Source organism: Metallosphaera javensis (ex Sakai et al. 2022), assembly GCA_021654415.1.
Taxonomy (GTDB): Archaea; Thermoproteota; Thermoprotei_A; order Sulfolobales; family Sulfolobaceae; genus Metallosphaera; species Metallosphaera javensis.
Window position 1 is genome coordinate 169,121 of the sequence record AP024487.1, and the last position, 54,597, is coordinate 223,717.

The 54,597-nt window shown below is 49.7% G+C and carries 69 protein-coding genes (2 of these 69 only partly in view); 40 read left to right on the forward strand and 29 right to left on the reverse strand.

The window, feature by feature from the left end; all coding sequences use genetic code 11:
* Window positions 1–737: the 3' portion of a hypothetical protein gene (locus QVC96_RS00975; protein ID WP_287689695.1), read on the forward strand. Its footprint begins 226 nt before the window's first position; 737 of the gene's 963 nt are visible here — the last part of the coding sequence; its start codon lies off the left edge, out of view; it ends in the stop codon at window positions 735–737.
* Here QVC96_RS00975 and QVC96_RS00980 read toward each other — a convergent pair.
* Complete coding sequence (locus tag QVC96_RS00980; protein WP_287689696.1) at window positions 693–1,547, reverse strand: UbiA family prenyltransferase; 855 nt, start codon at window positions 1,545–1,547, stop codon at window positions 693–695. The genes QVC96_RS00975 and QVC96_RS00980 overlap by 45 nt on opposite strands.
* Before the next feature lie 40 nt (window positions 1,548–1,587).
* Here QVC96_RS00980 and QVC96_RS00985 point away from each other — a divergent pair, with 40 nt between their 5' ends.
* A complete protein-coding gene (locus QVC96_RS00985; protein ID WP_287689697.1) occupies window positions 1,588–1,788 on the forward strand; it encodes a PolB1-binding protein PBP2 family protein in 201 nt (66 codons plus the stop codon).
* On the opposite strand, the gene QVC96_RS00990 is transcribed toward QVC96_RS00985, so the two are convergent.
* Both QVC96_RS00990 and speD read right to left on the reverse strand, forming a co-directional pair.
* Window positions 1,755–2,630: an NAD(P)/FAD-dependent oxidoreductase gene (locus QVC96_RS00990; RefSeq protein ID WP_238025810.1), complete on the reverse strand. Its 876-nt coding sequence runs from the start codon at window positions 2,628–2,630 to the stop codon at window positions 1,755–1,757. The two genes, QVC96_RS00985 and QVC96_RS00990, sit on opposite strands and share 34 nt — an antisense overlap.
* Entirely contained in the window at window positions 2,630–3,004 is a 375-nt protein-coding gene (speD, locus tag QVC96_RS00995; RefSeq protein ID WP_238025883.1) for an adenosylmethionine decarboxylase, read from the reverse strand. The genes QVC96_RS00990 and speD overlap by 1 nt, the downstream gene beginning before the upstream one ends.
* 186 nt (window positions 3,005–3,190) lie before the next feature.
* Between speD and QVC96_RS01000 the strand changes: the two genes are divergently transcribed.
* Entirely contained in the window at window positions 3,191–3,472 is a 282-nt protein-coding gene (locus QVC96_RS01000; protein WP_238025808.1) for a DUF211 domain-containing protein, read from the forward strand.
* Window positions 3,469–4,410, forward strand: a complete 942-nt coding sequence (locus QVC96_RS01005; protein WP_287689698.1) for a TIGR00269 family protein — start codon at window positions 3,469–3,471, stop codon at window positions 4,408–4,410. Before QVC96_RS01000 ends, QVC96_RS01005 begins: the two co-directional genes overlap by 4 nt.
* A gap of 116 nt (window positions 4,411–4,526) precedes the next feature.
* On the opposite strand, the gene QVC96_RS01010 is transcribed toward QVC96_RS01005, so the two are convergent.
* Window positions 4,527–5,054, reverse strand: coding sequence for a cob(I)yrinic acid a,c-diamide adenosyltransferase (locus tag QVC96_RS01010; RefSeq protein WP_238025805.1), 528 nt, complete (start codon window positions 5,052–5,054; stop codon window positions 4,527–4,529).
* A gap of 74 nt (window positions 5,055–5,128) precedes the next feature.
* On the opposite strand from QVC96_RS01010, the gene leuS reads away from it, so the two are divergent.
* Complete coding sequence (gene leuS, locus QVC96_RS01015; RefSeq protein WP_238025882.1) at window positions 5,129–7,945, forward strand: leucine--tRNA ligase; 2,817 nt, start codon at window positions 5,129–5,131, stop codon at window positions 7,943–7,945.
* On the opposite strand, the gene QVC96_RS01020 is transcribed toward leuS, so the two are convergent.
* The gene (locus QVC96_RS01020) at window positions 7,946–8,533 is read right to left on the reverse strand and encodes a hypothetical protein (protein ID WP_287689699.1); all 588 of its coding nucleotides are present in this window, start codon (window positions 8,531–8,533) and stop codon (window positions 7,946–7,948) included.
* 46 nt (window positions 8,534–8,579) lie between these two features.
* On the opposite strand from QVC96_RS01020, the gene hisC reads away from it, so the two are divergent.
* The 11 genes from hisC (at window position 8,580) to serS (ending at window position 16,866) form a co-directional block, all read left to right on the forward strand.
* Window positions 8,580–9,662 carry a histidinol-phosphate transaminase gene (hisC, locus tag QVC96_RS01025; protein WP_287690531.1) on the forward strand — a complete coding sequence of 361 codons (1,083 nt, stop codon included), beginning with the start codon at window positions 8,580–8,582 and terminating at the stop codon, window positions 9,660–9,662.
* Window positions 9,634–10,491: an ATP phosphoribosyltransferase gene (gene hisG, locus QVC96_RS01030; protein WP_287689700.1), complete on the forward strand. Its 858-nt coding sequence runs from the start codon at window positions 9,634–9,636 to the stop codon at window positions 10,489–10,491. Before hisC ends, hisG begins: the two co-directional genes overlap by 29 nt.
* Complete coding sequence (gene hisA / locus QVC96_RS01035) at window positions 10,488–11,174, forward strand: 1-(5-phosphoribosyl)-5-((5-phosphoribosylamino)methylideneamino)imidazole-4-carboxamide isomerase (RefSeq protein ID WP_287689701.1); 687 nt, start codon at window positions 10,488–10,490, stop codon at window positions 11,172–11,174. The genes hisG and hisA overlap by 4 nt, the downstream gene beginning before the upstream one ends.
* On the forward strand, window positions 11,167–11,748 hold the full coding sequence (hisBd, locus tag QVC96_RS01040; protein ID WP_287689702.1) for an imidazoleglycerol-phosphate dehydratase: 582 nt from the start codon (window positions 11,167–11,169) through the stop codon (window positions 11,746–11,748). The genes hisA and hisBd overlap by 8 nt, the downstream gene beginning before the upstream one ends.
* Complete coding sequence (gene hisF, locus QVC96_RS01045; protein WP_287689703.1) at window positions 11,745–12,500, forward strand: imidazole glycerol phosphate synthase subunit HisF; 756 nt, start codon at window positions 11,745–11,747, stop codon at window positions 12,498–12,500. Before hisBd ends, hisF begins: the two co-directional genes overlap by 4 nt.
* A complete protein-coding gene (hisD, locus tag QVC96_RS01050) occupies window positions 12,497–13,684 on the forward strand; it encodes a histidinol dehydrogenase (protein WP_238025798.1) in 1,188 nt (395 codons plus the stop codon). The genes hisF and hisD overlap by 4 nt, the downstream gene beginning before the upstream one ends.
* A complete protein-coding gene (hisE, locus tag QVC96_RS01055) occupies window positions 13,677–13,958 on the forward strand; it encodes a phosphoribosyl-ATP diphosphatase (protein WP_287689704.1) in 282 nt (93 codons plus the stop codon). The genes hisD and hisE overlap by 8 nt, the downstream gene beginning before the upstream one ends.
* A complete protein-coding gene (gene hisH, locus QVC96_RS01060) occupies window positions 13,955–14,542 on the forward strand; it encodes an imidazole glycerol phosphate synthase subunit HisH (RefSeq protein ID WP_287689705.1) in 588 nt (195 codons plus the stop codon). The genes hisE and hisH overlap by 4 nt, the downstream gene beginning before the upstream one ends.
* Window positions 14,539–14,901: a phosphoribosyl-AMP cyclohydrolase gene (hisI, locus tag QVC96_RS01065; RefSeq protein WP_255776136.1), complete on the forward strand. Its 363-nt coding sequence runs from the start codon at window positions 14,539–14,541 to the stop codon at window positions 14,899–14,901. Before hisH ends, hisI begins: the two co-directional genes overlap by 4 nt.
* 87 nt (window positions 14,902–14,988) lie before the next feature.
* Window positions 14,989–15,399, forward strand: coding sequence for a metal-sulfur cluster assembly factor (locus QVC96_RS01070; protein WP_238025795.1), 411 nt, complete (start codon window positions 14,989–14,991; stop codon window positions 15,397–15,399).
* Window positions 15,400–15,498: 99 nt separating this feature from the next.
* Window positions 15,499–16,866 carry a serine--tRNA ligase gene (gene serS, locus QVC96_RS01075; protein WP_238025794.1) on the forward strand — a complete coding sequence of 456 codons (1,368 nt, stop codon included), beginning with the start codon at window positions 15,499–15,501 and terminating at the stop codon, window positions 16,864–16,866.
* Here the strand turns inward: serS and QVC96_RS01080 are convergent.
* The 12 genes from QVC96_RS01080 to pyrB form a co-directional block, all read right to left on the reverse strand.
* The gene (locus QVC96_RS01080) at window positions 16,863–18,374 is read right to left on the reverse strand and encodes a B12-binding domain-containing radical SAM protein (RefSeq protein ID WP_287689706.1); all 1,512 of its coding nucleotides are present in this window, start codon (window positions 18,372–18,374) and stop codon (window positions 16,863–16,865) included. The two genes, serS and QVC96_RS01080, sit on opposite strands and share 4 nt — an antisense overlap.
* 12 nt (window positions 18,375–18,386) lie before the next feature.
* Entirely contained in the window at window positions 18,387–18,617 is a 231-nt protein-coding gene (locus QVC96_RS01085) for a hypothetical protein (protein ID WP_287689707.1), read from the reverse strand.
* Between the two features lie 161 nt (window positions 18,618–18,778).
* Complete coding sequence (locus QVC96_RS01090; protein ID WP_238025791.1) at window positions 18,779–19,054, reverse strand: DNA-directed RNA polymerase subunit M; 276 nt, start codon at window positions 19,052–19,054, stop codon at window positions 18,779–18,781.
* Window positions 19,055–19,207: 153 nt separating this feature from the next.
* Window positions 19,208–19,678: an Lrp/AsnC family transcriptional regulator gene (locus QVC96_RS01095; protein ID WP_238025790.1), complete on the reverse strand. Its 471-nt coding sequence runs from the start codon at window positions 19,676–19,678 to the stop codon at window positions 19,208–19,210.
* Window positions 19,679–19,736: 58 nt separating this feature from the next.
* Complete coding sequence (locus QVC96_RS01100) at window positions 19,737–20,339, reverse strand: MarC family protein (protein ID WP_238025789.1); 603 nt, start codon at window positions 20,337–20,339, stop codon at window positions 19,737–19,739.
* Complete coding sequence (locus QVC96_RS01105) at window positions 20,326–20,658, reverse strand: hypothetical protein (RefSeq protein WP_287690532.1); 333 nt, start codon at window positions 20,656–20,658, stop codon at window positions 20,326–20,328. The genes QVC96_RS01100 and QVC96_RS01105 overlap by 14 nt, the downstream gene beginning before the upstream one ends.
* A complete protein-coding gene (locus tag QVC96_RS01110; protein ID WP_287689708.1) occupies window positions 20,642–20,938 on the reverse strand; it encodes a hypothetical protein in 297 nt (98 codons plus the stop codon). Before QVC96_RS01110 ends, QVC96_RS01105 begins: the two co-directional genes overlap by 17 nt.
* Window positions 20,935–21,798, reverse strand: coding sequence for a dihydroorotate dehydrogenase PyrD (pyrD, locus tag QVC96_RS01115; protein ID WP_287690534.1), 864 nt, complete (start codon window positions 21,796–21,798; stop codon window positions 20,935–20,937). Before pyrD ends, QVC96_RS01110 begins: the two co-directional genes overlap by 4 nt.
* Window positions 21,779–22,930 carry a dihydroorotase gene (gene pyrC / locus QVC96_RS01120; RefSeq protein WP_287689709.1) on the reverse strand — a complete coding sequence of 384 codons (1,152 nt, stop codon included), beginning with the start codon at window positions 22,928–22,930 and terminating at the stop codon, window positions 21,779–21,781. The genes pyrD and pyrC overlap by 20 nt, the downstream gene beginning before the upstream one ends.
* The gene (locus QVC96_RS01125) at window positions 22,920–23,501 is read right to left on the reverse strand and encodes a 2-polyprenylphenol hydroxylase (protein ID WP_287689710.1); all 582 of its coding nucleotides are present in this window, start codon (window positions 23,499–23,501) and stop codon (window positions 22,920–22,922) included. Before QVC96_RS01125 ends, pyrC begins: the two co-directional genes overlap by 11 nt.
* Window positions 23,498–23,974 (reverse strand): aspartate carbamoyltransferase regulatory subunit, encoded by a 477-nt coding sequence (pyrI, locus tag QVC96_RS01130; protein ID WP_238025784.1) that lies wholly within the window; start codon window positions 23,972–23,974, stop codon window positions 23,498–23,500. Before pyrI ends, QVC96_RS01125 begins: the two co-directional genes overlap by 4 nt.
* Window positions 23,967–24,863, reverse strand: a complete 897-nt coding sequence (pyrB, locus tag QVC96_RS01135) for an aspartate carbamoyltransferase (protein ID WP_238025783.1) — start codon at window positions 24,861–24,863, stop codon at window positions 23,967–23,969. Before pyrB ends, pyrI begins: the two co-directional genes overlap by 8 nt.
* A gap of 69 nt (window positions 24,864–24,932) precedes the next feature.
* On the opposite strand from pyrB, the gene pyrE reads away from it, so the two are divergent.
* From pyrE to QVC96_RS01150, 3 genes are read left to right on the forward strand one after another with little or no spacing between them, the layout of a single operon-like run.
* On the forward strand, window positions 24,933–25,508 hold the full coding sequence (pyrE, locus tag QVC96_RS01140) for an orotate phosphoribosyltransferase (protein WP_238025781.1): 576 nt from the start codon (window positions 24,933–24,935) through the stop codon (window positions 25,506–25,508).
* The gene (locus QVC96_RS01145) at window positions 25,505–26,152 is read left to right on the forward strand and encodes an orotidine 5'-phosphate decarboxylase / HUMPS family protein (protein WP_238025780.1); all 648 of its coding nucleotides are present in this window, start codon (window positions 25,505–25,507) and stop codon (window positions 26,150–26,152) included. The genes pyrE and QVC96_RS01145 overlap by 4 nt, the downstream gene beginning before the upstream one ends.
* Window positions 26,124–26,765 (forward strand): hypothetical protein, encoded by a 642-nt coding sequence (locus tag QVC96_RS01150; RefSeq protein WP_287689711.1) that lies wholly within the window; start codon window positions 26,124–26,126, stop codon window positions 26,763–26,765. The genes QVC96_RS01145 and QVC96_RS01150 overlap by 29 nt, the downstream gene beginning before the upstream one ends.
* Here the strand turns inward: QVC96_RS01150 and QVC96_RS01155 are convergent.
* The 5 genes from QVC96_RS01155 to QVC96_RS01175 are packed head-to-tail and all read right to left on the reverse strand — an operon-like array spanning window position 26,762 to window position 30,404.
* Window positions 26,762–27,772: a phosphate uptake regulator PhoU gene (locus tag QVC96_RS01155; protein ID WP_238025777.1), complete on the reverse strand. Its 1,011-nt coding sequence runs from the start codon at window positions 27,770–27,772 to the stop codon at window positions 26,762–26,764. The genes QVC96_RS01150 and QVC96_RS01155 overlap by 4 nt on opposite strands.
* Window positions 27,773–27,795: 23 nt before the next feature.
* Entirely contained in the window at window positions 27,796–28,293 is a 498-nt protein-coding gene (gene cdvB3 / locus QVC96_RS01160; RefSeq protein WP_287689712.1) for a cell division protein CdvB3, read from the reverse strand.
* 40 nt (window positions 28,294–28,333) lie between these two features.
* Window positions 28,334–28,657, reverse strand: coding sequence for a winged helix-turn-helix domain-containing protein (locus QVC96_RS01165; protein ID WP_238025775.1), 324 nt, complete (start codon window positions 28,655–28,657; stop codon window positions 28,334–28,336).
* A 24-nt stretch (window positions 28,658–28,681) separates the two neighbouring features.
* The gene (locus QVC96_RS01170) at window positions 28,682–30,031 is read right to left on the reverse strand and encodes a dihydrolipoyl dehydrogenase family protein (RefSeq protein ID WP_287689713.1); all 1,350 of its coding nucleotides are present in this window, start codon (window positions 30,029–30,031) and stop codon (window positions 28,682–28,684) included.
* Window positions 30,021–30,404 (reverse strand): hypothetical protein, encoded by a 384-nt coding sequence (locus QVC96_RS01175; protein WP_287689714.1) that lies wholly within the window; start codon window positions 30,402–30,404, stop codon window positions 30,021–30,023. Before QVC96_RS01175 ends, QVC96_RS01170 begins: the two co-directional genes overlap by 11 nt.
* 88 nt (window positions 30,405–30,492) lie before the next feature.
* Here QVC96_RS01175 and QVC96_RS01180 point away from each other — a divergent pair, with 88 nt between their 5' ends.
* The gene (locus tag QVC96_RS01180; RefSeq protein ID WP_238025772.1) at window positions 30,493–31,137 is read left to right on the forward strand and encodes a tRNA(Phe) 7-((3-amino-3-carboxypropyl)-4-demethylwyosine(37)-N(4))-methyltransferase; all 645 of its coding nucleotides are present in this window, start codon (window positions 30,493–30,495) and stop codon (window positions 31,135–31,137) included.
* On the opposite strand, the gene QVC96_RS01185 is transcribed toward QVC96_RS01180, so the two are convergent.
* The 3 genes from QVC96_RS01185 to metG are packed head-to-tail and all read right to left on the reverse strand — an operon-like array spanning window position 31,063 to window position 33,003.
* Window positions 31,063–31,695 carry a 7-carboxy-7-deazaguanine synthase QueE gene (locus QVC96_RS01185; protein ID WP_287689715.1) on the reverse strand — a complete coding sequence of 211 codons (633 nt, stop codon included), beginning with the start codon at window positions 31,693–31,695 and terminating at the stop codon, window positions 31,063–31,065. The genes QVC96_RS01180 and QVC96_RS01185 overlap by 75 nt on opposite strands.
* Window positions 31,676–32,671: an NOG1 family protein gene (locus tag QVC96_RS01190; protein ID WP_287689716.1), complete on the reverse strand. Its 996-nt coding sequence runs from the start codon at window positions 32,669–32,671 to the stop codon at window positions 31,676–31,678. The genes QVC96_RS01185 and QVC96_RS01190 overlap by 20 nt, the downstream gene beginning before the upstream one ends.
* Entirely contained in the window at window positions 32,665–33,003 is a 339-nt protein-coding gene (gene metG / locus QVC96_RS01195) for a methionine--tRNA ligase subunit beta (protein ID WP_238025769.1), read from the reverse strand. Before metG ends, QVC96_RS01190 begins: the two co-directional genes overlap by 7 nt.
* A 104-nt stretch (window positions 33,004–33,107) precedes the next feature.
* On the opposite strand from metG, the gene purC reads away from it, so the two are divergent.
* From purC to lysX, 15 genes are all read left to right on the forward strand, one after another.
* Complete coding sequence (purC, locus tag QVC96_RS01200; RefSeq protein ID WP_287689717.1) at window positions 33,108–33,809, forward strand: phosphoribosylaminoimidazolesuccinocarboxamide synthase; 702 nt, start codon at window positions 33,108–33,110, stop codon at window positions 33,807–33,809.
* The gene (purS, locus tag QVC96_RS01205) at window positions 33,806–34,078 is read left to right on the forward strand and encodes a phosphoribosylformylglycinamidine synthase subunit PurS (RefSeq protein ID WP_238025767.1); all 273 of its coding nucleotides are present in this window, start codon (window positions 33,806–33,808) and stop codon (window positions 34,076–34,078) included. The genes purC and purS overlap by 4 nt, the downstream gene beginning before the upstream one ends.
* Complete coding sequence (gene purQ / locus QVC96_RS01210) at window positions 34,059–34,727, forward strand: phosphoribosylformylglycinamidine synthase I (RefSeq protein ID WP_287689718.1); 669 nt, start codon at window positions 34,059–34,061, stop codon at window positions 34,725–34,727. The genes purS and purQ overlap by 20 nt, the downstream gene beginning before the upstream one ends.
* The gene (purL, locus tag QVC96_RS01215; protein WP_287689719.1) at window positions 34,724–36,832 is read left to right on the forward strand and encodes a phosphoribosylformylglycinamidine synthase subunit PurL; all 2,109 of its coding nucleotides are present in this window, start codon (window positions 34,724–34,726) and stop codon (window positions 36,830–36,832) included. Before purQ ends, purL begins: the two co-directional genes overlap by 4 nt.
* Window positions 36,826–38,169, forward strand: coding sequence for an amidophosphoribosyltransferase (gene purF / locus QVC96_RS01220; protein WP_425598006.1), 1,344 nt, complete (start codon window positions 36,826–36,828; stop codon window positions 38,167–38,169). Before purL ends, purF begins: the two co-directional genes overlap by 7 nt.
* 4 nt (window positions 38,170–38,173) lie before the next feature.
* Entirely contained in the window at window positions 38,174–39,379 is a 1,206-nt protein-coding gene (locus QVC96_RS01225; RefSeq protein ID WP_287689721.1) for an amidophosphoribosyltransferase, read from the forward strand.
* Entirely contained in the window at window positions 39,380–40,813 is a 1,434-nt protein-coding gene (gene purD, locus QVC96_RS01230; RefSeq protein WP_238025762.1) for a phosphoribosylamine--glycine ligase, read from the forward strand. It abuts the gene before it with no gap.
* A complete protein-coding gene (purM, locus tag QVC96_RS01235) occupies window positions 40,807–41,778 on the forward strand; it encodes a phosphoribosylformylglycinamidine cyclo-ligase (protein ID WP_287689722.1) in 972 nt (323 codons plus the stop codon). The genes purD and purM overlap by 7 nt, the downstream gene beginning before the upstream one ends.
* Before the next feature lie 56 nt (window positions 41,779–41,834).
* Complete coding sequence (locus QVC96_RS01240; RefSeq protein ID WP_012021912.1) at window positions 41,835–42,281, forward strand: hypothetical protein; 447 nt, start codon at window positions 41,835–41,837, stop codon at window positions 42,279–42,281.
* Window positions 42,282–42,359: 78 nt separating this feature from the next.
* A complete protein-coding gene (locus QVC96_RS01245) occupies window positions 42,360–42,545 on the forward strand; it encodes a hypothetical protein (RefSeq protein WP_238025759.1) in 186 nt (61 codons plus the stop codon).
* Between the two features lie 99 nt (window positions 42,546–42,644).
* A complete protein-coding gene (locus tag QVC96_RS01250; RefSeq protein WP_238025758.1) occupies window positions 42,645–43,820 on the forward strand; it encodes an argininosuccinate synthase in 1,176 nt (391 codons plus the stop codon).
* A complete protein-coding gene (gene argH / locus QVC96_RS01255; protein WP_287689723.1) occupies window positions 43,820–45,166 on the forward strand; it encodes an argininosuccinate lyase in 1,347 nt (448 codons plus the stop codon). Before QVC96_RS01250 ends, argH begins: the two co-directional genes overlap by 1 nt.
* Window positions 45,141–46,259, forward strand: a complete 1,119-nt coding sequence (gene carA / locus QVC96_RS01260; RefSeq protein WP_287689724.1) for a glutamine-hydrolyzing carbamoyl-phosphate synthase small subunit — start codon at window positions 45,141–45,143, stop codon at window positions 46,257–46,259. The genes argH and carA overlap by 26 nt, the downstream gene beginning before the upstream one ends.
* Window positions 46,246–49,386, forward strand: a complete 3,141-nt coding sequence (gene carB, locus QVC96_RS01265) for a carbamoyl-phosphate synthase (glutamine-hydrolyzing) large subunit (RefSeq protein ID WP_287689725.1) — start codon at window positions 46,246–46,248, stop codon at window positions 49,384–49,386. Before carA ends, carB begins: the two co-directional genes overlap by 14 nt.
* Entirely contained in the window at window positions 49,386–50,231 is an 846-nt protein-coding gene (lysX, locus tag QVC96_RS01270) for a lysine biosynthesis protein LysX (RefSeq protein ID WP_238025754.1), read from the forward strand. Before carB ends, lysX begins: the two co-directional genes overlap by 1 nt.
* Here lysX and QVC96_RS01275 read toward each other — a convergent pair.
* Entirely contained in the window at window positions 50,228–50,833 is a 606-nt protein-coding gene (locus tag QVC96_RS01275; protein ID WP_287689726.1) for a haloacid dehalogenase, read from the reverse strand. The two genes, lysX and QVC96_RS01275, sit on opposite strands and share 4 nt — an antisense overlap.
* A 94-nt stretch (window positions 50,834–50,927) precedes the next feature.
* Between QVC96_RS01275 and QVC96_RS01280 the strand changes: the two genes are divergently transcribed.
* The gene (locus QVC96_RS01280) at window positions 50,928–51,875 is read left to right on the forward strand and encodes a 3-hydroxyacyl-CoA dehydrogenase family protein (protein WP_238025752.1); all 948 of its coding nucleotides are present in this window, start codon (window positions 50,928–50,930) and stop codon (window positions 51,873–51,875) included.
* On the opposite strand, the gene QVC96_RS01285 is transcribed toward QVC96_RS01280, so the two are convergent.
* Window positions 51,876–52,421 carry a cupin domain-containing protein gene (locus QVC96_RS01285; RefSeq protein ID WP_238025750.1) on the reverse strand — a complete coding sequence of 182 codons (546 nt, stop codon included), beginning with the start codon at window positions 52,419–52,421 and terminating at the stop codon, window positions 51,876–51,878. It lies immediately after the preceding gene.
* Between the two features lie 42 nt (window positions 52,422–52,463).
* Between QVC96_RS01285 and QVC96_RS01290 the strand changes: the two genes are divergently transcribed.
* Window positions 52,464–52,655, forward strand: a complete 192-nt coding sequence (locus QVC96_RS01290) for a hypothetical protein (protein WP_238025748.1) — start codon at window positions 52,464–52,466, stop codon at window positions 52,653–52,655.
* 14 nt (window positions 52,656–52,669) lie between these two features.
* On the opposite strand, the gene QVC96_RS01295 is transcribed toward QVC96_RS01290, so the two are convergent.
* Window positions 52,670–53,164, reverse strand: coding sequence for a hypothetical protein (locus QVC96_RS01295; protein ID WP_238025746.1), 495 nt, complete (start codon window positions 53,162–53,164; stop codon window positions 52,670–52,672).
* A 106-nt stretch (window positions 53,165–53,270) separates the two neighbouring features.
* Between QVC96_RS01295 and QVC96_RS01300 the strand changes: the two genes are divergently transcribed.
* Both QVC96_RS01300 and QVC96_RS01305 read left to right on the forward strand, forming a co-directional pair.
* Window positions 53,271–53,654, forward strand: a complete 384-nt coding sequence (locus tag QVC96_RS01300; protein ID WP_238025744.1) for a hypothetical protein — start codon at window positions 53,271–53,273, stop codon at window positions 53,652–53,654.
* A 27-nt stretch (window positions 53,655–53,681) separates the two neighbouring features.
* A complete protein-coding gene (locus QVC96_RS01305; RefSeq protein ID WP_287690535.1) occupies window positions 53,682–54,170 on the forward strand; it encodes an adenosine-specific kinase in 489 nt (162 codons plus the stop codon).
* On the opposite strand, the gene QVC96_RS01310 is transcribed toward QVC96_RS01305, so the two are convergent.
* A complete protein-coding gene (locus QVC96_RS01310) occupies window positions 54,072–54,539 on the reverse strand; it encodes a DUF309 domain-containing protein (protein WP_238025742.1) in 468 nt (155 codons plus the stop codon). The two genes, QVC96_RS01305 and QVC96_RS01310, sit on opposite strands and share 99 nt — an antisense overlap.
* 33 nt (window positions 54,540–54,572) lie before the next feature.
* Here QVC96_RS01310 and amrS point away from each other — a divergent pair, with 33 nt between their 5' ends.
* On the forward strand, window positions 54,573–54,597 hold the 5' portion of the coding sequence (gene amrS / locus QVC96_RS01315) for an AmmeMemoRadiSam system radical SAM enzyme (RefSeq protein ID WP_238025878.1). The gene runs 1,031 nt beyond the window's last position; only the first 25 of its 1,056 coding nucleotides appear in the window; it begins with the start codon at window positions 54,573–54,575; its stop codon lies off the right edge, out of view.

Below are 54,597 nucleotides of genomic sequence, written 5' to 3' on the forward strand. Positions count from 1 at the left end.
TCAAACCAAACCTGAGTTACCTCACGGAGGATAAGAGAGAGTTACACTTTCACATTTTTGACGTGACGCACCTTCTAGTGAAGGGGAAAAATGAGCTCACCGTTAACTATAACAGCGCTCGCCCCCTTACCATAAGGCTGGCCAACGCAACCATGATAATGAGGTCAGAGGGTTTCTTCACCAGGTATTCCCTGAGGGGAGGGCTCCTTCAGCTCAGGCCTGGAGAGATGATGGAGCTGAAATCCATGGGCAGGAGTTACCTGGTGGTCAGGAGTAATTTCAGGGGAAAGGTGAGGGTCTCCAACGGTAAGAGCCAGGAGGATACCTTGGAGCTGGGGCACGAATGTGAGGAGATAGACGCTGAGGGGAACTTCGTGAGGATCTTCAATCCTTCCAGTGAGGAGCAAAGGAGCGTGGCCCAGATCCTCCTTCACTACTCCTACGCCTCCCAGACCCCTCAACTTGATTTTGATCTGATTCCAGAACTGATTGGGAATAGCCTTCAGATAAGGGTTGTGAACAAGGGAGATGTGGACATTGAGAGGCTGACCTTGAACGTGATGGTTAATGGGGTGACCGTTGGGTTCAGGACTCTCCACGATCTCTCAAGGGGAGGAGAGACACAGTGCACGATTCAGTTACCCCAAAAGAGGGGAATAGTCTACATTAGGAGCGTTGGTATGAGGGCGGGTTTAAGGAAAATTGTGGAAAAGGAACTGAAAAGGGAGACTGCCTAGGGCAAAGGCCATCATTCCAAGGAAGGCCGACCCCTTAAGAAGGGATCTGGCCCTTGACGCTCCCGCCTCCGAGGTTTCTGCCAGAACTGCCTTTGTCGTAACATAGAGGAACGGTACCAGGAGAACGCCATAGAGGAGGTTATATCCAAGGAAGAGAGGAAGAGGAGAGGTCACCTCGGTTAACACCAGGGATATCCTGGCCACTCTCCATGCGCTCACTATTCCCCTGGTGGTGGCTAGTGTATTCACGTGATTTGCCAGGTCGCCCCGGTAATCCTCTATTCCCTTAACTATTTCCCTGGAAAGGGTGAGCAGGAACGTGTATAGTACTGGAATCCATATCCTCTGAAGCCACGTTCCCTCGTGGTAGGAGAGCCCTCCATAAAACAGGGAAAGGGCAGTGGCTGTCGCCACGATTAGATTTCCGTAAATACCCGTTCTCTTCAAGTCTCTGGCGTAGAAAACCAGGGCTATGCTGACAAGAAACGCAACCAGAAACTGAAGGTAACCCTGTAGTGCTGATAGAATCACACCGGCTCCCATCAAACCGTAGGAAAGGGAGGTGGCAGTGCCAATAGATACTGCGCCTGAAGGAATTGGTCTGTCCGGTTTGTTTATCCTGTCTATCTCCACATCGTAAACGTCATTGATGGCGTTACCCCCCGCGTCCACGAGGGCTACCACCAGGACGGCGAGGATGAGCTCTACGGGATTGATTCTCCACATGGAGGAAGCTACGTACCCCGTGAAGGCCCCAAGCCCCGCACCTATCACGTTATGGATCCTCACCAGCCTTAGTAACGGATTCAAGTTAAAGTTAAATCCCTAGGGCGGAAAATAAAATTACAGCATGTCAGATTCTAGGGAACTGGAAATTGCAAGGAAGTACTTTCAGACAAACCTCTCTGTGGGGGAGATAATTGCCGTGAGGGATCTCAAGGGCCTCGGAATAAGGGAACCGGAGAGGGTTATAGCGGAGTTGATCAGGCAGGGCGTGATAGTCAAGGGCGAGGGGTGTTACAATTTCCGTAGGGAGAAAAGGAAGGAGTGAAAGTCGAACTCCTTGTCCACGTAAAACGTCTTTCCGTTCATAAATCTCAGGGTGGCTAGTCCCATCCTCCACGTCTTCTCCAGGAGAGATGTAATGAAGTACTGCCTAGCTATTTCCCTTTTCAGTCTGTCAAAGTTTGAGAAGTTTTCCAGCAACTCCGCTATTCCAAAGATGCCTCCTCCCGTGAACGTTTTTATGAGACCTGTCCTGTCACCTATTGCAGGAACAGAGGTAGGAGAAGGTTTAACCCTGGGGATGGCACCACCATGAACGCTCAATACTCTCCTTGAAACTGGGGGTATGAAGGGCCTGGGGTCCGATCTGGAGAGTGCCCCCACCAGCGTCCTATCGGGCAGGGGTACTATCCAGCCGAAACCAGCGGGATTCCTGGGATCAAGGGTCACCACTATCTCCTCCTGATCCATGGGCTCAGTGACGTACTCCACTGCTTTAACCCAGTTGGCCTTTCCCTTCCATCCGGACGCGTCAAATACATCACCGCGATACACGGATCCCTTCGCGAGGACCTCATCCCTTCCCCTAATCACCGCATCCACTGGCCTCATTACCCCAAGTTCAGAGTCTAACCATTTCTCTAGCCTTTCCCTTCCCAGCCTGATGAAATCTCCCCTTATGAAAATTTCCACACTTCTGTAAATTACCCTTATTTCCCTGAACTCCCTATCCACGAACTCCTTAGAGACGGAAAGTTTCTGAAACGTGGATCTGCTAATTATTCCAGTGCACTGCTTTCCCGGGTTTCTCCTCCTGTCAAAAACTATGGGATCTCTATCCCTTAACCTGTGGGCCAGAAGGAGTCCAGCTATCCCTCCTCCTACCACTAGAACTCCGATGACCTATCAGCCTCATTAACATTGAACCTCTTGGCTTTAAGTTCTGCCACAATATAGTTAAAGGCCTTCCTGGGATCAGTGTGGCTACCGCAGGAGTAAACGTCGACGGTGGCAAAGCTATGCTCAGGCCAGGTGTGTATGGTGACATGGCTCTCTAGAACAATGGCGACCACGCTCACACCTTCTCCTATCTTCCATGCCTTTACGTCTAGCAAGGTCATGTTGCCTTCCTTGGTTGCCTGCACAGCTATTTGCTTCAATCTCTCTGAGTCCTTGAGTATCTCAGTATCGCATTCGTAAAGGTTGCCAAAGACTTCCTTGCCCACAACTCTCGGTGTACCTCTTAGTTCAACCCCCATCATGTTTTGACCCCCCATTTATATACCCCCTATACGTTATTATATTTAAACTTATCCTGCTCTACCCGGGGGGTTAATAAATTGTTCCCGTAGATTTAGTAATGAAGGCTTTTAAACCCCATTTATCGAGAACATTGAAATAGTCAGAAATTTAACGGAGAGAGCAATAAAGTGGGGTATTGATGTAATTTGACTATAAGAAGAATTGTCCTAGATGTTCTCAAACCCATAAGGGGTTCATCCATTGTGGATTTAGCCGAGAGATTGGACAATTTGGAGGGAGTAGATGGAGTTAACATAAGCGTCTCGGACATGGACGTTGAAACCATGGGATTGATGGTTGTGGTTGAGGGAGAGAACGTAGACTTCAAGGAGGTTCAGAACATTCTTGAGGAGGAGGGATGTGCCATACACAGCATAGATGAGGTGGCCAGCGGTAGGAGACTCGTGGAAGGGAGACGTGGTAAATGAAGTGTGATAACTGCGAATTAAGGCAGGCTGAAATTCTCCAGCCCCACACAGGGAAGAGGCTCTGCAGGGAGTGCTTTCTGGCGGACATTCAGGAAAGGGTTGGAAAGGAGGCCAAGAGGCTAGGGATAACCTCGGCATCCAGGGTCCTCATAGCGGTGTCCGGAGGAAAGGACAGCCTCGTCCTGGCAGATACACTGTCCAGGATAGTGGATCCAGGTAAATTGATTGCGTTCAACATAGTTGAGGGCATCCGGGGGTATAACAGGGAGGATCAGGTTAAGGAGTTGAACCAGTACCTGAAGAGCCTTGGAATAGAGCTTATATCCACCTCATTCAAGGCGTCAGTGGGATACTCCCTTGATGAGATGGTCAGTTCCTCGAAGGCTAGGGGGTTAAATATAGCTGCCTGCACCTTCTGCGGTGGATTCAGAAGGAAATTAATAAACCAGGCTGGAAGGGACGTGAAAGCTGACCTGGTGGCTACGGGCCATAACCTAGATGACGAGGCCCAGACCATCATCATTAACCTCCTTCGTGGAGACGTTAAGAAATTAATGAGGGTGGGTGAAAGTCCCCTGAAGTTAAGCGATAAATTTGTCATGAGGGTCAAACCCCTGAGGAAGATTTACGAGTGGGAGACCACCATATATGCGTATTTTAAGGGATTTAAGTTTCAGGAGGTGGAGTGCCCCTACATCTCGGCCAGGCCCACCATGAGAGCCAAGGTAAGGGAATTGATGTATGCCCTGGAGGAGAAATCGCCCGGCTTCCTGCTCAGGGTGGTGGAGAACTTTGATAGGATTGGGGAGGAGGCTAGAAGGGAAAGCAGGTTGTCAACCCTGCCTACGTGCAAGTTATGTGGCGAACCGACCAGTTTCGGCAGGGAGTACTGTAAGAACTGTGAACTTCTAATTTCCGCAGGGCTCAAGTCTAGCTAGTGGAGCCAGATGGTGTGGTCATGTTAGCTTTTTTTAAGGTTCTGAGGATTTAGATCGAACTCCCAAAGCCATAAGACGAATTTATACAAGTTTGACGACACTATGAGCCAGACGTACTAGAAGTACTTGCCTATGTCGTAATATCTTTCTCTAACCCCCTTTCTGAGATTGGCAACAATTGCCATGGAAAACAGCATTGAGGAAAGCCTGTTGAGGTAAACAATGGTGGTCTTATTCTTGACCTCAAGCTCCTTCGAGTATCTCACTGCGTTCCTCTCCAGTCTTCTCACCACAGCCCTGGCCACGTGAAGTACGGAAGCCTCCTCCGATCCCCCGGGGACAACGAAAAGCTTCACTGGACCGCTTTCTTTCCTATACGCCACAGTCCTCTCCTCTAACCACTTCACCTTCTCCATGGTTATCTTCTCTGAGCTCGTGCTCCAGTCCTCTCCCAGAGCGAATAAATCAAGCTGAACTCTTTCAAGATCAGATTTCATATCCTCCCATGGAAGACGTGAGATGGCCAGGCCAATGAAGGAGTTAGCCTCGTCAACGTCTCCGAGGAAATTCACAAGGGGCGAATCCTTGCCAACTCTGCCCTTGGGTACAGTGGTCTCTCCCTTATCTCCAGCCTTGGTGAACATTTAATAAACTTAAAAAAGTTGTTCTTAAATAGGTTTTGGTGATTACGATTCCATCGCAGGAATTTACAGATTTATTGAATGAGATCTCGAAGAAGTGGCAGGAGGAGTGGAGCAAGAACAGGATTTTTGAGGCGGATCCAAGGGATCAGAAGAAGTTCTTTACAACAGTTGCGTTCCCCTATCCCAACTCCCCGTTCCATCTGGGACACGGTAGAACCTACGTAACGGGCGACGTTTACGCTAGGTTCATGAGGATGAGGGGTTACAACGTCCTTTTCCCCATGGGTTTCCACTTTACCGGTACTCCCATCATAACAATGGCCGACGATGTGGCCAAGGGCGACAAGGATCTCCTTGATATATTTCGGAACATTTACGAGATACCTCCAGACGTCATTCCCAAACTATCGGATCCGCTCTTCATGGCCAACTACTTCAAGGAGGAAATTAAGGCCGCCATGAGGGAGATAGGGCTATCGATAGACTGGAGGAGGGAGTTCACCACAATAGATCCCCATTTCTCGGCCTTCATAGTGTGGCAGTTCTCCAAGTTACAGAAGAAAGGATATGTGGTCAAGGACACCCATCCGGTGGGCTGGTGCCCTGTTCATAACCTGCCCGTGGGAATGCACGATACCAAGGGTGATATGGAGCCCGAGATTGGAGAATACGTGGTGATATTCTTTGAGACCAAGATGGGTTCCCTTGCAGCTGCAACCCTCAGGCCTGAGACAATCTTTGGAGCAGTGGCAGTCTGGATAAATCCCAAGGCGACTTACGCTGTGGTGGAGAGCTGGGGTAGGAGGGTGATAGTGTCAGAGAGGGCCGCAGAGAAACTCAAGTTCCAGATAGACGTGAAGGTTCTGGAGAAGGTGAATGGGTCAGAGCTTCTGAAAATCACGGCAATTAACCCCGTCACAGGAAAGGAGATCCCTGTATTGCCGGCGGACTTCGTGGATCCTACCACTGCCACGGGAGTGGTAATGAGCGTTCCAGCTCACGCTCCCTTTGATTATTACTACCTGAAGAAGGCAAAGGTCTCCATCGAGCCCATACCTGTGGTGGCAGTGGAGGGTCAGGGAGAGTCGCCGGCGAAGGAGCTAGTGGAGTCATCCCACCCCAAGAATGACGCAGACCTGAAGAAGCTCACTGAACAGCTATACAGGCTCGAGTACAACAAGGGCGTCATGAGGAGCGATGTTCTCAGGCTGGTGAAGGAGGAACTCAGAGCAGAACTTTCCCCAATAGCGGGAAAACAGGTCCCTGAGGCAAGAAAGATGATCACGGACCTCCTCCTCCAGAGGAAGGCAGGCACCAAGATTCTGGAGATCATGAACAAGCCGGTGTACTGCAGATGCGGTAATGAGGTGGTGGTGAAGATCCTCCAGGATCAGTGGTTCCTGGACTACGGCAATCCAGAATGGAAGGCCAAGGCCAAAAAGCTTCTGGCCAACATGAGGGTGATCCCTGAGGAGACTAGGAAAGACTTCGAGTACGCGCTCGACTGGCTACAGAAGAGGGCATGTGCTAGAACCAGGGGACTTGGAACACCCCTTCCGTGGGATAAGAAGTGGATAATTGAGAGCCTCTCCGACTCAACGATTTACATGGCTTACTATACACTTTCGCATAAGCTGAGGGAATTTGGCCTGCACCCCTCCCAGCTAACTGAGGAGACATGGGATTATATACTACTGGGGGAGGGTGACGTGAAGGCTGTGGCCGAGAGGAACAAGATAGGAATCGAGGCCCTTCAGGAGCTGAGGAGACATTTCACATACTGGTATCCCCTGGATCTAAGGCACAGTGGTCCAGATCTTATACCAAACCACCTGAGCTTCTTTATCTTCAATCATGCCGGTATATTCCCCGAGGACCTGTGGCCAAGGGGAGTTGCGGTTAACGGCTTCATCCTGTACGAAGGAAAGAAGATGAGTAAATCCCTGAGGAACATAGTCCCGCTCAGGAAGGCCATAAGAACCTATGGAGCGGACGTAATCAGGATTGCCCTTTCCTCGCTCGTGGACATGAGCTCAGACGCCAACTTCACCGAGGCCGGGGCGAGGGCAATTACCGATAACCTGAAGAGGTTTTACGAGCTCATGCAAATGCGCAGTGGTTCCTCAATTGACGGAACTCCAGAGAGGTGGTTGAGGTCCAAGTTGCACAGACTGGTAAGGGATGTGACTCCTCTCATGGAGTCCATGAGGTTCAGGGAAGTTATCAATGAGCTACTCTTCAATCTGTCGTCCTATATTAACGAATACTTGGAGATGGTGAGGTCCGAGTCCAGGGAGTATAACAACGACGTGATCAGGGAAGTGGTGGAGACCTGGACAAAGTTGATGTCTCCCTTCGCTCCACACCTTACCGAGGAAATGTGGCACCAGATGGGTCACAATACATTCCTATCCCTGGAGTCTTGGCCTACCCCTGATTTCAATAAGATCAATGATGAGGTGGAACTGGAACATGAATATCACAAGCTGTTAATAGAGGATATCAGGGCAATCCTCAACGTATATAAGGGCAAACCTTCGGCAGTGGTGCTGTACGTTCACGACGGAAGCCTGAACCAGGTTGTGAAGAGCGCCCTAGACGTGCTAAGCAAGGGCGGAACAATGAAGGATTTCATGCAAATGAATACCCCCAAGAGCAAGGAAGAGGCAAGGACGCTTCAGAGGATTATGCAGTATGTGACTGAAATGCCGGAAACGGTGAAGAGATTAGTGCTCTCCAACGTAAATGAAATGGACGTCACGAGAAAGGGTGTACCATTCTTGAGGTATAAGCTGAACTTGGAAGTTGAGGTTCTTCCCTACACTCAGGAAGTGAGGCAGAAAATTAACAAGGAAGCACTGCCCTACAGGCCTGCCATACTGGTGAAATGACTAGTAGAACCGGGGCTTAACTATTTCAATAACGTTTTTCCGTGTCCTTACTTTTCCTATCCTGATCAGAAACGCTATTTCCTCCCTAACCTGCTCCTTGGGCATTTTCAGCCTTTGCGAGGCTGCATCCACCAGTTCCCCCAGCAGGGCAGTCCCACCGAAATCCTCCAACACTGAGAGAACACTTGACTTCTCGTAATCCACGTCTTCCACCCCTGCGTTGCTCACCTTAAAGAGGAACTTTGTACCTTCACCCGTAGCCATGTAGATTCCATCATTGATTCTGGTCAGCTTGAACTCCCTGGCACTAGGCAATCTGAGGTGTCTGCTTGAGGTTACGAGAAGGTAACTTGAGGGAACCTCACTCTCAGACATGGCATCGAAAACTAGGTTCACAGATCTTGGCCCACATTTTAGGTCCACCGGGAAGGGGGCTAGGTTCCACCTTATTCTATCCTCGTTGATTATGCACACCTCCTCGCCCCTCTGCCTAAGTAGTCTGGCCAATGTGAGGGTGATGGTGAGACTAGCAGTATAGTAATAAGAAACTATGAGGTGCTTTCCTGAGGCCAATTCCTCCAGAAACATGTAATGGAAAAAGCTTAAAACAGGTTAAAAACTATTCTTCCGAGGGATTCTTATTGCACCAACCGATGTAAAGGATATTATATATCCATGGTTAAAGGAAGCAAAAGAGTACGATTTCTCGGATATTAAGGACGGGATAAGGTTACACCTCAATGAGTCTCCCTACTCACCTCCCGATTTCGTTCTCGATGCGGTGAAGAAATACCTAGTCCAAGGAAACAGGTATCAGCATCCGGATCTCACAAAGAGATTCAAGGAGCTTGCCGCTGAATACAATAGGGTGGAACCAGAGGAGATTTTCCCGACTCCGGGCGGAGATGGGGCAATAAGGTCTGTGTTTCTTAACCTGTCCATGCCAGGGGATAGGGTTGTGCTGAACCACCCCAGTTACAGTATGTACTCCGTTTACTCCTCCTTCAGGGGATTGAATCAGGTCAGGGTGCCCCTCAAGGAGGAAGGGGACTGGTGGAAGGAAGATTGGGAGAAACTGGTTAAAGAGGTCAGGGACGCTCGCTTGGTCGCAATTGACGATCCCAACAATCCAACGGGTTCTCCCATGATAATGGGGGATGAAGGAAGGTTAAGGGAACTGGTGGAGACCACCAAGGGGATTGTGCTTCTAGACGAGGCATATTACGAGTTTTCAGGTTACACCGCCTCCAGGCTGGTGTCCAAGTATCCGAACCTCATGATAGTGAGGACCATGAGTAAGGCATTCTCCCTTGCCTCCTTCAGGGTAGGCTATCTAATAGCCAACAGGGATGTGGTGAAGGCCCTGGAGAAGGGATCTACACCCTTTGATGTGGCACTTCCTTCCCTGGTTGCCGGGATAACTGCACTGGAGAACCCAGGGTATGCTCGAAGGATCGCTCAGGAGATTTCTGAGAATAGGGAGGAGCTATATCGTGGGCTTGTTTCCCTAGGAATGAAGACCTACAGGTCCATCACAAACTTCCTCCTCTTCAGGCATTCTGGAGAGCTTGTGGAGCCCCTGATGAAGAGGGGAGTGGCCATTAGAAATCCGGTGAGGGGATTTTATAGGGTATCAGTGGGGACAAGAGAGCAATGCAGAATATTCCTGGATAAGCTGGGTGAAGTGCTTGAAAATAGCAATACCGAACAAGGGTAGGTTACAGGGTCCAGCCCTGCAGTTCCTGAACTCTGTGGGAATTAAGCCCATGGCCAACGACGACAGGGCCCTCATGGTGCCCACCAGTTGGGAAGGGGTACAGTTGGTGACCATAAGGACAGAGGATATACCCAACATAGTTGAGACCGGGGCAGTGGACCTGGGGATAACGGGTCTAGACTACGTGATGGAGTCTGGGGCAGACGTCGAGGAACTGGTGAAGCTTGACTTTGGAAAATCCAAACTTGTGCTGGCCGTTCCCACGGCGTGGAACATAGAGGATCCAAGGGACATGCCCAAGAATGTGAGAATAGCAACCAAGTATCACAACATAGCCAGAAGCTACCTTGAGAGAAAGGGGATCTCGGCCAGGCTTGTGAAGATCAGCGGAGCTGCAGAGATAATGCCCTCCCTCGGGGCGGCTGACGCCATTATAGACGTCACCAGCACCGGGACTACCCTGAAGCTTCACGGACTCAAAGCCATTGATGTGGTCAGCGAGAGTTATGCGCTGGTCATAGGAAACAAGAACTGGATAAAATCTGAGGAGGCTGACAGGATAAATCTTGTTCTGACCATGATGAAGGGAGCACTGAGCGCAAGGGGAAAGAAGATGATCTTTATGAACGTTGACGATATTAACCTTAGGGCAGTGGTCTCCTCCCTTCCCGCGATGTTAGCCCCCGCAATCTCCAAGCTGAGCAATTCAAACGCGTGGGAAGTTGTGACAGTTACCGACGAGGATATGTTACCTGAGGTAATAGCTAAGGCGAAGACTGCAGGTGCCAGGGATATAGTGGTGGTCAACATAGAGAAGGTGATAAAATGAGGGTTGTGCCCAGTATAGACATTAGCAGGGGAATGGCGGTAAAGAGGGTCAGGGGAAAGGATGGGACGGGGCTGGTACTCGGGGATCCAATCAAGATAGCTGAAGAATTGCGGGAAATGGGTTACATCTCGGTTCACCTGGTGGATCTTGACGCAGCCGAGGGAAAGGGAGATAACGTTGAGGTGATGGAGAGGGTCATGAGGAGGTTTTCAGAGGTCTCGGTCGGTGGTGGTATTAGGGACAGGTCCAGGCTGGAGAGATTTCTCTCAGCAGGCGCAACCAAGGTGGTCATGTCCACTCTGGCCTTCACACAACCCTATACATTCAGAAGAGTTGTAAAGGGCTATGAGGACAGGGTGCTGATATCTGTGGACTACTGTGATGACAGGGTGCTGATAAGGGGCTGGAATGAGTCGGCCACATCCCTGGAGGAGGCTATTTCCCACGTTAATTCCCTAGGGGTTAGGGGAGTGATCTTCACATACGTGTGCAATGAGGGAACAAGAAGGGGGATAGACTTGAACGTGGGGAGTTACGCAAAACTGATCCGAGGAGAGAAAGGGTACGCTGGCGGGATAGGCTCAATTCAGGATCTCAGGGAACTCGATAGGATGGGATTCGATTTCGCGATAGTTGGAATGTCCCTATACACTGGAGTGTTAAGAGGTGTGATAAGTGTCTAGGTACGTGGAGAAGATCAGGGAAACAAAGGAGACGAAGGTCCAAATCAAGCTGGAACTTGACGGAGAAGGAAAGGTGGAGGTGAAGACTCCAGTTCCCTTTTTCAACCACATGCTTCACTCCATGCTCTTTTACATGGGTGCCGACGCAACTATCGTGGGTGAGGATAAACTGGGTTACGATGATCATCACATAGTGGAGGACGTGGGGATCACCTTGGGACAGGCCATCAGGGAAGTACTGGGAGATAGGAGAGGTATCAGGAGGTTCTCCAACACTGTTGTTCCAATGGATGAGGCCCTGGTTCTGGTTGCAGTCGACGTATCAGGGAGGGGATATGCCTCCACCACCCTTGACCTGAAGAGGGAGAAGATAGGAGATCTATCCACCGAAAACGTGGCCCATTTCTTCTGGTCGTTTGCAACCAATGCCGGGATAACACTGCACGTGAGGAAACTAGATGGGGTTAACGAACATCACATTGTGGAGGCTGCCTTCAAGGGAGCTGGTCTAGCCCTTGGAGAGGCCTGTTCCATTCAGGGAGAGGAAATAAGAAGCACAAAGGGATCACTATGACCACAAGGAGAATAATAGCATGCCTTGACGTAAAGGACGGTAAGGTGGTAAAGGGGGTCAGATTCGTGGATCTGAAATCAAAGGGAGATCCCGCAGAGCTGGCCTCCAGATATGAGGAGGAGGGAGCTGATGAGATCGTATTTCTGGACATCTCGGCCACGGTAGAGGGTAGGAGGACCCTCTTGGAAAAGGTGAGGGAAACAGCCAGTGTGCTTTCAATCCCTCTGACAGTAGGAGGAGGTGTAAGAAGCGTAGAGGACGTATCCAACCTGCTGTCCAATGGTGCGGACAAGGTTAGTTTGAACACCATTGCTGTGGAGAATCCCTCCGTGGTCTCCATGGCTTCAAGGGAGTTTGGAGCTCAGGCTGTTGTTGTGGCAATAGATGCCAGGCGGTTGGGAGAAGGCTGGAGAGTGTTCACCAGGTCCGGGACCAGGGACACAGGTCTGGATGCAGTGGAATGGGCTAAACGGGTTGAGGAATTGGGAGCGGGTGAAATTCTCCTCACCAGCATCGATAGGGACGGAACCAGGGACGGATATGACCTGGAACTCACCAGGGCAGTAGTTAGTATGACCAATGTCCCTGTAATAGCCAGCGGAGGGGCTGGAAAACCAGATCACTTCCTTTCAGTCTTTAAGCAGGCAGGAGCGGACGCTGCCCTGGCTGCGGGAATATTTCACGATGGTGTGATCAGGATAAGGGATCTGAAGGATTATTTAAAAGTGGCAGGAATAGAGGTGAGAACGTGATAAAGAGGGAACTTCCAACAAGGAGAGTTCAATCCTTCTCTCAGGTTCTGGAGAAGGTAAATGAGATAACGGAAAGGGTTAGGAAGGAGGGGGATCGAGCATTGAGGGAGTTTGCCCTGCAATTTGATGGCGTCAAACTAGATGAACTTGTGCTTGGCGAGGCCCAAGTGACCAGCGCAGCCTCCAAGGTTCCACCCGAGGTTAAGGGGGCCATAGATGAGATCTGGGACCAGCTGGTCTCTTTCCACGAATTGATAATGCCTCCCAGTCTAGGCGGTGGAAGCAAAAACGTTGAGTATGGAGTACTTTGGAGACCTCTACAGAGGGTGGGGATTTACGTTCCTGGAGGGAAAAAGTCCTACCCCTCTACACTCATGATGGCCGGTATTCCCGCCAAGATCGCGGGGGTGGAGGAGATACATGTGGCTACCCCTGTGAAGGATGAACTTGATCCTGCCATTGCTTACATCGCGACGAAGTTGAAGGTTAAGAGGATTTACCCAGTGGGCGGGGCACAGGCGATTGCGGCGCTGGCCTTTGGGACAGAGAGTGTAACCAAGGTGGATAAGATTGTGGGACCGGGTAATATTTACGTTCAAGCCGCAAAATATATTGTAAGCAAGGAGGTAGGGATAGATGGTATAGAAGGGCCGACGGAGCTGGTGGTGATAGCCGATGAGACCTCGGATCCCAAAAGCGTTGCGCTGGACCTCATGGCTCAGGGAGAACACGGTTCTTCCTCTTTCCTTGTGTTGATGTCTACCTCCGAGGAACTCCTGAATAAGGTTGGCGAGCTTCTTGGTGACGAAAACGAATACTACATGGTAAGGACTGAGACCCTGGAAAAGGCAGTGGAATTGGCAAACCAGCTGGCTCCAGAACATCTCTCGCTTTACACGTCGAGGTCTAGGGAACTTCTTCATTTAGTTAAGAACGCGGGGGCAGTAACCCTTGGAAATACACCTCCTGCCCTGATAGATTACTCTGCTGGCCCAGACCATATACTTCCCACCAATGGATGGGCTAGGTTCAGGGGAGGGGTCACAGTTTACGACTTCCTGAAGCCAGTGTCCTACGTCAACGCAGAGAGGGCAGACAGGGGGCTGGTCAAGGCAGCTGAGATACTGGCAGAGTATGAGGGTTTCAGGAACCACGCAAGGAGCATAGGTGTAAGATATGAGTGACATTTTGGAGGAGTTATCAGCGGTTATAGGCCAGAGACTTAGGGATATGCCGGAGGGAAGTTATACCGCCTCCCTTGCCAGAAAGGGAAAGGGATATGTGGCCAGGAAGGTGGGAGAGGAAGCAGTTGAGGTGGTTGTCGCGTCGCTGGCTGAGGGGAGGGAAAGGGTTGTAAGTGAGACTGCTGACCTGCTCTATCATCTTCTGGTACTCCTTGCCCTGGAGGGAATATCCCTGGATGAGGTGAGAGAGGAGTTGAGGAGGAGGATGAAATGAAGGCCCTGATTCTTAATTACGGTGTGGGGAACCTATTCAGTATTTCCGCAGGTCTAAGGAGGGCGGACTTCACTGTGGAGATATCCGGCGAACCCAGGGATGCAGACCTCCTGGTTCTGCCCGGTGTTGGGGCGTTTTCGGCGGTGGGAAATTTCATGAGAAAGTGGGAAAGCACGCTCAACGATCTCAGGAGGAATGGGGTGAAGTTCCTGGGAGTTTGCCTGGGTATGCAGATCATGTTTGAGGAGGGTAATGAGGGTGGTAAAACGAAGGGACTGGCTTGGCTGCCTGGTCAGGTTGACCTCATCAAGCATGCCCCAAAATTACCTCACATAGGATGGGACAGGATCACAGAGCGGAACCCCTGTTCTCTCTCCGAGGGGCTTGACGGGAGATATGCGTACTTCGTTCACAGCTATGTGGCATACACATCTTACCCTGCAGCCATGACGAGTCGCTACGGCGTGGAGTTTCCTGCGCTCGTGTGCAGTGAAGAGGTTGCAGGGACTCAGTTCCATCCAGAGAAGAGCGGGGAGACAGGAAAGATCTTCTTCCAGAACCTGAAAAGGTGGCTGAAAACATGAAATTCGACAGGAACACTGCTGAGGCCATAGCCTCTAAGCTGAACTATAGGCACGAGATGAACACCGTGATTGCTGTTCTACAGGACGCAGATTCCAGGGAGATTCTCATGGTGGGGAACATGAACAGGGAGGCTGTTATCCTGACTCTGACCACCGGATTGGTGCACTTCTGGTCCCTTTCCAGAAACAGGTTATGGCTTAAGGGAGAAACGTCGGGGAACTTTCAGTACCTGCAGGACTTCAGGATAGACTGCGACGGCGATGCCGTCATTGCCCTAGTGAAGTCAGGAGGACCGGTCTGCCACACAGGAAATAGGACGTGTTTCTACAGGGATTCCTCCAATTTCTTAAAGGAATAGGGATTTTAACATTCTCAGACAATTAGAAATAGAAGGTTTTTAGGAAAAAAAGAATAAAACCCACGCTAACAATGTATTGTGATTAACATGAGTACACAAACAGTTAACAAAGAGGAATGGACTAAGAAACTGATGGAAGCCTTGAAAGAGGTATATGATCCAGAAATTCCTGTGGATATAGTGAACTTGGGTCTGATTTATGACCTTAAGATCTCAGATGAGGGAGATGTTTACCTTAAGCTGGGCCTTACCGCACCCGGTTGCCCAGTTGTGGACGACTTGGTTTACACAGTTCAGGAAGTGGTTAAGGAGACAGTACCTGCAAGAAACGTGGACGTGGACATAGATATGGAAACCCAGTGGAGTCCTTTGAAGATGAGCGTTGAGGGAAGGGAGAAGTTCAAGAAGCTATATGGTTACGATATTGTGGAGATGTGGATCCAGACCTATGGACTTCCCTCAGAGGAGCAGAACACATCTCAGAATCAGGGATCCTAACACGTGTTTTCGTTTCTTGAAGATGAATTCCTTGAATGAGGAGTTGATATCCTTCCTCTTCGCCATAGAAGATAAAACCTCCCATCTTTTTATTCAGTTGTGTCTTGGAGTTTACTTGAGCTAATACGGAACAATCCAGATGCACTAATTGATAGTCTAAGGAAGAGGAACGTAAATCCTCAACTGGCGGAGAAGGCTGTGGAGCTAGACAAGAAATGGAGGGCAATACTTCAGGAAGTGGAGAGACTCAGACATGAGCATAATGTGGTCAGTTCCCAGATTCCGAGGCTCTCTCCCGATGAGAGGAAAAAGAAGATAGAGGAGGCAAGAGGGCTACTCGCAACAATTGAGGCAAAGGAGAAGGAACTAAAGAGCATAGAGGAGGAAAGGGACAACATCCTGAGAACCTTACCCAATGTGGTTCATGAGAGCGTTCCCGTGGGACCGGACGATTCATATAATTTGCCCATCAAGGTATGGGGTAAGTTCAGAGTTTATGAGAAGGATGTGAACGAGTTTCTATCTCAGGTTAAGGGTCTTAACCCCGAGTATGAGGTAATCAAATTCAAGCCCGTTGGTCATGCTGACGAACTGGAGAGTGTACTGAAACTGGGGAATACGGTGAAGGCCGGGGAGGTGGCGGGATCTAGGTTCTATTACCTTTTCGAGGATGTCGCGTGGCTGGAACAGGCCCTCATAGCCTATGCACTGGACGTGATAACTTCCAAGGGTTACTCGCTGGTAATTCCACCTTACATGTTGAGGGGAGAGGTGATACAGTCCGTGATCGATCTTGACACATTCAAGGATGCAATATACAAGATTGAGGGAGAAGACCTTTACCTCATAGCTACGGCAGAGCATCCCATAGCCGCACTCTACTTTAAGGAGGAGATAGAGGCTGAAAAACTCCCTCTGAAGTACGTAGGTCTAAGTCCAGCTTTCCGAAAGGAGGCAGGTGCAGCTAACAAGGATCTTAAGGGAATATTCAGGGTTCATCAGTTCAATAAAGTTGAACAATTCGTCTTCTCCTTACCAGAGGAGAGCTGGAAATTCCATGAGGAACTTCTAGGCAATGCCGAACAGATATTTCAGGGCCTAGAGTTACCATACAGGGTAGTGAATATTGCCTCAGGAGACCTTGGAGCCTGCGCCGCAAAGAAATATGACTTGGAGGTCTGGATGCCCGCACAGGCCAAGTTCAGGGAAATGGTTAGCTGTAGCAATTGCACGGACTGGCAGGCGTTCAGGATGAAGATAAGGTTCGTGGACAGGAAGAAGAACAGAAAGGGATTTGTACACACCCTCAACAGTACCGCAGTAGCCACGACCAGAGCCATTACTGCAATTCTTGAGAACAATCAGATGGAGGACGGTTCAGTGCTGATACCCAGAGTATTGAGACCCTATCTTGAAAGGTTCCAGAAAGCTCCTAAGGATTACATAACACCAAGAAAAAAGGGTTAAGCCTTCATCTGGCTTTCTAACCATGCCTCAACCTGTTTCATTCTTCTTTTTGCCACTCTCAGGAACAGCTTCAGTATCATTCTGACGGGGAAGTAAACTGGCCCCTTCATGTAGAAGCTGTTCAGGATGTTCTCAGCCCAGTAAACGTCGTGCCAGAACACTCTCTTGTACAGCTCGATGTGGGAGGGACTCAACTGGATTCTTGTGAACCAGTCCTTGTTCTTGAAGTAGCCCATGGGAACGAAGAACATGGGCACCAGTATGCTCCTGAATGGTTTCAGATTATCCACTAACTCAATGGTTCTAATGACGTCATCCTCCTTCTCCTCAGGTAACCCAACTATCATGGTACCCGCAGGGATTATGTTATGCTCGTGCATTATTTTGAAGGCTTCAGCAACAGTCTCAGGGTAGCTCTCGGGCTTGTATGGAGCAGATTTAGCTGGCATTATCTCCTTCGCCAGCCTGGGAGATCCAGTCTCTATACCTACCTCTACACCCAGATAGTTTTGCGACCCGTTTTCGTATATGATCTCAGATAACTTGGAGATGAGACCATACTTCTCCTCGGAGAACCTTATGGCAGCCAGACTTGCGTGACTCCAGGCTATTGTTTTATAGTATTTCTTTACCATCTTGTGGAGCTTGATCAGTGGCTCTGGCCTTGGAAGTATACCCACCGCGCCGTAAAACAGGACGTCATCACTGTGAATCACACCATGTCTAACCCCAGCCCTGACGTTTACCTGCAACTCTCTCTCTATTTTTTCCAGAGGATAGTATCTGGTGGGTCTCAGAGTAACTGAGCAGAATCTGCAAGATCTAGCACATCCTCTCATTATCTCAATGAGACCGTTAACGCTGGCACCCTTGATGTCTGGGATGTCCTCTATACCGGGTACGTCCTCTCCGCTTACATACATGTATCTAGGAAGGTCCTCATTATCTAGGATCATTTGAGCCAGCTTACCAATGACCCTCTCTGCCTCACCATCAACCAACGTATCGATGCCAACTTTCTCTATCATGTCCTCTCTCCAAAGCCATTGCCAGACGGATGGACCTCCAGCTATCATCTTTACGCCTCTCCTCTTGGCCTCCTGAACCTCGGGCTTGTTAATCAGCTCCTGGAAGCTCTTGTAATTCACTGGTTCCTGCTTAGTTATACCCCACCATGTGGAAGACGGTGGTCCAAACGCGAAGTAGTCGTGATGGGAGAACATGAGGGCCTTGGCGTTCTTGAGGTGAGGCGCTAGGTGGTCGGGATCTATTATTGCAGCTTTGAATCCCTCCTCTATGAGCTTTGCCTCAACTTTTCTCATTCCGTAGGGGGCTTCCCATGGCCTGCCGATCTCGTCTGTCTTCATCTTTGGACAGGCCAGCCACTTCCACGCAGATTCAGGAACTCCCACAGCAGGTCCTGTTCCTAGGAAGCCTAGGAATTCCTTACCGTGGTGATTGGTCATCAAACAGCGGTCTGTTGTTAGGATGAAGTCAAAGTTCTCCATCACTTTCCCCTCCTATTTCAGTGTTTGGAGGAGCTTCTTCAGGTCTGCATCCGCATTGTTCCTGTCCACAACCTTGTAGTCGTCCTTGTTAAGGGTCCATTCATCCCCATTCGCCAGTTTAGTCCTTCCGATGAGGCTCACGGAAAAAAACCTTTCGCCCTTCTCATTCTTTACCTCCTCAATGAAAAGTTCCGTACTACCTCTCCTCAGCAAATATTTGTTCGTAGTTTCCGAAATTCTCATAAGTCAATGAATAATGAGATTGCTAATATAATGTTTACGGTGTTAAAGTTACCATTCAACGAGTGGTATGAAGTTATATTATCTAGCAGACTTATAATCTAAATCAAGATACAATGCCTAATGTAAAGCCGTGATTTCAGAAAATCTTGAATGCTAGGATCCTATTCTTCCTCGTGTTCCTCTGAACCCTCAAGTTCATCTCTCAGTAGATCCAAACCAATCTCCTTATAGTACTCCTCCCTTTCCTGCTCCCATTCGTCGTCCTCTCTTCTTCTCCCTTCCTTCTCGCTCACAATGGACGTGGTCAACACTTTCCCGGACTTGGACTTATCCTCCTTTATTTGATAGGCCTTCTTGGTCTTTTTGTCCAGCGGTTCCTCATATCCACACTTTTTACATCTCAGTATTTCCTTGTCCCCCTTCTTGGCAGGTAGCATTATGCCACCATCTTTAGGACAGAACTTCAATCAAAACACCATATAATAGGTAAGCCCTGGGATTCCTATTTAAGGATTTTGGGCATACGTGATTTTGAGAGAATTTTGGTCACAAAAATGAAAATAAATGTTAAAAATGAGATCTGAGCTGGCTCAAATCCTTACCCTTGGGTCCTCCTTAACTGCATTAAGGACAATACTGGTGTAAGTCCTCTCCACCTTGCTGTTCTTCAGGAGCTGTTTTAGGAAAACGTCAAGATCCTCAACGCTTCTAAACTTGGCAATAAGGACTACATCATATTCACCAACAACATCGTAAACCGCGACGATATTGTCAGTATTTGCAATCTCCTTTTCAAACTCCACAAGGTATTTTCCACTCACCTTCACCATGATGATTGCAGAAAGTGAGTAACCGAGTTTGGTATAGTCCACGAGGGCCGTGAATCCCTTGATCACACCCTCCTGGACAAGTCTGGTCAGCCTGTTATGAAGTGTAGCGGGGGATACACTCATCTCCTCGGAGAGTCTCCTCAGGCTGACTCTAGAGTCCCTCAACAGTTCAATAAGTAACCTCCTGTCAACTGTATCTAACTCAACTTTCTTTCTTCCATTGTTTGACATGAAACCCTCCGATCAATCTGATTTCTAATTAAAAAATTTTTATTCTCCGAAGGAATTGTCATGCAACCTTTGCCTGTGATATACCCTGGATAATTAACTGCACTCCAAAGGCAGCTATTATTATTGCAGTAAACCTACCAGCGGCAACTGTTCCTGTTCTCCCAAGGATCTTAATGAGGAGAGGGCCCATCATGAGGACTAAGTAGGTGAGGAGTGCAGCTATTAGACTGCCTATGGCCAGTTCAAGTATACTGTTCTGAACGGAGAGGGAAACCAGGGCGGTCATGGTACCAGGACCCACTATTAGAGGCGTTGCAATGGGGGTGACCACGGCCTCCTCAAGTCGCTTGGAGAGGAACTTAAGTTGTTGAAACCCGCCTAGAGTATCTATTCCCAGGTAAACGAGCAAGATTCCGCCTCCTATCTCCAGGGAATAGGGCTGTATTCCCAAGAATTCTAGTATGAATCTCCCTATTACGGAGAAGAGAAGCAGAAGAACTACAACCGCGACCTCAACCTTGTTAACGAGGTAGGACCACTTCATGTTCTCTCCTCCCTGAGTTGCTTCCTCAAAGATGGATAGAATGTAGGGTATGATTGAGAACGGGTCCATAACCGCAAAAACTTTTATCGCAATTACTAGGACGCTATCTATTATCATTGTCTAGTACAGAAAGGATCTCACTTAAAGCATTACGCTTTTCTTCCTCGTTATTGGTGGAAAGGGCTACCACGACGTGAGACAATATCCTGTAAAGTGTGGAAATCTCCTTCCTGAGTTTGGCGTTCTCCTCCTCCAGCTCCTTGGTCTTGGAGTCTAGGCTCTGATAGTTCATGTAAAGTTCTCCAAGAATGGACTCTAGGTCTGACTCCTCGTGGTGATGGTGCTCATGTTCGTGTTGATGAGAGCTTTCAACTTCTCTCTGTATTTCCTCTATATCCTCGTCAGTTTTGGGTAACTTATCAATTCTGAGTTTCATCCTCATCTCCTCCCTCCATATCCACGTTTCCACTCACTTCTCCTTCCTTAATTATATAATTTCCCACTCCTAACCTTAGATAGTGCTTCATCACAGTTGAGATTTTTCCTGCAGCCCTAATGGGAATGCACTCCGTCTCTACCTCCTCGCTTGTGTCCAGTGTAGCCACGACCTTGGCCATGGTTTTGCTCTCGTTGCAGAACTCCACGTTCACAGTCTTTACCCTCCCCAGGAATACTAGGTTCTCCATATCCCTTCCCTTCATGTTTATCCTTGTCATTTTTTCACTGCTGATCCTATTACTTTACTTGGATTTATTCCCATCTCCTGAACCAACCTGTGAAATTCCTGTCTAAGGGACGCGAAGGCCTCTAATCCCCGATCAATGATCAGGGTTCCCAAACCCACCACCTTCGCTCCCACTTCCATGAGTTCCAGCGCGTCCTCGGCCGAGAAAACTCCTCCCATCCCTATGATCTCGGGTTGGTACTCCTTGTATACATCGTGTATGATCCTGACTGCAAGGGGGTGAATGCACCTGCCTGATATGCCCCCTGTTCCGTAGCTGAGGATCGGCCTCCCACTGAACACGTCCACCTTCATTCCCTTAAGTGTGTTAATGAGAGTTAGACCATCCGCTCCTCCCTCAAGAGCCCTCCCAGCTAGCTCCAGAACGTTATCCCAGGGGCCCAACTTAACGAATACCGGTCTGGTGGTCACGCTCTTAACATCCTTCACGATTTCCCTGACGTACTGGGCCATATCAGCCCCATAGCTCCTCCTGTTAGGACTGCTCACGTTGATCTCAATGAGTTCAGCCAGCTCGTTAGCCAAGGATGACGTCTTCACGATCTCCTCCCTGGATGAGCCCCCGACGCTAACGAACAGTTTACATCCCACCGGTTTCAGTTCCCGTATTCCCGGATTTCCAAGGCCTATGGCGTTCATGTAGCATCCGTCGCCCACCCTGATCAGGGTTGGAGGCTTGTGGGGTTCCAGTGGGTTGAGGGTGAAGGTCTTCGTGGTTATGGCAGATGGTCTATACTGTTTGCACACTCGAGTCATGTACTCGGGAACGTCAGGAATTATCCCTGAGGCGATAATGAAGGGATCCTCCAGTTCAACTCCTGCCAGTATCATCGAATACATTTGACCCCCTCACAGGATAAGAGTGTCCGTCTAGGTAGGCAACTTTCCCCTCCACTACTGTGCCGTGCACCGTTGCGTCCAAGGCAAATCCGTCCAGTGGGGTATGTATAGCCTTACTGTACATGGTGGAATACCTCCACCTCTCCTTTCTCAGGATCGTGAAATTGGCCAGGTAACCCTCCCTTATTTCGCCTGCCTTAATACCCAGGATTCTGCTTGGGCCCATAGCTGTGAGCTCAACTGCCCTTGAAATGGGGAGGACACCCCTGAACGCTAGGGTGTAAATGAAGGGGAGCGTAAAGGACATGGCGGGTATTCCCGGGGGACAGAGCTCGTGGGGCAGACCCTTTTCCCAGCTCGAGTGGGGAGCATGATCGCTAGCCACTGCGTCCGCCTCAAACAGGGCTGAGAACAGCCTCCTTCTTTCCGTTACGTCCCTAATGGGAGGGTTCACCTTTGAAAGGCAGTCCCTCTCTCCATCCACAAGCAGATGGTGCATTGTAAGATCTGTGGTGTAGCCCAGAGTCCTCGCTATTCTCAAGGTATCAAGATTGCTCACATGGGTTATATGGAATTTTCCCCTGATCAGGAAGAGGGAGGCAAGTTCCTGCCACAGTCGCCTGTTTCCCCTCCCCGGGCGAAGGGACATGGGAATCTCAGGGTGAAGAACCTTTAGTTTGGGTGAAGAGAACACCCTCTGAACTTCCTCCTTTTCCAGGTCCTCCGGGAACACCTTATACCCAGCTATTGGCAGATTATCCACGTTCTCCTTAGTGACGCCCGAGTAAATACCGTAATCACACCTGGAGTGATTGGCCAGTTCGGCAAGCCTGAGCTTTATTGTCTCCTCGCTGTTGATAACTGGCAGGGTGTTGGGCATGTCCACCACAACTCCGATACCGCCGTACACCGCTTCGGAGGTTGCAGAGGTCACAGTTTCCTTATAGGAAAGCTGAAGTCCCCTCAAGTGAACGTGCATGTCAACCCCAGCCGGAACTATGATTGAGTCCTCAGGTAGCTTCAGATCGGGTTTGCATTCCTTCCTCACCTCTCTTATCCTTCTATCAAATCCCACACATCCCTCCACTATCTCCCCAAGGAACAGCTTTCCCTTAATCCACAACTCTCTCAACCTCAAGGAACGGTCCCTCTACACAGGCTAGGTTTCCCTTTATCTGACATACACCGCAAACGCCGTTCATACAGTTCATCTTAACCCATCTAACGTAAACCAGCGTTCCTGGGGGGAGATCCCTAATCCTCTCCTTCGGGACAGAGGCTATGACCAGATCCCAATGCTCCCTCCTTCCCGAGGGAAAGTTGGCATCGCATTCGTCAATGCACTCAAGTCCAACGTCAAAACCCATCCTCCTTGCCTCCCTGAGAGGGTAGAGAACGTCGTGGTAAAGTTCCCCTGTGGAGATTGCCCTAGTGTTTCCCAGTTTCAGAGGTCTACCAAAAGGTCCATCAACTAACACACTCTTGCTCTCAATTAACCATTGAGCCAGACCCTTGGAATCCACGTATACCTCTACCTCTCCATCCCTGTAGTCTGATACCCCCAGGGGAATCTCCTTCTCCCCCGGTGCTATCACGGTCAGGAACTGTCCTGGTTTAGGTGGCCTTCCATGATACTCCAGCAAGAACCTAGTGGACTTTCCCTCCCGGTGATACTCTAGGACTCTGGAGATCATCCCAGAATCTGCCTCACTACCTCATCTTCCGTGAGCCTGGTTTCGCAGTACTCGCATGCCAGCTGGAGAGGTTTCCTCTTTATGGTTCTGAACCTAGTTACCGCCTCCACATCATTGTTGGTAATACATGAGGGGTTGGTACATCTCAGCAGTCCCACTACCTCCTGGGGTATCTCCTGCTTCCTCTTCCCCACCACCTCATAGTCCTTGATGATGTTGATCGTGGCGTCCGGAGCAATTAAGGTGATCAATTCCGCCTCCTTCTCCTCTATCTCCCGATCCTCTATCTTCAGGATATCCTTCTTCCCCATCTTGGAGCTTTCAGCGTTCATCACTAGCGCTATCCTGTACCCCTCTATCCCCTTTATTCCCAGGACCTTGAGGACAGCTAATGCCCTTCCTGCAGGTATGTGATCAATGACTGTCCCGTTCCTTATCTTGCTCACTATGAGACCGCTTTTCAACTCAATCACCGGCCATTACCTCGTGGAGTAACGCTGATCTCAGGGGAACGGCGTAGGATGCCTCAAGGAAGTACTTTGCCTGTGGCATGGAATCAATCCTTCTATCTATCTCTGAAACCCTTGGAAGGGGATGCAGAATGGCGGAATCCCTTTTCATTTTCTCCACAGTCCTGTACTCGAGACGGTAACTTTCCTTTACCTTTTCATATTCATCCTCGTCCAAGAACCGCTCCCTCTGTATTCTCGTGACGTAAAGCACGTCCAGTTCCCCTATGATGTCCCTAACGTCGGTCAATTCCTTGACGGGGTAGTTTAACTCCTCCAAGATCTCTGCCCTGGCCCTTAGCTGTGGAGGGGATATCAGGTACACCATCCTGGGCCTAAACATGGTAAGTATCCTTAACATGCTGTTTACCGTCCTAGCATATCTTAGATCTCCAAGGAAGCCAAAGGTTAGACCCTCCATGGTCCCAAACAGTTTCCTCACGGTGTACATATCTATCAAGGCCTGGGTGGGATGTTCCCTTTTCCCATCCCCGGCATTTATCACCGGTTTCTTGGCGATTTCTGCGGCGAACTTGGCTGAGCCATCCAGTTTGTGACGCATCACTATGCAGTCAGCGTAGTTCTCCAACATCCTTATGGTATCTGCAAGGTTCTCTCCCTTGGACACTGACGTGGCCTCGTCCGAGGAGAATCCAAGAACCTTTGCCCCGGCGGAGAGGGCCGCGCTGGTGAAGCTCAATGCAGTTCTGGTGCTGGGCTCAAAGAACGCCGTCGCCACTATCTTTCCCTCCAGCCTTGGCTTGAATTTGCCAGAGAGAACTTCGTCCGTAAGTTCGAAAAGTTCTAGAACCTCACTCTTGGAAAAATCAAGGATCGAAATTACATCTCTCACGTAATGCCCTTCAAACTATTGATTCGAACTATATTTAAACTCTTTTCCTAGTATCTAGACTGGGTTACAATGGATATAGGAGAAGTCTTAGTGAGAAGAAAATTGCTCCTCATTGGTAACTTCGTGCTAACGTCAGGGAAGACCAGTCCCTACTACATCGACCTCAGGAGGTTCCCAAGCTACCCAGAATTTCGACAGGTAGTGGAGGAGGCTATCAAGAAGGTGGAGAAGGTCGGGTTTGATTTCATAATGGGTGTGGCGACGGGAGGTGTACCCCTAGCTTCTTTTCTGGCATGTAAGATGAACGTACCCATGGGTTACGTAAGGGTTGAGAAGAAGGGGCACGGGACGGATAAGCTGGTGGAAGGAGAGGTTTCCAGTAGAAAGGTTCTGGTGGTTGATGACGTGGCCACCACGGGGGGATCCCTGGAGAGGGCGTCGGTGGAGATAACCAAGAGTGGCGGTAAGGTGGTGGGAGCACTGGTGATTGTGGACAGGGAGGAAGGAGCATCTGAAAAGTTGAGGGATCTTGGAATAGAGTTCATCTCCGTGTTTAAGATAAGTGACATCCTGCGGTCTGTCTCCAGTACCTTGAGTGAGAGTGAAAGAAAACTCATCGAGGAATATCTAGGTGGAATTAAGTGAACAGGGTTATCCTTTCCCTAGATTCTCCCGTTCCCGAGGAAACCTTAAGGAAACTTAACGGTAAAGTGGCGGGGATTAAGGTGGGATGGCCCCTCCTTCTTTCCCTGGGCAAAGGGAGAGTTAAGGAACTCATGGACCTTGTTGAAGGGATGAAAATACTCGATCTGAAACTTGCTGACATAGACAACACGATGCTGTTGATTGCGGATGAACTGAAGGACGTGGCCAACTCCTTCATAGCCCACGCCTTTGTGGGTGTGGAGGGGGGTCTTGCACCACTTAGTCAGAAGGTGGATCTATTCCTTGTGCTGTCCATGTCCCATCCTGGATGGAATGACGCCTTCTACCCCTACCTGAGGGAAGTGGCCAGAAAGGTGAATCCAAGGGGTTTTGTGGCACCAGCTACCAGACCATTTATGATCTCAAGGGTAAAGAGCGACTTTCCAGATAAAGTGGTGATATCCCCTGGTGTGGGTGCTCAGGGGGCTAAGCCTGGAGTGGCCCTATGTCATGGTGCCGATTACGAGATAGTGGGCAGGAGCATCTATCAGTCTCCCGACCCCATCAAGAGGGTGGAGGAGATAGTGAGAACACAGGAGGAGGTCCTGAGTTCCTGTGAAGGAGCAAAAGATAGGGGTTCATGATACCTCCGTCAGGCTGGCCAAACTTTCCTCGCTGGTGAACAGGGCAGAGGAGATTTTCGAGGAAAACGATGTAGTGTGCACCACTGACCTGGAGGATCTCTTCTCTGAGGTTCCAGTGGAGGGAGTTAAGAGCGGGAAGGGGCCGTATCCCTACAGCATACTCTATCGCGAGATCTATATGGCACACCTGAATTTCCTTAAACAGGTATTCATGGATTACTCCAAGAAGACCATGGGTAACGGCGTGGAGTTCATTTCGTTCACGCTGGATACGGGGGAATACGTTATTTTCGAGGGAGAGGAGAACAGGGTGAGTCTACCCATGCCCCATGGTGTCACGTCAGCCCACACCCATCCAGGAATATGCCTCTTCTCGAATCCAGATCTGGAGACCGCAGATAATCTGCTCATAAAGGGCTACTTCAGCATAGGGGTCATGAATCCCGAATGTGCCCTCATCCTATATAGAAATGGACCCTACACCCTAGAGGACAGAGATTCATTACTTGACCTAGCTAGCAAGGTCAAGAAGGCTAAAACGCTCGAGGAACTAACCAAGGCTTACAACTCGTTTAGGGCACCGAATCTCGTAATGTCCTTGAACAGGCTCTAGGACTCTACCGCCTTAGTCTTGGCGAGCAGGTTTATGGTTGTCTCAGCCAAATCAAGGGAGTACCTGCTGACCCTTCTGAAGGAATCCGTGACAAGTAGGAGGGAAGGTTTAGTGCTCTCACTTGACCTAAAGATGGCCTCCGTCACCTTTTTATGCTCCATGGCAAGCTCGTAATCCTGGTCTATGATCTTGTTGGCTATCTCCCTCTTTCCGTTCAGGAATGCCCTAGTAGATTCCTTGTAAACCTCAAGAACCTTACTCCCAAAGTCCAAGATTGGTTGAGGTGTTTGAGGTCCAATTTCTAGGGCCAGACTTGAGATTCTGCTGGCGTGATCTGCAATCCTCTCAATGGACTTAACTGCAGAGTAAATATCCACTATCTGGGTTGCGTTATACCCCTCTTCCTCCAGTATCTCAAATGAGCTGATACTGAGTGTCAATTGTCTGGCTACGTAAAAGTAGAATCTGTCCACCTCATCATCCCTCTCCTGGACCTCCTTGGCCATCTCCCCGTCGTTGTTCCTCAGGGCGTCCAATGTGTCCTTCAACATGTTTTGAGTGATCACGGCAGCCCTGTTTATGGCCCTCGATATGGGTAGATCCTTTTCGTTAACCAAGAACTGAACCGTGAGGTTAGAGTTGTCCTCCTCTATAACCTCTGCGCCAAGAAGTCTCTTCCTTACACTATCCTTGACTAGAGTCCTCTCTTCAGCCTTCATCTTGGGACATATCAGCGAAACTATCGTGAAACCTGCCATGTAGTAGGCAATGAACTCCCTAACCGCGAAGGTAGGCCTCAGATTTTCGCAGGTTATGGTTGCCCTGTTCTGCTTGGTATCCTGTGGAATTCCCTTAGGGACAAGGAGAAGCCTGAAATTGTTATCCTGAATTACCTCGATTTCATCTCCAGGATTCAGGGATAGTTGTCTCACCCACGACTTGGGTAAGGATATGATGTAAGTGGAACCGCCAGTCAACTGAATCCTTCTTGATGATCTACTCTGCATACTATATATAGAACTATATATATTTAAGCTTGAGTACCTACCCTAGTCTTGTTTCTACTATTAACTATATTTTCGCTCTCCTTGAGGATGGCCTTGGCCTCTTCCCTAGCCTTGATTCTCATGGATTCAGGTACCTCTACCGAGGCATAGAAGCCGGAATAGAGCTCGTCCACGAGAATGCTCAGCTCCGTACTCAGGAGGGGAGTTAGCCGCTTAAACTCCTTCAGTGCCTCCATTAGGTTTACCATGTCCTGGGATATATAATCTATATAGGTCAGGGTCTCAAGTTTAAGTTCGACCATCTCGAGAAGGATGTCAAGCCTTTCCATGTAATTGAGTATGTTTTCCAATTGTTCCGACTCCTTAGCGTACTGTTCAGCAAGAGTGGCGAACCTTGTCGCGTTATTAGCTGAGAGTCTCTTGAACTGCTCTGCCCTAGAGCTGAGCCTGCTTTGCCATAGCCTTATTTTACCCCTGGCAATCTTAACGTCAATGAGAAGTCTCTGAAACTCTTTTTTCATGAGATTAGTATCGTGGCATAACGCTTAAGAGAGTTTAGGGTTATTTTTTTGTGGTTTTGGGCATCTTTACATCAGAAATGAGCTCATTGAAAACGTCAATGTACATCATGAATGACTTGCTTGGTTTATATAGTGCGCCATAGCCTGTGCCTTCCCTTGTTATTATCATGTTCTCCATTAGGACGTCCAAGTGATGCTGGACAGTCTTGTAATCCAGGGAGAGGACGTTACTCAACTGGTTTGCGTTCAAGGGAGACTTCAGGAGAGCCTCCACAATTCTTATCCTAGTGTTGCCTCCCCTTGATGTCAAAAATAGAAAAATGAAAAGCTTCCTTACCTGTCGCCTCTCCCTATCGTCACCCATTTACATATCCACACTGATCCCATCTTAATATATCTCTCCGTGAGTCAGCCTCTGAATTGCCTCACCAATCACTTCGCTCACCGTGGGATGGGAGAAGGTCACGGAATACAGTTGAGTTATGGTTATGCCCAACTCCATGGCCAAGGCCATGGTATTGATAACCTCTGTCGCCCCCTCACCAATCATGTGAGCACCTTCAATCTTGTTCCCTGCCACCACCAGTTTCAGGAATCCTTCGGTCTCATTGAGGGTCCAGGCCCTGGGTATGTCCTTCATCTCAACCATCACCTCCCTGGCGTCTATTCCAGCCTTCTTCAGGTCATCAAGGGTCTTTCCCACTGTCCCTATTTCCATATCCGCAAATATGGAGGAGGGAATATACTTGGGCATCTTGCTGTCCTTCCCTCCTATGTTATCGCCTGCCACTATTCCCTGCCTCCAGGCCTTGGTCGCGGACAGTGGCACTCCCGCCACATCTCCTGCAGCGAAGACCTTGGGGTTTGTGGTTCTTCCCCTTTCGTCAACTTTCACGTATCCTCTCTGATCCGTTTCCACCCCAATCTCCTTGAGGTTAAGGTTTTCAGTGCTAGCTTTCCTGCCTATGGTGACAACGGCCAGGTCTCCCTCCACTTCCTCGGAAGCGTTTGGAAGGTTAACGGAGAACTTCACAGTCCCATCGGAGTTTATAATCTTGGACTTGGCGTTGAGGTATATCCTGATCCCCTTCTCCTCCAACCTCTTCTTGGTGGTTGACGCCAGATCCCTGTCAAATCCCGGCAATAGCTGGGGCATTAGCTCCAGAATGGTCACTTCCTTGTTCAGGGCCCTGAACAGGGTCGCAAGCTCCACTCCAGCAACTCCTCCCCCAACTATCACAATCCTGTTCTTGAGCTCCCTCAGGTTCATGGCAGTCCATGGATCCAGAACGTTCTTCCCGTTGAGGGGAAAGTCCGGCAGGGATAGGGGTACTGATCCCGTGGACAAAACTAGGTGATCACCCGTTATGGTCTTTCCTTCCACCTCCACCTCTCCCTGAGCCTTTATCTTGGCATTTCCCTTAATCACCCTCACGTTTCTGGCGTTAAGGTTGTGTTCCATCCTGTCCTTAATTGCCGTTATTATCCTAGCCTTATTCTCGTTTAACTTAGCGTAGTCCAAGGTTGCAGAGGAAACTATCCATGGGGAGGAGGATACCCTGTTCACTGTCTTCACTGCGTCAATAAGGGTCTTGGAAGGTATGCACGCCCTATTTATGCATTCGCCTCCCACCTGGTCCCTCTCAACCAGGGCTACTGTCTTTCCAAGTTCTGAGGCCCTGAGAGCAGCAGAAACGCCTGCCACTCCGCCGCCTATTACTATTACATCAAAGTCCATGGTCACTACTCTTACGAGAGAGTATAAAGGTTTTTAACCTACGAAGGGCATGTGCAGCGTCCTCATCTCTCACCGCGTGAAGACAGTGGAGGGCAACGTACTCAAGGTCAGTGTAGACCCCATACTTCTCGTGTATATCGTTCAGGGAGAGGTCCAGATCTAAGTAATCCCTTGCGAACTCTGGATTGCAGTCGTACGCTATCTTAAGGAAAGCTAGATAAACCACTCTTCTCCTTCCTCCCCTCTCCAGCAATACCTGAGTTTCCAGGGGAATTTCATTTAACTCCGCCAGGCTACCCGGATCTATGAAGTCAACCTTAACCCTGAACTCCTCCCTTCGTCTGTAGAGGTCCACTACTTCCCTAGCTTTCATGGGTCACTAAAGGAGAGTGGGAATAAGTTCTTTACCCCTTTACCTGTCCGACGACTAGTTATTTAGTTAAGCAAGTAAAGCTTAATCTATGCTCAACAGGGATTCAGAGTGGTCGAGGTTTAAGGAAGAAGCCAACGCCCGACTGCTAAGGGATAAGGAGATAGGGTACCTGGATCCAGATATCTGGGACCTCCTGGAGGCATTCATGAAGAGGGATAAGGCATTCACCTACAGCAGTTGCAGTGGAAGGATAACCGTGATTGACTCCTTTTATCCGTGGAGCAGAAAGGACTCCTCAGTAATATACAAGAACCATCTTGGACTACCCGGCGACGAACTGCCCAGAATTGTGGAAAGAAAACACGTGAGGAGGTTGTGGCTTATTGTCCAAGGTCCTATCCTTCACGTTTACACAAGGGACTACGAGGAGGCGTGGACCATTCTCAAGACTGCAAGGGAGGTGGGTTTCAAGCACAGCGGAGTCCTGGTTGAGAATCGCAAGGGAATTCTGCTGGAACTGAGAACCGGGATAAGAATGGTTCACCTCCTGAAGGATAGGGTATCCCCACGCCTTGAGGAATTGGAGGAGGTGACCAAAGTGGCCAACGAGATACTTGCCAAGGGGAAGGAGAAGAAGAATCAGCTAAGGGACGCAATCCTATCTATAGGAAATGATCCTGTGAAGCTGGGGAAGGACCCTGAAGGGGAGTCCCAGCTCCATAACGGCGTCTGATAGCTCCCTGAGCGCCTGTGTGTAGTCCTGCCTGTTGCCGTCGGGTTGAACTATCACCTTCTCGGGATCTATTCTTTGTTCCTCAACGAAGTCCTTCACCTCCCTGAGGTCCCTGTAGGGCTCAACGATTACAAACTTGTAGTATGTGGCCCAGTCATCTGAGAAGTCGTACCTCAGCCTATGACCTGAGTTGGACAGTTTTGGGGAAACGGAAAACACGTCCACAATCTTCCTGAGTTCCTGTTTAGGCTTCACGGTCCCATTGGTCTCCACGGCCACGTTGTAGCCCATGTTCTTTAGAGTTGAGGCCAGCGGGATCAGATCCTGAAGGAGTGGTTCCCCACCAGTGATTGTGGTCCACCTGACCGACCTGCTCAGCTTACTGATTATTTCCTCCAGCTCCATGGGTTTCCCGTCCTCCCTCACCCACGAGAACTTGGTGTCGCACCAAACACAACGGAGGTTACATCCAGCTAGCCTGACGAAGTTTGACGGTCTCCCTATTACAAGCCCCTCTCCCTGAATTGACGTGAATATTTCAACAATCCAGTACCGCACTTGGATCCTGTGAAATTGACTTAAGCCAATTAAAAATTTCCCTCTTAAGCTCGGGAATTCCAGTTCCCTTTTCCGAGCTTATTTCTAGGACTTTGTCTCCCACTCTGGAGAGTATTTCCCTCCTCATGGCTTCGTCAACTGCATCTATCTTGTTCATGGCTAGGATAACCGGTTTGCCAAGGGCCTTGACCTCCCTCATGATATTCAGCTGTTGTTCTGCCCCGTAAATGGAGGAGGTCGAAACGTCAAAGAGGAAAATAACCAGACCGTTGAGATTCCTCAACGCATTGACAGCCTTCCTTTCAATCACATTCCTTTCAATGTCAGGCCTATCCAGAATACCAGGGGTGTCTATTACCTGAACCCTCACACCACAGTCCATGTGGCCAACGTGAATCTCCTTGGTGGTGAAGGGATAGTTGGCAATCTCAGGTTTGGCTGAGGATATCCTAGACACCAGAGTGGATTTCCCAACGTTTGGCGGTCCAGCTACCATTACTGTGGGAAGTTCCGGGTCTATTGCCTTCCCCTTGGAGATCACTGCGACCACTTCAGAAATCCACTCAACGCAATCGCTCATTTTCCTCAAGATGGAACTGGCCCTGCCGAACCCAGCCCTCATGAGGGAGTTGGCCCTCTCCTCCGGTTCCCTCCTGATCATGACCATGTATCTCTCGAGCATGTTCTGGGCCATGCTGGCGTGCCTTGATATGGCAGATAGGCACATTCTCACCCTGTCCAGAGATCCTGAGGCGATCTCCAGCGACGTTCTGTAAAAGGGGTGAAGGTCATTGATCCTGGGAAAGGCCTTCACGAACTCAACGTAAACCTCTATCCTGTCCCTGTAGTCCTTTAGCCTCCTGATCTCCCTTTCCTTAACCGTCTTTCCCCCAATGGAGCTGAGCCTCTTTGCCTGGGATTCCACGAAGCTGTCCACGCTGGGTGGGGGTCTAAGCCTCTCAAAGGGGTTCAACATATTCTGGTACCCGGGGGTACGTCCCCATCAGGCGCGAGAAGGACAGGTTTCACTCCCCTTTGTTCATCCTCCTTACAGCCTGCAGCTAGTATCATTCCTTGACTTTCATATCCCCTTATCACCCTGGGTTTCAGGTTAACCAGGACTATCACCTTCTTGTTAACCAGCTGTTCTGGAGTGTAGTATTCGGCAATGCCCGATATTATCTGCCTCGTTTCTCCTCCAAGGTCTATCTTGAGCTTCAGGAGCCTAGTTCCCTCTATCCTTTCCGCTTCAACGACGAGTCCGACCTTCATCTCAACCTTCTGAAAATCGTCTATTGTAATTTCCATGCCTGAACCAGAAATCCCATCGTTTAATAGCTGAGTTTACTTGAGGAAGTAAATATAGACGCAGTTGAGAGGCGAATTTTTAAGCTAAACACGTAAATGTTGTTATGGAGAAAATTTCGGAGGGAAAGACCAAGGAAGTCTTTTCCCTTGATAACGAACATGTTCTCCTTAGGTTCAAAGACTCCGTAACTGCTGGGGATGGGGCCAAGGCGGACGTGATAGAGGGGAAGGGAGTTCTGAATGCCCAGACCTCAGCTCTCCTCTTCAGATTGCTGGAGAGGGATGGCATAGAGACCCATTACGTAGGAATGAAGGACGAGAGGACCATGATTGCCAGAAGATTAACCATGATACCCGTGGAAGTTGTGTTGAGGAACTACGCCACCGGGAGTATCGTGAAGAGGTTGCCCATAAAGGAGGGGGAAGTCTTCAATCCACCCATCGTGGAATTCTTTCTCAAGGACGACGCACGTCACGATCCCCTGCTCAATTACCACCACATGAGACACCTCAAGCTCATGAATGAGGAGGAAGCAAGGCAGGTGGAGGATATCATGGTCAGGGTTAACGATACCCTATCCAGAGTGATTTCCAAGATGGGACTCATACTTTACGATTTCAAGCTCGAGTTTGGGAGAGATGAAGGTAAACTTGTGGTGGGAGATGAGATCTCCCTGGATTCCATGAGAGTGAGGGAACCCAACGGGAGGATCTTGGATAAGGACCTTTACAGGAAGGGATATCCACTGGATCAGGTCAAGTCCTCCTACGTGGAATTTCTGGACAGGTTGAGGTCAGTGATATGATGTACAGGGTGGAGTTAATAATACTCAACAAGGATGGAGTGAGGGATCCGGAGGGCGAGACCCTCAAACGATACGTAGTGGACTCAACCTTGCCCGGTAAGGTTGCTGAGGTGAGAGTGGGAAAGATAGTGGTTGTAACCATGGAGGCTTCTTCAAGGGAGGAGGCAGAGAAATTAACAAGGGAACTGGCAGAGCAGAGAAGGCTGTACAATCCCATAGTGCACAAGCTCCAGGTGAGGGCAGAGAAGGTTGAGGACGGCAGTGATTAAGTTTCCAGGTACCACCTGTGAACTTGATGTTGTGAAGGCTCTGAAAGTGGTTGGCGCACAGGCGGAGGTGGTTAAGTTCAACTCCCTGGATCCCGACAGGTATGAGGCAGTGGTCATCCCTGGGGGCTTTAGTTTCGGGGATTACTTGAGGGCTGGGGCCATTGCTGCCAACAGTGAGGCCATGAAGGGGGTAAGGGAGATGGCCAATGAGGGAAAGCTGGTCTTGGGTATATGCAACGGGTTCCAGATCCTAGTGGAGTCCGGACTGCTTAGAGGTGCCCTTCTTCCCAACATTAACTTGAGGTTCGTAACCAGGTGGGTCAGGATAAGGGTCAGGAGAAAGGATACCCCCTTCACAGGGGAGAGTAAGGATGTGCTTTTCATGCCCATAGCCCACGCGGAGGGGAGGTACTTTCTTGATGACGAGGAGATAGCCTCCAGGCTCGCTGTTTTCCAGTATGTGGATGAAAGGGGAGAACCATCACCCCAAGCCAACCCCAACGGATCTCTCATGAACATTGCAGGAATCACCAATGAGGCAGGGAACGTTCTTGGATTGATGCCACATCCGGAAAGGGCCTCTTTTTCCTCAATTTCACCCGATGGATCGAGAGACGGACTTGAGATATTGAGGGTGTTTGGGAAATGATCCTCACACTATCAAGTGGCGAAATGGAAGTGGTGAGAAGGGTTCTGGGGAGAGAACCCAGGGAAGCGGAATGGAAACTGGTTGATGCGCTATGGTCTGAGCACTGCTCCTACAAGAGCTCAAAGGTTTTCCTCAGGAGTCTGCCCAGCACTGGTCCCAACGTCATAATGAGCGTGGAGGACTGGCAGGATGCCGGTGCAGTGGACGTGGGGAACGGGCTTGCGCTAGTTCTCAAGGTTGAAAGTCACAATCATCCCTCGGCAATTGATCCCTTCAATGGTGCAGCCACTGGAGTTGGGGGAATTCTGAGGGATATTATAAGTAAAGGAGCAAAGCCCATAGCCCTTCTGGACATGATAAGGGTTGGGAAACTTGACGAGAAGGGAAAGTGGTTACTCAGGAACATTATTGCGGGAATAGGCTTCTACGGAAACAGCGTCGGAGTTCCTGTCGTTGGAGGGGAACTTTCATTTGACGAGACCTATAACGATAATCCACTTGTGGACGTTGCATGTGCGGGGATCGTGAGCAAGGATTCCATTGTGCCCAGTGTAGTTAAGGAGCCAGGTCTGAGACTTGTCCTCGCCGGCTTCACGGGATTGGACGGTCTTGGAGGAGCTTCCTTTGCCTCCAGGAAACTGAGCGGTATGGACGAGATCGGAGCGGTTCAGATAGCGGATCCTTTTGCGGGGAAGATAATCATTGACGTGACCCTGGAGGTCGCAAAGGAGGTTGAGGCCATAAAGGATCTTGGGGGCGGAGGACTGGCCGTGGCAGTCACGGAGATGGCCAACGGACTTGGTGCGGTGGTTAACCTAGAGAAGGTACCCTTGAGGTTCAAGTATCTTTCGCCGGAGGACATCATAATATCTGAGACCCAGGAGAGGATGCTCTTTGCAGTGAAACCTGAAAGGGTGGAGTCCGTGTGCTCCAAGTTCAGGGAGTACAACTATCCGTGCGAGGACATAGGCGAGATCACCGCTGACCCCACCATAAGGTTCCAGTATAATGGGCAGGTAGTGGCTGAGTTACCCTCAGACCTCCTTCTTTCTCCTCCCCTCAACGTCTGGCCGGCGGAGAGAGCCTCAAGGAGGAGAGAGCCAGGGAGGGAGGTTCCCCTCGGGGAGGCATTGAGGGCTATACTCACTCATCCTGATCTGGTAAGCAAGGAGTGGGCCTACTCCCAGTTTGATTATGAGGTTGGAACGTCCACTGTGGTGAAGCCGGGGCAGGCGGACAGCGCTGTAGTGGAGTTGCCCAACGGGAAGTATCTTGCGCTGAAGGGAGACGCCAACCAGGATCTCTGTGCCGAGGACGCGTACGAGTGTGGTAAGGCCATAGTTGCCGAGGCATACAGGAACCTAGCTACGGTTGGGGCAAGGGGAATAGCCCTGGTGGATCACCTTCAGTTTGGAGACCCCAGAAAGCCCAACGTGTATCAAGACTTCATAGATGCAGTGAGAGGGATATCGGAAGCCTCAAAGTTCTTCTCCATTCCAGTGGTAGGAGGAAAGGTATCGTTCCACAATGAGGACAAGAACGGAAATCCCATAAAGCCTACCCCTCTCGTGGTGATGGCGGGACTCATTGAAGGTAAACTGGCTAGGAACAGGATAGATGAGGGCAACCTTGTACTGATTGGGGAGACAAGGAACGAACTGGCTGGAACCCTCTTCTCCAGGATATTCGGTGGAGGTGGAGAAGTGGCCAAGACCAAGTTAATAGAAGATCTGATAGCGTCAAACCTGGTAATAAAGGGAATAAACGAGGGCAAAGTAATCTGGAACAAGGATATATCCAAGGGTGGTCTTGCGGGAGCGCTTCTCCCAATCCTGACCAAGGGATTTTCCGTGAAGATTTCCTCCTCTCACGTGGTTGGGACCTCAAGCGTCCTCGGAAAGATGTTCTCGGAGAACGGAGGGAGGTTCCTGGTGCTCACAAGCGATCCACAGTGGTTTATGTATCAGGCTGGAAGGATGGGAATACAGGCCTCTGCAATAGGGAAGGCAACCAGGGATGGAGGCAAACTTGTCCTGGACGACGAGACCTTCCCCATGGATTCCGTGGTGGAGAACTACTATACCTTTCTGGAGGGGTCATTATGAACGTAAAGGAACACTGTGGGGTTTTCGGGGCCGTGGGGCCAGACTCGACGAAGCTCACCTTTGAGGGTCTTAAGCTCCTTCAGCACAGGGGGCAGGAATCGGCAGGAATCTCGTGGATAGAAGGGGGTAAAGTCCTTACTAGAAAGGGACTTGGCCTGGTGGGTGAAGCTCTGGATCCCAAGGACATAGGGGAGTCGTTCTTTTCCATTGGTCACGTGAGGTACTCAACAACTGGGTCCACCACACTTCAGGAGGCCCAGCCCCTAGACGATGGTTCCATAGCGGTTTCTTTCAATGGTACCATAACCAACCATTTCAGGTACGGGAGGTTCTCCACGGACACGGAGTTCATTCTCTCCTTTCTCAGGGGGCAACTCTCCCAGGGAAGGAGCCTGGAGAGCTCAGCTAAGGCATTCATGGACGTTGCTGACGGAGCCTTTTCCCTTCTGGTTCTCTCCTCTAGGGAGGAAATCGTGGCCATGAGGGATCCTCGGGGTTTCAGACCCCTTGTCATAGGCGAGATAGGGGAAAACAAGGTTGTATCATCTGAGGACTCAGCAATCAAGCAGTTGGGGGGAAGGGTAATAGGTTTCGTTCATCCAGGGGAGATAGTTAAGATAACCAGGGATAACCTGATCAGGGAGAGGGTTTCCTCCCTTCCTACGACCACGTGTGCCTTTGAGTACATCTACTTCTCCAGGGCTGATTCCGAGATAGATGGAATCTCAGTGTACGCGTCAAGGATCAGGCTCGGAGAGTTACTGGCCAGGAATCATCCAGCACGGGGAGACATCGTGGTCCCGGTGCCTGACTCTTCAAGACCCATTGCTCTGGGTTTCTCAAGGACGAGCGGTATCCCCATGGAGGAGGCCCTGGTTAGAACCGTATCCTCAAAGCGATCCTTCATTATGCCATCCAACGAGAAGAGGAACGAGGTATTAAAGGAGAAGTTTGGGGTTGTTGAATGGGCGATCAGGGGAAAGAGAGTAGTCTTAGTTGACGATTCCATAGTCAGGGGAAACACCATGAAGAGGTTGGTGAACTCGCTGAGGAACGCCGGGGCTAACGAGGTTCACATCAGGATCGGGTCACCCATGATCAGGTTTCCCTGTTACATGGGAATTGATTTTCCCAGAAGATCGGAGCTAGTGGCCAACGTTGGGGATGAGAGGGCCATAGCTAGAGAGCTCAATGCCGATAGTGTGGAGTATCTCTCCGTGGAGGAGATGGTTCAGGCCATTGGGAGAACCACCCTATGTAAGGCATGTTTCACGGGAGAATACCCCTTGAAGGGGAAATATGACCTCTCCAGTCTGGAGAGCGTTTTCGCAAGGTGATAAAATGGCGGGAATAGTCGGTCTCCTGGCATTCGATAAGGTATGGAACATATCCAGGTTCCTGTACTACTCCATGATAGGGCTCCAGCACAGGGGCTACGCCTCAAGTGGAGTGGTAATGCTAAACCAAGAGATGAGATCAGTCACGAGGGACGTATCGCCCGAGGACCTGGAGTTTCAGCTGGAGGGATGGGCAGGAATAGGCTACACAGGATCAAGGAGGGGTTACCCCATCCACAACGATGAAGTTGCCATTGTAGTGGATGGAGTTCTCAGGGAGCCTGAGAACTTCCTAAAGACCTTCGCCAGGGACAGGGAAAGAGCGCTCGAGGAAGCCAAGGGAGCTTTCTCACTAATAGCCATGACCCGTGACGGTGAGATAGTGGGGTATAGGGATGAAACTGGGGTGAGACCTCTCAGCTTGGGAGGTTTCGGCTTCGATATGGGCATAATTGCGTCAGAGCCAGTGGCAATGTCGGTGATAGGTGGGGATTTCAGAAGAGAAGTGATGCCCGGAGAGATGGTTACAATCTCGAGCTTAAACGTCAAGTCAACGCAGATTAAGGAGCCCAGAAAGGCTTACTGCTCCATTGAGTATGTTTACCAGGCGAGGATAGACAGCGTGGTGAACGAGTCCAACGTGTATGAAACCAGGGTGAGAATTGGGGAGCAACTGGCTGAGGAGAAACCCATTGAGGCTGACACCGTGATAGGCGTTCCTGACACGGCGCTTCCCTTCGCCGTGGGCTACTCTAGGAAGCTGGGCCTTCAACTGGACCTGGGTTTCACGAGAACCGGAAGCCCCATAAGGACCATGCTGGCCTCCGACAGCTTCCTGAAGATAGTGGGAGTACAGCTGAAGCTGAACCCCATAAAGAGCGCAGTCTTCGGGAAGAGGGTGGTACTAATAGATGACTCAATGGTTACTGGAACAACTCTGAAAAACACCATCATGAGCCTCAGGAGGCTTGGCGCCAAGGAGGTTCACGTACTTATCGGCAGTCCCAAGCTTATATCAGCATGTCCGTACGGCATAGAGGTACCAGAGGATAAGGAGTTAATCGCTGCCAACCTCTCGGAGGAGGAAATAGCCAAGGTTCTGGGTGCGGATTCGATTCACTGGTTATCTCTAGAGGGGTTATCCAGGGCAATATCCAAGTCCACCCTCTGCACGGGGTGCATGACCAAGAGGTATCCAAAGGTGATCTGAATGAAGGTTCTACTCGTGGGAGATGGAGCTAGGGAACACGCAATGGCGGAGGCGCTGGCGAGCTCTCCGCAGGGATACAGGGTATATGCCCTTTCCTCTTACGTGAATCCCGGGATCAGGGAGGCGGTGAACAGAACTGGCGGAGAATACACTCAAGGAAACATAAACTCCAGGGAGGAGGTAGCAAAGGCCATCAAGAGGTTCAACCCAGACTTCGGTGTGGTTGGACCAGAGGATCCCCTTTTCCACGGCGTAGCTGACGAGTTCAGGAAGAACGGAATACCGGTTGTGGGTCCCAACATGGCGGGGGCCGAGATAGAGAGATCCAAGGTGTGGATGAGACAACTCATGTGGAAGTACAGGATTGATGGCAGGCTCAGGTTCAGGAGCTTCACCAGCCTTGAGGAGGCCTCAAGGTTCATTGTGGAGTACGGAGGGTCTGTGGCCGTGAAGCCAGCTGAGCAGGTGGGAGGAAAGGGAGTGAAGGTTGTGGCGGACATTCAGGCTTATCTCTCCAACGAGAAAAGGAGGGCGTTAAGCAAGAGCGTGGACGAGATAGGGTCTCTAGTGAAGAATGAGGTCAAGATAATCATCGAGGAAAAGGTGGATGGGCCAGAGTACACCCTTCATGTCCTGACTGACGGCCATACCTTCCTACCGCTTCCGCTCGCGCAGGACTATAAACATGCATACCAGGACGGAATAGGCCCCGAGACGGGTGGTATGGGATCCGTTTCAGGTCCGGGGAGACTCCTTCCGTTCATCAATGAGGAAGAGTATGAGAAAACACTGAAGATTGTTCAGGACACGGCCAGGGCCATCGGCCAGGAGACGGGGGAATCATACAGGGGGTTCATTTCAGGACAAATGATGCTCACCGAGCTATGGGGGCCCACCGTGATAGAGTTCTACTCCAGAATGGGAGACCCGGAGACCTCGGCCATCATACCCAGGATAACCTCAGATTTCGGTTACCTTCTACAACTTACTGCCGAGGAGAGGTTAACTCAGGCCAAGCTTGAGGTGAGGATGGAACCCTCGGTGGTGAGGGCTGTCGCCCCCCTGGGTTATCCATTGAGAAGGGATATGGCCACGGGAAAGGAGATTTCGCTGGACGTTAAGGCCATGAGGGAGAAGGGATGTCTGGTGTACTTCGGCTCCATATCCTATGAGGGTGGCAAGCTCGTGACAAAGGGATCAAGGGCACTGGAACTGGTGGCTCTGGGCGACTTTGAGGAATCCTCCAGGAAACTGGACGGTTGCATCAAGATGATCTCAGCCAACACCGAACTGGTGTACAGGACTGACATTGGTAGAACACTGGGAGAGCAGGTTGAGAAGGCCGAAATCGTGAGATACTCCTATCAGAATAGGATAAGAAGGAATTCCCTGGGAGTATCTGCCGACTGGGCACCAAACGGTGGTTTGTGGTGAGCGACTACAAGGATGCTGGAGTGGACCTGGAGAAGCTGAGGGGAATTCACAGGGACATCGCCTCCATGATATCCTCCACCTACAGGAGGACAGTGCTGGGGGCAGGTCACTACTCTGGAGTCGTGGAAATAAATGGACTGAAGCTTGCTATTCACGTAGATGGAGTTGGTACAAAGGTACTCCTTGCCAGAAAGGCAGGGAAGTATAGAAGTGTGGGAATAGATTGCGTTGCCATGAACGTGAACGATCTCATTAGCATAGGTGCCAGACCCATTGCCATTGTAGATTACATAGCCATGGAACAGCCCTCCGACGACGTGATCTCAGAGATAGTTCAGGGACTCGTGCAGGGCGCCAAGGAATCTGACGCAGATATTGTTGGGGGAGAGACTGCGGCAATGAAGGATGTGGTTAACGGCTTCGATATATCCTGCACCGCCCTGGGAGTTGTGGAGAAGCTGAAAACCGGGGAGGAAGTCTCACCCGGTGACGTCCTAATAGGACTGGCCAGCAACGGAGTTCACGCTAACGGCTACTCCCTGATAAGGAAGCTACTTAACGAAGGGAAACTGTCCTGGAAGGACTGGGAGGAGGAGCTCCTGAAACCCACGAGGATTTACGTGAAACCAGTCATGGAGGTCCTCGATCTCATCAAGGCTGCAGGCCATGTGACAGGAGGTTCCTTCACCAAATTGAGGAGGATAACAAGCTACTCCCTGGAGTTAACCCTTCCAGATCCGCCCTCAATATTTAAGGCCATTGAGCAGGCCGGTGTGTCCCACGAGGAAATGCACAGGGTCTTCAACATGGGTGTAGGGATGGTGCTCTTTGTGGACAGGAGTTACGCCGAGGAAGTTCTCAGGAAATTAAACCCCTACGTCCCATCACAGATCATTGGGGAGGTTAAGGACAGCCCAGGTCAGATTAAAATAACCACGTACAAGTCCCAGTTTCTTTATTTATAGAATTTTATCAATCCCTTTTAAACTCTGAATGATAAAGCAGTTTCTAGTGGCTAAGTATGAAGCCAGTTGATATAAAATCTCTCGTAAATTATGTCTCTTTGAAGATACTAGGAGGAGGCGACTATCTACTGAACGCCTTGGAGGAATACCTAGTGAAAGGTGAAGGACCGGCCATTGTAGCACACAAGTACAATATCTCAAAGCACCAGCTCAGGGGTTACGCTCAACGTATCATTGAGAAGAGCGGCAGCGAGATCAGGGCCAAGAAGGTGATTCCCATTCTCCAGTATCTAGCTGAGGGTATTGAGCCCATAGTTGAAAGGAACGACAATGGAGTTTACACGTGCAAGCTCTGCAACACCGTGGTTGCAAGGGAGGATACGGAGGAACATGTTAGAAAATATCACAAGGATCAACTTTCTCTTGCTATCAAGAAAATGATGGAGAGACTAGAGGAGTACAAGGCGAAAAGGGAGAAGGCCCTCGTGGTCACCGCCTCATAAAGTTAAGATTTCTCGTGTTTATGTCCCAATCTGCCTAGGCAAAGTTTTTATGTTAAGATAGGATAGTATTACCTTGCCATGAACAAACAAACTGTAAGTTTGAGGCTTAAATATGAAATTCTAGATGAAATAAATAGGCTGATGCCAAAGGCTGACGTCAGGACAGTGTCGGAATTCATCATCACGGCCATTAGGGAATGCCTCGATGACGAGATGTGCATGAAGGATTTCGATGAGAAAATACTACACCAAGGATTACCGTAACCTTGATTGAAGGATTCCTTCAACTTTATCTTTATCAAGAATTACGTTATTTTCATTATCCCCATAGCTTATAACTCAGAGTTCTTCGTAAGAGTGAAGATGAAAATAGTCCTAGCTTATTCGGGAGGTTTAGACACCACTGTTGCAATCAGGTGGTTAAGCGAGACTTACCACGCAGAAGTGATAAGCGTTAGCGTAGATGTGGGGCAAAGGGATGACTTCAAGAAAATTGAGGAGAGGGCATACATGGCGGGGAGCGCTAAGCATTACCTAGTGGATGCAAAGAAAGAGTTCGCTGAGAACTTTGCCCTCAAAGACGTCAAAATGAACGGACTTTACGAGGAAGTGTATCCCCTAGCGACGGCGCTGGCCAGACCCCTCATAGCAGAAAAGGTTGCTGAAATCGCAAAAAAGGAAGGCACGGAGTATGTTGCCCACGGCTCAACGTCAAAGGGAAATGATCAGGTCAGGTTCGACCTGGCTCTGAAGACCGCTCTGGAGAACGTGAAAATAATTGCGCCGGCCAGAATCTGGAAAATGACCAGGGAGGATGAAATAGCCTTTGCCAGGGAAAGGGGAATACCCATAAAGACAGAGAGCAGTAAGTACAGCATCGATGAGAATCTTTGGGGGAGAAGCATAGAGGGAGACATCATCTCTGATCCCGCCTCAGAGGTTCCAGATGACGCATTTGAGTGGACGGCAGTGAGAAAACAGGATAAACTGAGGTTAAGCGTGGAGTTCGAGAAGGGAGTTCCCGTGGGGATTAACGGTGAGAGGCTTGATCCTGTGACGCTCATATCCAAGCTAAACGAGGAGATAGGTGCCAGGGGATTTGGAAGGGTGGAGCATCTGGAGAACAGGGTAGTAGGTTTCAAGTCAAGGGAAGTATATGAGGCACCTGCCGCACTGGCCCTCATTGCAGCGCACAAGGACCTGGAGAAAACCGTGTTGACACCACTGGAACTCAGGTTCAAGAGGCAACTTGATTCGTTATGGTCTGACCTGGTTTATCAGGGACACTGGTATGAACCCTTGAGGAATACCCTAGAGATTGCGGGAGACGAGATAAACAGGTGGGTGTCTGGAGAGGTCAAGCTTGAGGTTGATCACAAGAGTCTCAGGATACTGGGCAGGACCTCACCCTACTCGCCCTACTCTGAGAAAATATCCTCCTATAATAAGGGATGGTATCCCTCAGATGAGGAGGCCAGGGGATTCATTGAGATCTGGGGAATGCACTCCTTGCTAACAAGGAAGGCGAGGTATGGTTAATGCTGTACAGGAAGTGGGGTTCAAAGGAGGACAAGGTAGTAACCTATACTTCCTCCTCAAGGGAGGACGTCAGGATACTGGACAAGGTAAAGCAGGTAATGAAGGCCCACGTAATAGAGCTCTTCCTGTCTGGAAACATTACCAAGGATGAGGCCAGAAAACTGCTTCAGGGCATAAATTCCTTCACGAGGATAGATCCCTCCTATGAGGACGTTCATGAGGCACTGGAGGATCACCTCATTAAGACCGCCGGTGAGGCGGGTGGTTCGATAGGCCTGGGGAGAAGCAGGAACGACCATGTGGCCACGGCCCTGAGACTGGAAATGAGGGAGGAGTTACTTGCGCTCCTGGAACAGCTCTTGGACTTCAGGGGGATGATCCTGAAGAGAGCTGAGGAGAACCTTGGTACCTCCTTCGTTGTGTACACTCACTTTCAGCCCGCCCAGCCAACGACCTTTGGGCATTACCTGCTCTACGTAGAGGAGGAGGTTGCCTCCAGGTGGAGTTCCATTTACAGGACCCTCGACCTGGTAAACAGATCTCCACTGGGAAGCGGAGCCATAGTGGGTAGCTCCGTTAACCTGAACAGGGATAGGGAGTCCACACTCCTTGGTTTCAAGGAGGTTCTCGTTAACACCATTTCAGCCACCTCCTCCAGGGCAGACCTCATCTCCTCAGTGATGGAGGTGGTCAATCTAATGCTGGCCCTGAGTAGGATCGTTGAGGACATGATACTGCTCTCCTCTAAGTTCGTGGGAATACTGGAGTTACCTGATACCCACGTGAGTACGAGTTCGCTCATGCCCCAGAAAAGGAACGCAGTTACCATGGAGGTGCTCAGGGCCAGAGTTTCAAGGGTACTCGGTGATCTAATGTCAATTGTGTCAACATACAAATCCCTTCCATCAGGGTATAATCTTGACCTCCAGGAGGTGAACCCGCTCCTCTGGGAGGTTCTTGATGAGACGAGGACCGGAGTGGAGGTCCTTCATGACCTTCTCACCAAGGTAAGGGTGAAGGAGTTCAAGATGGATAAGGAGATACTTTCCACAGATGAGGCGGAAATCTTGAGCGGAAAGGGAATCAGATACAGGGATGCATATTTTACCGTAGCCAAAGCAGTGAGAGAGGGCAAGTTCTCACCCACGATCACCCCTGAACAATCGGTGTCCAGAAAGGCAGTGAAGGGAAGTCCCAGCCCTGAGAGAATGAGAGAGGGTATTTCCCTCGCTAGGGAAAGATTGAATGGTGACGCCAATTTGTTAAGAGAATATAAAAACTGGATTCTCAAAGGAGAAGGGGAATTGAGGCTGATGGAAAATGACATACTGCAAGAGGGGAACTGAAGGACTGATATACCTTGAGGACGGAACCCTGCTGAGAGGTTGCGGGTTCGGTGCCAAGGGGGTAAGATACGGCGAAGTTGTGTTCACCACGGCAATGAACGGTTACCCCGAATCCATGACTGATCCGTCGTATAGGGGGCAGATCCTCATCATAACCCATCCCCTCGTGGGCAATTACGGAGTACCGGATCCCATTGTGAGGAATGGAATCCTGCAGAACTTTGAGTCCGAGAAAATTCAAATTGAGGGACTTGTGGTAACGGAAGAGACTGATCCCTCCAAGTGGAACTCGTCCAAGAGCCTTCACCAATGGATGGTGGAACAGGGTGTTCCTGGCGTTTCCTCCGTGGATACCAGGTTGCTAGTGAAGAAGGTCAGAACTTTGGGTTCCATGATGGGAGTGATAGCCTCGGGGGAACAGGTTGAGGACCCGAGGAAACATATTGAGCTGAGATACGACGAGATCGATTTCACAAGGTTCACCTCTCCCAAGTCTCCTATCATCCATCAGAACAACTCACCGGACATAATTGTACTCGTGGATTGCGGTATAAAGCACGGCATACTGGAGGAGCTTTACAAGACAGGATTTACCATTGTCAGGGTTCCTTGTAAGTCCAGCGCAGATGAGATAATGAACTACTCCCCTAAGGGTGTGGTTTTTGGAAACGGGCCCGGAAATCCCAACATTCTAAAGGATCTGGTGAAGAACTTCTCAGCAGTTATGGAGTACAAGTTGCCCACCCTCGGAATATGCCTTGGACATCAGGTGGCGACTCTCGCCCTAGGAGGAAATGTCAGGAAAATGAAATTTGGTCACAGGGCTATAAATAAACCCGTAACGGACGTTTCCAACAACAAGTGTTACATCTCCACGCATAACCATGGATATGGGGTGTACAAGGAGGACATTCCGCCAGACACCCAGATCTGGTTCGTGAATCCAGACGATGGGGTAGTTGAGGGATTGATACACAAAAAATTTCCCTTGATCACGACCCAGTTTCACCCGGAGGCTAGGCCTGGACCCAATGATACCACTTGGGTTTTCCAGAAGTTCAAGAAGATGGTGATAAAGGATGAAGGGAATTAAAAAGGTACTAGTTGTGGGTTCAGGGCCCATTAAGATAGCTGAGGCTGCAGAGTTCGACTATAGTGGATCCCAGTCTCTCAAGGCCTACAGGGAGGAGGGCATAGAGACAGTGCTGGTTAACTCCAACGTAGCCACGGTTCAAACTAGCTACGGAATGACCGACAAGCTCTACATGGTTCCGGTCACCTGGTGGTCGGTGGAGAAGGTTATTGAGCAGGAGAGACCCGATGCCATAGCCATAGGGTTCGGGGGACAGACAGCACTTAACGTGGGCGTAGATCTTTACAAGAGGGGAATTCTGCAGAAGTACGGGATCAGGGTACTCGGCACTCCCATAGAGGGAATAGAGAAGGCATTGAGCAGGGAGAAGTTCAGGGAGACCATGATAGACGTTAAGATTCCTGTTCCGCCAAGTTTCTCAGCAAAGAGCTCAGAAGAGGCTCTGGAAAAGGCCGAGGAAATTGGCTATCCAGTAATGGTGAGGGTTAGCTTCAACCTGGGAGGTAGAGGTTCCACCGTTGCCTGGGACAGGGAATCCCTGAGAAAGAGCATAGACAGGGCGTTCTCGCAGAGCTACATCGGGGAGGTTCTAGTGGAGAAGTACCTTCATCACTGGAAGGAGTTAGAATACGAGGTGGTGAGGGACTCAAAGGGGAACTCTGCTGTCATAGCGTGTGTGGAGAACTTGGATCCAATGGGCGTTCATACTGGGGAATCCATAGTGATAACGCCCTGCCAGACACTGGACAATAAGGAGTTACAGGAGATGAGGACGCTTTCAATGAAGGTTGCAGAGTCCATAAGTCTAGTGGGAGAATGTAACGTGCAGTTTGCGCTGGATCCGAGTAGCTATACTTACTACGTGATCGAGACCAACCCAAGAATGTCCAGATCCAGTGCCCTCGCAAGTAAGGCCACTGGTTATCCACTGGCCTATGTGTCGGCTAAGCTATCCCTTGGTTACACGTTGGAGGAGATCTTGAACAAGGTATCCGGGGCAACCTGTGCCTGCTTTGAGCCCAGCTTGGATTACGTTGTCATGAAGATACCCAGATGGGATTTGCAGAAGTTTGAGGAAGTGGATACTAGCCTGAGCACCGAAATGAAAAGCGTGGGGGAGATCATGAGCATAGGAAGGTCCTTCGAGGAGGCCCTTCAGAAGGGACTGAGGATGCTTGATATTGGTGAACCTGGGGTAGTGGGAGGAAGATATTACATGTCCACTGCTCCCAAGGATGATGCCCTCAAGAAACTGAGCAAGAGAATACCCTACTGGCCCATATGGGCTGCCAAGGCGTTTAAGGAGGGGGCATCTGTGGAGGAAGTGTATAAGGTAACAGGAGTGGATAGGTTCTTCCTCAGGAAGATTGAGAACCTAGTCAAAACCTTTGAGGGGATCAAGGGATCCAAACTCGACCTAGAGAAGTTGAAGTACCTAAAGACGCTAGGTTTCAGTGATGAACAGGTGGCCGTAGCTATAAACTCCAGTGAGGAGGAAGTATGGAAAGTTAGATCCTCTAATCGCATCCTACCCAACATAAAGCTGATCGACACCCTGGCTGGAGAGTGGCCTGCAGTCACCAACTACCTCTATCTAACCTACGTTGGGTCTGAGGATGATATAGAGCTAAACTCCACTGGGAACAACCTCCTCATAGTGGGGGCTGGAGGTTTCAGGATTGGGGTCTCCGTGGAGTTCGATTGGGGAGTGGTGGAGTTAATGAAGGCCTCCCTCAAGTACTTTGACCAAGTAGCTGTCCTGAACTATAATCCCGAGACCGTCTCCACAGACTGGGACGTAACCAGGAAGCTCTACTTTGACGAGATATCTGCCGAGAGAGTTCTGGACATAGTAAACAAGGAGAAATACACCTACGTGGCGACCTTTGCTGGAGGCCAGCTGGGTAACAATATTGCAAAGAAACTAGAGGAGAGAGGAGTGAAACTTTTCGGGACATCGGGATCCTCGGTGGACATGGCGGAGGATAGGGAAAAGTTCTCCAAGCTTCTGGACAAACTGGGGATAAAACAGCCAGAATGGATATCCGCAAGGGACTCAGGGGAGATAAGGAAGTTCGTGGATCAGGTTGGCTTCCCGGTATTGGTTAGACCAAGTTACGTGCTGAGCGGATCTTCCATGAGCATAGTGCGGAGTGAGCAGGAACTGGAGGAGGTCATTCAGAGGGCAAGGCTGTCCACGAGGTATCCCGTGGTAATCAGCAAGTTCCTGGAGAACGCCTTTGAGGCTGAGGTGGATGCTGTTAGCGACGGTAAGGGTGTAATTGGGGTGGTTATGGAACATGTGGAGGAGGCCGGGGTTCACAGCGGTGACAGTACCATGTCCATTCCCACCAGGAAGATCACTCCAGTGGTTCAGGACCTGAAGAAGATATCGCTGACCCTGGCTAGGGAAATTGGGGTCAAGGGGCCCTTCAATCTGCAGTTCGTGATAAAGGATAACATGCCATACGTTATAGAAATGAACCTCAGGGCAAGCAGATCCATGCCCTTCTCCAGCAAGGCTAAGGGGGTTAACCTAATGGAGATGGCGGTGAAGGGTATCCTTCAGGGATTGGACCTTGATGAGTTCATGGAGCCAGAAAGCAAGTCCTGGGCAGTGAAATCACCTCAGTTCTCGTGGACCCAGCTCAAGGACTCCTATCCGTTCCTTGGTCCTGAGATGAGAAGCACTGGTGAGGCTGCGTCCCTGGGCACGAGTTTCTACGACGCATTGTTAAAGAGTTGGCTCTCATGTTCGCCAAACAGACTACCCAAGCAAGGCAAGATAGCGCTTGTTTACGGAAAGGAAAATATTGACTCGCTGAGGGAGGCTGGGCAGAACCTTGAGAGGTATGGTCTTACCGTGAATACCTTAGATTTCGCTGAAATTTCAGGGTTCGATGTTGTGAACCCAGAGGATGCATTATCCTTAATAAGGAAGGGACAAGTGGATCTCGTGGTGACTAACGGATACATGAAGAACCTTGATTATAACATTAGAAGAACTACCGTGGATCTCAACATACCAATCATCCTTAACGGAAGGTTGGCAAAGGAGGTGTCCCACGCCATGTCCCTGAACGAAATGACGTTCTACGAAATAAGGAGGTATGGAGGAGGGATCTGATGAAAGTTGCTCTAATCGTGGACATAGTCAGGCAAGAGGAGAAGCTTCTGGTGAAGGCACTGAACGATAAGCAGGTGAGTTACGACGTACTTAACGTGGCTCAGGAGCCCCTGCCCTTCAACAGGGCACTGGGCAGATATGACGTAGCCATTATAAGGGCGGTGAGCATGTATAGGTCCCTATATGCCGCTGCTGTGTTGGAGGGAACGGGAGTCCACACCATTAACTCAACAGACGTGATAAGTGTAGCTGGAGACAAGATATTGACCTACTCCAAATTGTTCAGGGCGGGGATACCTGTACCTCAATCCATTATTGCCATGTCACCAGATTCGGTGATGAAAGCTTACGAACAGATTGGGTTCCCTCTCATTGACAAGCCCCCAATAGGTAGCTGGGGAAGAATGGTTTCCCTTATCAGGGATATCATTGAGGGAAAGACTATCATAGAGCACAGGGAGATGATGGGTAATTCTGCCCTAAAGGTTCACATAGTCCAGGAGTACATAACAGGAAAGAACAGGGATATAAGGTGTATCGTAATGGGCAATGAGCTTCTGGGATGCTATGCAAGGAACATCCCTTCCAACGAATGGAGGGCAAACGTAGCCCTCGGGGGAACTCCAACTCCTCTTGAGGTAGATGACGCCCTTAAGGAGACAGTGCTAAAGGCTGTGAAAGTAATAAACGGCGAGTTCGTCTCCATAGACGTACTTGAACATCAATCCAGAGGCTACGTTATAAACGAGCTCAATGATGTCCCCGAGTTTAAGGGGTTCATGCTGGCCACAGGAATAGATGTTCCCAACAGGCTCGTGGATTACATTAAGGAAAAGTTTTCCTAATCCTGGTCCACCTTTCCCACCACCTCAGCAAGGAACACGTCATGTCTCGTGTCCTCCAAGATTTTTCTCATGGCATCAACTTTTTGCCTGAGTCCAGGAACTAAGGACTTGGGATACTCCAGCCTCCAAAGTATATCATAGAGGTTTTCCATCTCCTCCAGGATCCTCCTTCCCCTTTCCTTATCCCCCCTTCTAAGACTTTCAAGGGCAGCTCTCCTCATTTCTCCTATGGCATCAGCCAACCCTGTAATGTAATATATATCAGGTATCCCTAGATCCTTGGGCAGATTCAGGGGTAAGTCAAAATAGAAGGAAAGCACCACACTTGCCTCGCTGATCTCCTGAAAGGCAACACCGACGTCACCAAACAACAGCTCCGGGAAGTTCTGGACAATGTTTTTGATCTCCTCAACCCTTTTCTTTGCCTGACTGTACTTCTCCATAGCTTCCTCCTTCTTACCCCTGTGACTCAGCGATATGGTCTCTCCAGAAAAGCGAATTACCTCCCTAGATATCTGAAGTAAACGCTCCCTGTTCTCGAACCTGGACATTAATTTTTCTTCTACCGATGAGATATACTCACCTATTATATCCGTGAACATAACGGGATTATGAGAGAGTGATTTAAAGATTTTCTAGGTTGCCTCTGCGGGCAGGACCTACTAAATTTAAATTACTTATACAATATAAGCACCCATGACAGAAAAGATATCCGTCGTTGGGGCAGGAGTTATTGGTGTGGGTTGGGCAACCCTTTTTGCGTCCAAGGGATATAACGTCTCATTATACACGGAGAAAAGGGAGACCCTAGATAAGGGTATGGAGAAGCTAAGGAATTACGTCCAGGTAATGAAGAATAACTCTCAGATAGCAGAGGACGTGAACACAGTGATCTCCAGGGTTACTCCCACGGTTAACCTGGATGAGGCAGTGAGAGGGTCCAGCTTTGTTATAGAGGCTGTAATAGAGGATTATGACGCAAAAAAGAAGATCTTTGGTTACTTGGATAGTATTCTCGATAAAGATGTTATACTAGCCAGCAGCACCTCAGGTCTACTCATAACTGAAGTCCAGAAGGCCATGTCTAGGTATCCTGAAAGGGCGGTGATAGCACATCCCTGGAATCCACCCCATCTCTTACCTCTGGTTGAGGTGGTGCCTGGCGAGAAGACGAGTAAGGAGGTGGTGGAGAGGACTAAGGCGCTCATGGAGAAACTGGACAGAATTGTGGTCGTCCTCAAGAAAGAGATCCCAGGTTTCATAGGAAATAGACTGGCCTTCGCTCTCTTCCGAGAGGCTGTCTACCTTGTGGATGAGGGAGTTGCAACGGTTGAGGACATAGACAAGGTCATGACTGCGGCCATTGGACTGAGGTGGGCATTCATGGGGCCATTTCTAACTTACCATCTGGGAGGAGGAGAGGGAGGCCTAGAGTACTTCTTCAATAGGGGTTTCGGATACGGTGCCAACGAATGGATGCACACCCTGGCGAAGTACGATAAGTTCCCCTACACTGGAGTTGTGAAGGCAGTACAACAGATGAAGGATTACTCCTTCATAAAGGGTAAGACCTTTCAGGAGATCTCCAAGTGGAGGGATGAAAAGCTCCTGAAGGTATACAAGCTGGTTTGGGAACAAAAATAATTATTCCTTTTCTTTAAATTCTAGAATACCCATGTTCTCCAGGAGACCAGAATCGGTTACGTCAAAGAGTATGGCCTCTGTCTCACCCGTGTTTGTGTGACTATGCACTGCATTCGCGGGAACCACGAACACGTCTCCCTCATTCCAGTGGTATATCTCACCATCGATTTCGGAGTAACCCTTTCCCTTAACCACCAGGTAGATTGAGGCCATGTTATGGGAGTGAGGTTTGGTGCTGACCCCTGGCTTAATATACTGAAAACCTGCCATCATGTTGGGAGTTAGGCCCCTTGACCTTCCGGTACTGGGTGAATAAAACATTACCTTGGCTACGCCGGGTTCCACCTGGCCTCTCTCAGCCAACCTCTCTAGAAGGGATAGGGTGGGACCGAACCTTATTACCTTGGGCCTCACCTTGGGTGCCGGTTCCGTGTTCTCCATGAAGACGACTACCTTTAAATCGTCTCCCTCTATCTCCTTCACTATGTCACTTACATCCCTTTTCAGTTCAGACTGGAGATCCTTCCTGACTAGAAGTTTTGACATTGGATTTAAAGAGTATAAACAGTATTAAAAAGGTGACTTAGAATGAAGAAGGATTGCATTATAAAATCTGGATATGAAACCTGCGTGGAAATCTGCGGAAGGCTAATATGTGACGAGATTACTGTGAAAGAATATTCCGAGATATGCGAGAAATGCAATAACGGCGACAGGAGGGCCTGTCTGACCCTCTATTCTAGGTATGGTTGCTGGAGCTCCTCAGGGTGGTGGTTATGATTTGAATGTAAACCTCATTTACCAAGAAAGAAGGAGATCAATAACATCACAGCTCCTCCTAACGCAATGACTAGCCCTGATCTTATCTTTTCCTTGAGGGACCCCTCATAGGCCAACCCCAGGAGGAATAGTTCCCCCAGGGACACCACGACCCCATAAACCACCGTTTTTGTTACCAACGTCACAACGAGGGAAAGAAGACCCAGAAAAGGAGACAGTCCATGGGATAGCACAGAAAGCACGATGGTTATTTTCATTCCGTAATCATACGTAGACCCCTTTAGGCTCCTCATCATCTGTCTTTCCAGCCTCTCGAACTCCAGTTTCCTCTCCTTTACCTCCACGATGAGGGAATTCCACGCCGAGGAGATGGCAACTGCTATCACTCCAGATATCACGGTTAGCTCTATCACCCCGGTGGAGGCCTTTGCCAGGGTTGATGAGACCAGAATACCCAGTGATAGTAGGACCCCATCAAACGCTCCCAGGATAAGATAGCGCCTCAACATGGGCCTCTCATTGCGAAGAGAATACCTTAAACCATCCAAGAATCGGTCAAACACGTTAGTATCTATTGATTCAACTTAAATATTAGTCTTCTCTACTCCCATAACCATGAACAAAAGAGTACTATTAGCGTTAGCCTTTGTGGTCCTCATCCTGACGGTTGCCGGAGTGGTTGCCGCTTCCTCTTACAAGACCAGACTGACAATAACATCCCAGGGTTCAAGTTCCAGTGGGGAGTATACCCTTCAAGTGAAGGTTATCATGAATTATGGTCCATTTGGCGGAGAGCAACCGCTGAGCGACGCAGTTGTTCAGGTGACAGGGCAGAATGGAAGCTTCTACAGGAACTTCACACTCTCCAATGGCGTGGCCACTTTCACCCTACCAGAGGGGATATACACGGTGAATGTTGCCAGCCTGCATTACACTTTCAAGGTTGATCTGACCCAGAACGAGCTGGCCACCTTGACTTATGCGTATCTAGTAAGCTAAATTTTAATACGTTTATTTTCAAGTTCAATTATGATTAAGCTAGATGTAGTTAAGATAGATATCCCAGAGGGAACGAATGTAATTATCGGGCATTCCCACTTCATAAAAACAGTGGAAGACCTTTTCGAGACGCTAGCCTCATCCTCGCCAAGCTTGAAGTTCGGTATTGCCTTCAGCGAAGCCAGCGGGAAGAGGCTGATTAGATACGACGGGAACGACGAGGAGTTAATAAAGCTGGCCATAGAGAACTGCAAGAGAATATCTGCAGGCCACACATTCGTAATTTACATCAGGAACGGATATCCCATTAATGTCCTGAACAGGATCAAGGCGGTAGAGGAAGTGGTAAGGATACATGCAGCTACCGCGAATCCGCTCCAGGTTATAGTTGGAGAGACGGAACAGGGAAGGGGTGTACTAGGAGTTATCGACGGCATGACTCCCCTTGGAGTTGAGTCCGAGTCTGACATAAAGGAGAGGAAGGAGATCCTGAGGAAGTTCGGATATAAGAGATAGGGCCCTCTCCATCAATTCGTCAGAGACCTTCCTGTTCTTTCTGTATTTTATCATGGATGCACACATAAGGATGAGGGCCTGAAGGTATCTTTTTTCCGGGCCATCAACCTTCCTCCATGTCTCTTCCAGAAGTTCGTGAGCCTCCCAGAATCTGCAGTCATTGAGGAGATCCCAGAGCTCCACCTTGATCTCCCCTACCTTCACGAAGAAGAGGGGCTGACCCAGGTCCCTCACCGCCTCATCGAGATTACCCAGCACGTCTACCTCCCTGTACTTACAATCCCTGATCTCTACGACCCTATAGCCTTGTCCTTCCCTCCCCTGTACGGGGGATTCGGCGGGGTAGAATAGAATGTACCTTTCCACCATGTTTTTATTTTCTGAAGTGAAGTAATTAGTTTGATGCAGAAGGAAGCCACGCTATACA

Coding starts and splice junctions, on each gene's coding strand:
- QVC96_RS01290 (WP_238025748.1), top strand. CDS start 52,464: ATGAAGAAGGATTGCATTATAAAATCTGGATATGAAACCTGCGTGGAA.
- QVC96_RS00985 (WP_287689697.1), top strand. CDS start 1,588: ATGTCAGATTCTAGGGAACTGGAAATTGCAAGGAAGTACTTTCAGACA.
- QVC96_RS01085 (WP_287689707.1), bottom strand. CDS start 18,617: ATGAGAATTTCGGAAACTACGAACAAATATTTGCTGAGGAGAGGTAGT.
- QVC96_RS01110 (WP_287689708.1), bottom strand. CDS start 20,938: ATGACAAGGATAAACATGAAGGGAAGGGATATGGAGAACCTAGTATTC.
- lysX (WP_238025754.1), top strand. CDS start 49,386: ATGAAAGTTGCTCTAATCGTGGACATAGTCAGGCAAGAGGAGAAGCTT.
- carB (WP_287689725.1), top strand. CDS start 46,246: ATGAAGGGAATTAAAAAGGTACTAGTTGTGGGTTCAGGGCCCATTAAG.
- QVC96_RS01175 (WP_287689714.1), bottom strand. CDS start 30,404: ATGAAAGCTAGGGAAGTAGTGGACCTCTACAGACGAAGGGAGGAGTTC.
- QVC96_RS01005 (WP_287689698.1), top strand. CDS start 3,469: ATGAAGTGTGATAACTGCGAATTAAGGCAGGCTGAAATTCTCCAGCCC.
- QVC96_RS01245 (WP_238025759.1), top strand. CDS start 42,360: ATGAACAAACAAACTGTAAGTTTGAGGCTTAAATATGAAATTCTAGAT.
- speD (WP_238025883.1), bottom strand. CDS start 3,004: ATGATGGGGGTTGAACTAAGAGGTACACCGAGAGTTGTGGGCAAGGAA.
- QVC96_RS01020 (WP_287689699.1), bottom strand. CDS start 8,533: ATGTTTCTGGAGGAATTGGCCTCAGGAAAGCACCTCATAGTTTCTTAT.
- hisE (WP_287689704.1), top strand. CDS start 13,677: ATGAGTGACATTTTGGAGGAGTTATCAGCGGTTATAGGCCAGAGACTT.
- QVC96_RS01285 (WP_238025750.1), bottom strand. CDS start 52,421: ATGTCAAAACTTCTAGTCAGGAAGGATCTCCAGTCTGAACTGAAAAGG.
- QVC96_RS01080 (WP_287689706.1), bottom strand. CDS start 18,374: ATGGAGAACTTTGACTTCATCCTAACAACAGACCGCTGTTTGATGACC.
- hisH (WP_287689705.1), top strand. CDS start 13,955: ATGAAGGCCCTGATTCTTAATTACGGTGTGGGGAACCTATTCAGTATT.
- carA (WP_287689724.1), top strand. CDS start 45,141: ATGACATACTGCAAGAGGGGAACTGAAGGACTGATATACCTTGAGGAC.
- cdvB3 (WP_287689712.1), bottom strand. CDS start 28,293: ATGAAAAAAGAGTTTCAGAGACTTCTCATTGACGTTAAGATTGCCAGG.
- hisA (WP_287689701.1), top strand. CDS start 10,488: ATGAGGGTTGTGCCCAGTATAGACATTAGCAGGGGAATGGCGGTAAAG.
- purL (WP_287689719.1), top strand. CDS start 34,724: ATGATCCTCACACTATCAAGTGGCGAAATGGAAGTGGTGAGAAGGGTT.
- QVC96_RS01125 (WP_287689710.1), bottom strand. CDS start 23,501: ATGATCTCCAGAGTCCTAGAGTATCACCGGGAGGGAAAGTCCACTAGG.
- QVC96_RS01295 (WP_238025746.1), bottom strand. CDS start 53,164: ATGTTGAGGCGCTATCTTATCCTGGGAGCGTTTGATGGGGTCCTACTA.
- QVC96_RS01010 (WP_238025805.1), bottom strand. CDS start 5,054: ATGTTCACCAAGGCTGGAGATAAGGGAGAGACCACTGTACCCAAGGGC.
- QVC96_RS01105 (WP_287690532.1), bottom strand. CDS start 20,658: ATGAAACTCAGAATTGATAAGTTACCCAAAACTGACGAGGATATAGAG.
- purD (WP_238025762.1), top strand. CDS start 39,380: ATGAAGGTTCTACTCGTGGGAGATGGAGCTAGGGAACACGCAATGGCG.
- purS (WP_238025767.1), top strand. CDS start 33,806: ATGATGTACAGGGTGGAGTTAATAATACTCAACAAGGATGGAGTGAGG.
- QVC96_RS01250 (WP_238025758.1), top strand. CDS start 42,645: ATGAAAATAGTCCTAGCTTATTCGGGAGGTTTAGACACCACTGTTGCA.
- QVC96_RS01170 (WP_287689713.1), bottom strand. CDS start 30,031: ATGGACTTTGATGTAATAGTAATAGGCGGCGGAGTGGCAGGCGTTTCT.
- QVC96_RS01180 (WP_238025772.1), top strand. CDS start 30,493: ATGCTCAACAGGGATTCAGAGTGGTCGAGGTTTAAGGAAGAAGCCAAC.
- QVC96_RS01155 (WP_238025777.1), bottom strand. CDS start 27,772: ATGCAGAGTAGATCATCAAGAAGGATTCAGTTGACTGGCGGTTCCACT.
- QVC96_RS01280 (WP_238025752.1), top strand. CDS start 50,928: ATGACAGAAAAGATATCCGTCGTTGGGGCAGGAGTTATTGGTGTGGGT.
- hisF (WP_287689703.1), top strand. CDS start 11,745: ATGACCACAAGGAGAATAATAGCATGCCTTGACGTAAAGGACGGTAAG.
- QVC96_RS01275 (WP_287689726.1), bottom strand. CDS start 50,833: ATGTTCACGGATATAATAGGTGAGTATATCTCATCGGTAGAAGAAAAA.
- QVC96_RS01095 (WP_238025790.1), bottom strand. CDS start 19,678: ATGTCAAACAATGGAAGAAAGAAAGTTGAGTTAGATACAGTTGACAGG.
- QVC96_RS01225 (WP_287689721.1), top strand. CDS start 38,174: ATGGCGGGAATAGTCGGTCTCCTGGCATTCGATAAGGTATGGAACATA.
- purC (WP_287689717.1), top strand. CDS start 33,108: ATGGAGAAAATTTCGGAGGGAAAGACCAAGGAAGTCTTTTCCCTTGAT.
- QVC96_RS01165 (WP_238025775.1), bottom strand. CDS start 28,657: ATGGGTGACGATAGGGAGAGGCGACAGGTAAGGAAGCTTTTCATTTTT.
- QVC96_RS01310 (WP_238025742.1), bottom strand. CDS start 54,539: ATGGTGGAAAGGTACATTCTATTCTACCCCGCCGAATCCCCCGTACAG.
- QVC96_RS01090 (WP_238025791.1), bottom strand. CDS start 19,054: ATGCTACCTGCCAAGAAGGGGGACAAGGAAATACTGAGATGTAAAAAG.
- QVC96_RS01070 (WP_238025795.1), top strand. CDS start 14,989: ATGAGTACACAAACAGTTAACAAAGAGGAATGGACTAAGAAACTGATG.
- QVC96_RS01190 (WP_287689716.1), bottom strand. CDS start 32,671: ATGTTGAACCCCTTTGAGAGGCTTAGACCCCCACCCAGCGTGGACAGC.
- hisI (WP_255776136.1), top strand. CDS start 14,539: ATGAAATTCGACAGGAACACTGCTGAGGCCATAGCCTCTAAGCTGAAC.
- QVC96_RS01240 (WP_012021912.1), top strand. CDS start 41,835: ATGAAGCCAGTTGATATAAAATCTCTCGTAAATTATGTCTCTTTGAAG.
- argH (WP_287689723.1), top strand. CDS start 43,820: ATGCTGTACAGGAAGTGGGGTTCAAAGGAGGACAAGGTAGTAACCTAT.
- pyrD (WP_287690534.1), bottom strand. CDS start 21,798: ATGATACTGGCAGGAGTTGAACTGGAGGATCCCTTCATTATCGCCTCA.
- QVC96_RS01100 (WP_238025789.1), bottom strand. CDS start 20,339: ATGATAATAGATAGCGTCCTAGTAATTGCGATAAAAGTTTTTGCGGTT.
- metG (WP_238025769.1), bottom strand. CDS start 33,003: ATGGAAATTACAATAGACGATTTTCAGAAGGTTGAGATGAAGGTCGGA.
- QVC96_RS01300 (WP_238025744.1), top strand. CDS start 53,271: ATGAACAAAAGAGTACTATTAGCGTTAGCCTTTGTGGTCCTCATCCTG.
- pyrE (WP_238025781.1), top strand. CDS start 24,933: ATGGATATAGGAGAAGTCTTAGTGAGAAGAAAATTGCTCCTCATTGGT.